Source organism: Ancylobacter dichloromethanicus (assembly GCF_018390645.1).
GTDB classification, from domain to species: Bacteria; Pseudomonadota; Alphaproteobacteria; order Rhizobiales; family Xanthobacteraceae; genus Ancylobacter; species Ancylobacter dichloromethanicus.
Genome location: NZ_JAHBGC010000011.1, coordinates 177,370 through 234,467, shown reverse-complemented (window position 1 = coordinate 234,467; position 57,098 = coordinate 177,370). Strand labels below are relative to the sequence as shown.

51 protein-coding genes (1 of these 51 running past the window's edge) are annotated in these 57,098 nt (G+C 69.0%); 22 read left to right on the top strand and 29 right to left on the bottom strand.

Going from position 1 to position 57,098, the window contains the following annotated elements:
* A protein-coding gene (gene rlmN, locus KHC23_RS06745; protein WP_213370743.1) for a dual-specificity RNA methyltransferase RlmN crosses the window boundary here: on the bottom strand, positions 1-451 show its 5' portion. 812 nt of this gene lie to the left of the window's left edge; only the first 451 of its 1,263 coding nucleotides appear in the window; its start codon is at positions 449-451; its stop codon lies beyond the left edge, outside the window.
* A 229-nt stretch (positions 452-680) separates the two neighbouring features.
* Positions 681-1,502 (bottom strand): GyrI-like domain-containing protein, encoded by an 822-nt coding sequence (locus KHC23_RS06740; RefSeq protein WP_246544313.1) that lies wholly within the window; start codon positions 1,500-1,502, stop codon positions 681-683.
* Positions 1,503-1,786: 284 nt separating this feature from the next.
* Between KHC23_RS06740 and dapF the strand changes: the two genes are divergently transcribed.
* The 4 genes from dapF to KHC23_RS06720 are packed head-to-tail and all read left to right on the top strand — an operon-like array spanning position 1,787 to position 5,536.
* Entirely contained in the window at positions 1,787-2,662 is an 876-nt protein-coding gene (dapF, locus tag KHC23_RS06735) for a diaminopimelate epimerase (protein WP_213370741.1), read from the top strand.
* A gap of 2 nt (positions 2,663-2,664) precedes the next feature.
* Positions 2,665-3,981: a tRNA (N(6)-L-threonylcarbamoyladenosine(37)-C(2))-methylthiotransferase MtaB gene (gene mtaB, locus KHC23_RS06730; protein WP_213370739.1), complete on the top strand. Its 1,317-nt coding sequence runs from the start codon at positions 2,665-2,667 to the stop codon at positions 3,979-3,981.
* Positions 3,978-4,931, top strand: a complete 954-nt coding sequence (gene ftsY, locus KHC23_RS06725; RefSeq protein ID WP_213370737.1) for a signal recognition particle-docking protein FtsY — start codon at positions 3,978-3,980, stop codon at positions 4,929-4,931. The genes mtaB and ftsY overlap by 4 nt, the downstream gene beginning before the upstream one ends.
* 2 nt (positions 4,932-4,933) lie before the next feature.
* On the top strand, positions 4,934-5,536 hold the full coding sequence (locus KHC23_RS06720) for a septation protein A (RefSeq protein WP_213370735.1): 603 nt from the start codon (positions 4,934-4,936) through the stop codon (positions 5,534-5,536).
* Positions 5,537-5,567: 31 nt separating this feature from the next.
* Here KHC23_RS06720 and KHC23_RS06715 read toward each other — a convergent pair whose 3' ends face one another.
* Both KHC23_RS06715 and KHC23_RS06710 read right to left on the bottom strand, forming a co-directional pair.
* Positions 5,568-7,586: an acyltransferase family protein gene (locus KHC23_RS06715; protein WP_213370733.1), complete on the bottom strand. Its 2,019-nt coding sequence runs from the start codon at positions 7,584-7,586 to the stop codon at positions 5,568-5,570.
* A gap of 270 nt (positions 7,587-7,856) precedes the next feature.
* Positions 7,857-8,588, bottom strand: coding sequence for an arylesterase (locus KHC23_RS06710; RefSeq protein ID WP_373878522.1), 732 nt, complete (start codon positions 8,586-8,588; stop codon positions 7,857-7,859).
* A 154-nt stretch (positions 8,589-8,742) separates the two neighbouring features.
* Here KHC23_RS06710 and KHC23_RS06705 point away from each other — a divergent pair, with 154 nt between their 5' ends.
* The 5 genes from KHC23_RS06705 to KHC23_RS06685 all read left to right on the top strand — a co-directional run bounded on the left by KHC23_RS06705 (position 8,743) and on the right by KHC23_RS06685 (position 15,159).
* Positions 8,743-9,456: an ABC transporter ATP-binding protein gene (locus tag KHC23_RS06705; RefSeq protein ID WP_213370729.1), complete on the top strand. Its 714-nt coding sequence runs from the start codon at positions 8,743-8,745 to the stop codon at positions 9,454-9,456.
* Positions 9,453-12,056, top strand: a complete 2,604-nt coding sequence (locus KHC23_RS06700) for an ABC transporter permease (protein ID WP_213370727.1) — start codon at positions 9,453-9,455, stop codon at positions 12,054-12,056. The genes KHC23_RS06705 and KHC23_RS06700 overlap by 4 nt, the downstream gene beginning before the upstream one ends.
* A gap of 182 nt (positions 12,057-12,238) precedes the next feature.
* Positions 12,239-13,018, top strand: a complete 780-nt coding sequence (locus tag KHC23_RS06695) for a Bax inhibitor-1/YccA family protein (protein ID WP_213370725.1) — start codon at positions 12,239-12,241, stop codon at positions 13,016-13,018.
* 155 nt (positions 13,019-13,173) lie between these two features.
* Positions 13,174-13,533 (top strand): DUF1428 domain-containing protein, encoded by a 360-nt coding sequence (locus KHC23_RS06690; RefSeq protein ID WP_213370723.1) that lies wholly within the window; start codon positions 13,174-13,176, stop codon positions 13,531-13,533.
* Between the two features lie 183 nt (positions 13,534-13,716).
* Positions 13,717-15,159 (top strand): NAD-dependent succinate-semialdehyde dehydrogenase, encoded by a 1,443-nt coding sequence (locus tag KHC23_RS06685; RefSeq protein ID WP_213370721.1) that lies wholly within the window; start codon positions 13,717-13,719, stop codon positions 15,157-15,159.
* A 169-nt stretch (positions 15,160-15,328) separates the two neighbouring features.
* Here KHC23_RS06685 and KHC23_RS06680 read toward each other — a convergent pair whose 3' ends face one another.
* The gene (locus KHC23_RS06680; protein ID WP_213370719.1) at positions 15,329-15,952 is read right to left on the bottom strand and encodes a TetR/AcrR family transcriptional regulator; all 624 of its coding nucleotides are present in this window, start codon (positions 15,950-15,952) and stop codon (positions 15,329-15,331) included.
* Between the two features lie 136 nt (positions 15,953-16,088).
* Between KHC23_RS06680 and KHC23_RS06675 the strand changes: the two genes are divergently transcribed.
* The 5 genes from KHC23_RS06675 (at position 16,089) to KHC23_RS06655 (ending at position 21,124) form a co-directional block, all read left to right on the top strand.
* On the top strand, positions 16,089-17,168 hold the full coding sequence (locus KHC23_RS06675; protein ID WP_213370717.1) for a putative urea ABC transporter substrate-binding protein: 1,080 nt from the start codon (positions 16,089-16,091) through the stop codon (positions 17,166-17,168).
* Positions 17,169-17,434: 266 nt separating this feature from the next.
* A complete protein-coding gene (locus KHC23_RS06670; protein ID WP_213370715.1) occupies positions 17,435-18,253 on the top strand; it encodes an ABC transporter permease in 819 nt (272 codons plus the stop codon).
* Positions 18,254-19,093 carry an ABC transporter ATP-binding protein gene (locus tag KHC23_RS06665; protein ID WP_213370713.1) on the top strand — a complete coding sequence of 280 codons (840 nt, stop codon included), beginning with the start codon at positions 18,254-18,256 and terminating at the stop codon, positions 19,091-19,093.
* Positions 19,094-19,198: 105 nt separating this feature from the next.
* The gene (locus KHC23_RS06660; RefSeq protein ID WP_213370711.1) at positions 19,199-20,512 is read left to right on the top strand and encodes an NtaA/DmoA family FMN-dependent monooxygenase; all 1,314 of its coding nucleotides are present in this window, start codon (positions 19,199-19,201) and stop codon (positions 20,510-20,512) included.
* Between the two features lie 150 nt (positions 20,513-20,662).
* On the top strand, positions 20,663-21,124 hold the full coding sequence (locus tag KHC23_RS06655; RefSeq protein WP_246544347.1) for a flavin reductase: 462 nt from the start codon (positions 20,663-20,665) through the stop codon (positions 21,122-21,124).
* A gap of 27 nt (positions 21,125-21,151) precedes the next feature.
* On the opposite strand, the gene uraD is transcribed toward KHC23_RS06655, so the two are convergent.
* From uraD to KHC23_RS06620, 7 genes are all read right to left on the bottom strand, one after another.
* Complete coding sequence (uraD, locus tag KHC23_RS06650) at positions 21,152-22,054, bottom strand: 2-oxo-4-hydroxy-4-carboxy-5-ureidoimidazoline decarboxylase (protein ID WP_271188680.1); 903 nt, start codon at positions 22,052-22,054, stop codon at positions 21,152-21,154.
* Between the two features lie 2 nt (positions 22,055-22,056).
* The gene (guaD, locus tag KHC23_RS06645; RefSeq protein WP_213370708.1) at positions 22,057-23,418 is read right to left on the bottom strand and encodes a guanine deaminase; all 1,362 of its coding nucleotides are present in this window, start codon (positions 23,416-23,418) and stop codon (positions 22,057-22,059) included.
* Positions 23,415-26,156 (bottom strand): molybdopterin-dependent oxidoreductase, encoded by a 2,742-nt coding sequence (locus KHC23_RS06640; protein ID WP_213370706.1) that lies wholly within the window; start codon positions 26,154-26,156, stop codon positions 23,415-23,417. Before KHC23_RS06640 ends, guaD begins: the two co-directional genes overlap by 4 nt.
* Positions 26,153-26,977 (bottom strand): FAD binding domain-containing protein, encoded by an 825-nt coding sequence (locus KHC23_RS06635; RefSeq protein WP_213370704.1) that lies wholly within the window; start codon positions 26,975-26,977, stop codon positions 26,153-26,155. The genes KHC23_RS06640 and KHC23_RS06635 overlap by 4 nt, the downstream gene beginning before the upstream one ends.
* Before the next feature lie 36 nt (positions 26,978-27,013).
* A complete protein-coding gene (pucL, locus tag KHC23_RS06630) occupies positions 27,014-27,853 on the bottom strand; it encodes a factor-independent urate hydroxylase (RefSeq protein ID WP_213370702.1) in 840 nt (279 codons plus the stop codon).
* 90 nt (positions 27,854-27,943) lie between these two features.
* Positions 27,944-28,510 (bottom strand): TetR/AcrR family transcriptional regulator, encoded by a 567-nt coding sequence (locus tag KHC23_RS06625; RefSeq protein WP_213370769.1) that lies wholly within the window; start codon positions 28,508-28,510, stop codon positions 27,944-27,946.
* On the bottom strand, positions 28,510-28,998 hold the full coding sequence (locus KHC23_RS06620; protein WP_213370700.1) for an HPP family protein: 489 nt from the start codon (positions 28,996-28,998) through the stop codon (positions 28,510-28,512). Before KHC23_RS06620 ends, KHC23_RS06625 begins: the two co-directional genes overlap by 1 nt.
* A 133-nt stretch (positions 28,999-29,131) precedes the next feature.
* On the opposite strand from KHC23_RS06620, the gene KHC23_RS06615 reads away from it, so the two are divergent.
* From KHC23_RS06615 to KHC23_RS06605, 3 genes are all read left to right on the top strand, one after another.
* On the top strand, positions 29,132-29,929 hold the full coding sequence (locus KHC23_RS06615) for an SDR family oxidoreductase (protein ID WP_213370698.1): 798 nt from the start codon (positions 29,132-29,134) through the stop codon (positions 29,927-29,929).
* Between the two features lie 91 nt (positions 29,930-30,020).
* Complete coding sequence (locus tag KHC23_RS06610; RefSeq protein ID WP_213370696.1) at positions 30,021-30,665, top strand: TenA family protein; 645 nt, start codon at positions 30,021-30,023, stop codon at positions 30,663-30,665.
* Between the two features lie 404 nt (positions 30,666-31,069).
* Positions 31,070-31,534 carry a Ros/MucR family transcriptional regulator gene (locus tag KHC23_RS06605; protein WP_213370694.1) on the top strand — a complete coding sequence of 155 codons (465 nt, stop codon included), beginning with the start codon at positions 31,070-31,072 and terminating at the stop codon, positions 31,532-31,534.
* 189 nt (positions 31,535-31,723) lie between these two features.
* Here KHC23_RS06605 and KHC23_RS06600 read toward each other — a convergent pair whose 3' ends face one another.
* The 6 genes from KHC23_RS06600 to KHC23_RS06575 all read right to left on the bottom strand — a co-directional run bounded on the left by KHC23_RS06600 (position 31,724) and on the right by KHC23_RS06575 (position 37,811).
* Positions 31,724-32,524: a glutamine amidotransferase gene (locus KHC23_RS06600; RefSeq protein WP_213370693.1), complete on the bottom strand. Its 801-nt coding sequence runs from the start codon at positions 32,522-32,524 to the stop codon at positions 31,724-31,726.
* Positions 32,525-32,666: 142 nt separating this feature from the next.
* Positions 32,667-33,128, bottom strand: a complete 462-nt coding sequence (locus KHC23_RS06595) for a tellurite resistance TerB family protein (RefSeq protein ID WP_213370691.1) — start codon at positions 33,126-33,128, stop codon at positions 32,667-32,669.
* Positions 33,129-33,442: 314 nt separating this feature from the next.
* On the bottom strand, positions 33,443-34,174 hold the full coding sequence (locus KHC23_RS06590) for a GntR family transcriptional regulator (RefSeq protein WP_213370689.1): 732 nt from the start codon (positions 34,172-34,174) through the stop codon (positions 33,443-33,445).
* Between the two features lie 333 nt (positions 34,175-34,507).
* A complete protein-coding gene (locus KHC23_RS06585) occupies positions 34,508-36,022 on the bottom strand; it encodes a tripartite tricarboxylate transporter permease (protein ID WP_213370767.1) in 1,515 nt (504 codons plus the stop codon).
* Between the two features lie 46 nt (positions 36,023-36,068).
* Positions 36,069-36,566 (bottom strand): tripartite tricarboxylate transporter TctB family protein, encoded by a 498-nt coding sequence (locus tag KHC23_RS06580; RefSeq protein ID WP_213370687.1) that lies wholly within the window; start codon positions 36,564-36,566, stop codon positions 36,069-36,071.
* A 234-nt stretch (positions 36,567-36,800) separates the two neighbouring features.
* Positions 36,801-37,811 carry a Bug family tripartite tricarboxylate transporter substrate binding protein gene (locus tag KHC23_RS06575; protein WP_213370685.1) on the bottom strand — a complete coding sequence of 337 codons (1,011 nt, stop codon included), beginning with the start codon at positions 37,809-37,811 and terminating at the stop codon, positions 36,801-36,803.
* Positions 37,812-38,543: 732 nt separating this feature from the next.
* Here KHC23_RS06575 and zwf point away from each other — a divergent pair.
* From zwf to edd, 3 genes are all read left to right on the top strand, one after another.
* On the top strand, positions 38,544-40,019 hold the full coding sequence (gene zwf / locus KHC23_RS06570) for a glucose-6-phosphate dehydrogenase (protein WP_213370683.1): 1,476 nt from the start codon (positions 38,544-38,546) through the stop codon (positions 40,017-40,019).
* Between the two features lie 238 nt (positions 40,020-40,257).
* On the top strand, positions 40,258-40,950 hold the full coding sequence (pgl, locus tag KHC23_RS06565) for a 6-phosphogluconolactonase (protein WP_213370681.1): 693 nt from the start codon (positions 40,258-40,260) through the stop codon (positions 40,948-40,950).
* A gap of 97 nt (positions 40,951-41,047) precedes the next feature.
* On the top strand, positions 41,048-42,886 hold the full coding sequence (gene edd, locus KHC23_RS06560; RefSeq protein ID WP_213370679.1) for a phosphogluconate dehydratase: 1,839 nt from the start codon (positions 41,048-41,050) through the stop codon (positions 42,884-42,886).
* 177 nt (positions 42,887-43,063) lie between these two features.
* Here the strand turns inward: edd and KHC23_RS06555 are convergent, their stop codons facing one another.
* Positions 43,064-44,158, bottom strand: a complete 1,095-nt coding sequence (locus KHC23_RS06555; protein WP_213370677.1) for a DUF2125 domain-containing protein — start codon at positions 44,156-44,158, stop codon at positions 43,064-43,066.
* Between the two features lie 369 nt (positions 44,159-44,527).
* On the opposite strand from KHC23_RS06555, the gene KHC23_RS06550 reads away from it, so the two are divergent.
* A complete protein-coding gene (locus tag KHC23_RS06550; protein WP_213370675.1) occupies positions 44,528-45,085 on the top strand; it encodes a gamma-glutamylcyclotransferase in 558 nt (185 codons plus the stop codon).
* A gap of 58 nt (positions 45,086-45,143) precedes the next feature.
* Here KHC23_RS06550 and KHC23_RS06545 read toward each other — a convergent pair whose 3' ends face one another.
* The 4 genes from KHC23_RS06545 to ftsE all read right to left on the bottom strand — a co-directional run bounded on the left by KHC23_RS06545 (position 45,144) and on the right by ftsE (position 47,959).
* Complete coding sequence (locus KHC23_RS06545; protein WP_213370673.1) at positions 45,144-45,467, bottom strand: hypothetical protein; 324 nt, start codon at positions 45,465-45,467, stop codon at positions 45,144-45,146.
* Between the two features lie 90 nt (positions 45,468-45,557).
* A complete protein-coding gene (locus KHC23_RS06540) occupies positions 45,558-46,250 on the bottom strand; it encodes a YdcF family protein (protein WP_213370671.1) in 693 nt (230 codons plus the stop codon).
* Between the two features lie 10 nt (positions 46,251-46,260).
* Complete coding sequence (locus tag KHC23_RS06535; RefSeq protein ID WP_213370669.1) at positions 46,261-47,271, bottom strand: cell division protein FtsX; 1,011 nt, start codon at positions 47,269-47,271, stop codon at positions 46,261-46,263.
* Positions 47,272-47,299: 28 nt separating this feature from the next.
* Positions 47,300-47,959, bottom strand: a complete 660-nt coding sequence (gene ftsE, locus KHC23_RS06530; RefSeq protein WP_213370667.1) for a cell division ATP-binding protein FtsE — start codon at positions 47,957-47,959, stop codon at positions 47,300-47,302.
* Positions 47,960-48,163: 204 nt separating this feature from the next.
* On the opposite strand from ftsE, the gene hpt reads away from it, so the two are divergent.
* Positions 48,164-48,751, top strand: a complete 588-nt coding sequence (hpt, locus tag KHC23_RS06525) for a hypoxanthine phosphoribosyltransferase (RefSeq protein WP_213370665.1) — start codon at positions 48,164-48,166, stop codon at positions 48,749-48,751.
* Between the two features lie 133 nt (positions 48,752-48,884).
* Here hpt and KHC23_RS06520 read toward each other — a convergent pair whose 3' ends face one another.
* From KHC23_RS06520 to KHC23_RS24330, 6 genes are all read right to left on the bottom strand, one after another.
* Positions 48,885-51,710 carry a TIGR02302 family protein gene (locus KHC23_RS06520; RefSeq protein WP_213370663.1) on the bottom strand — a complete coding sequence of 942 codons (2,826 nt, stop codon included), beginning with the start codon at positions 51,708-51,710 and terminating at the stop codon, positions 48,885-48,887.
* A gap of 164 nt (positions 51,711-51,874) precedes the next feature.
* Entirely contained in the window at positions 51,875-53,143 is a 1,269-nt protein-coding gene (gene lysA / locus KHC23_RS06515; protein WP_213370661.1) for a diaminopimelate decarboxylase, read from the bottom strand.
* A 17-nt stretch (positions 53,144-53,160) separates the two neighbouring features.
* Entirely contained in the window at positions 53,161-53,373 is a 213-nt protein-coding gene (gene lptM / locus KHC23_RS06510; protein WP_213370659.1) for an LPS translocon maturation chaperone LptM, read from the bottom strand.
* Between the two features lie 87 nt (positions 53,374-53,460).
* Positions 53,461-54,279, bottom strand: a complete 819-nt coding sequence (locus KHC23_RS06505) for an exodeoxyribonuclease III (protein WP_213370657.1) — start codon at positions 54,277-54,279, stop codon at positions 53,461-53,463.
* 265 nt (positions 54,280-54,544) lie between these two features.
* Positions 54,545-55,327, bottom strand: a complete 783-nt coding sequence (locus KHC23_RS06500) for an outer-membrane lipoprotein carrier protein LolA (RefSeq protein WP_213370655.1) — start codon at positions 55,325-55,327, stop codon at positions 54,545-54,547.
* A 159-nt stretch (positions 55,328-55,486) separates the two neighbouring features.
* Positions 55,487-57,098 (bottom strand): DNA translocase FtsK (locus KHC23_RS24330; RefSeq protein ID WP_246544309.1); only part of this gene is annotated, 1,612 nt, incomplete at its 5' end.

Here is a 57,098-nt window from a genome sequence, read left to right as displayed (position 1 = left end):
AGACGCACAGCGTGCCGCGGTCGCTCTCGGGGATATAGACCATCTCGACATCGTGCGGCCTGTCACCGTCAATGTCGGGCGGCAGGCGCATCAGCCATTTGCGGGTGCCGTCATTCGACACCTGCTCGACCACCACCTCGGGCCGGTCGAGGGTGAAGGCATTGCCGAGCTTCTCGCGCAGCCCCTTGCCGACATTGGTCATCTCGTCGAAGGACAGCGCCCCGCGCAGATAGATCCAGTGCCAGAGCTGGGCGACGCGCATGCGGCTCTCGCGCTCGGAAACGCCGATCCGCGCCAGCGCCTGCGCCAGCCCGGCTCGGTCGAGCCCGGCAAGGGACGGCTTCGCGTCCGAGCCACGCGCCGCGACGCGCGCCGGCTCGGCGGCGGCGGGCCTCTCTACGGGAGCTTGCGCCCCGGCGGCGGTGGCCGCTGTGGTATCGATCAGGTTCATCGCTTTATCGAGGATATGGATTTGGCCGCCTCATAGCACAGCCCGGCGGGCATGGCGAATAGGCGGGGCGCCGGGCACCCATGCAGGGCCATGGAGATGCGGCACGGCCGGACACTTGCCGCCGGGATGTCGCCAAAGGCGTTTTCGCCGGGCCCCGCGAAGACTCTCCGGCGAAACCCGCTTCTACCTGCTGCCCATTCCCACCGTCACGCCCGGGATGCCCCCGGCGTCACTTCAGCGGCACCCAGATGTCGATGACAAGGTCGTCCGGCGAGGTGGTGCGCGGGTCGGAGCGGTATTCCTCGACATAGAGGTCCTGCGCCTCCAGGTCCTTGGCGTCGAGCAGGTTGGCGATCTGCTCGTAGGTCGGGTCCATCGCGTCATAGGGGCCGCGATGGGTGAAGCGCAGCGCCCGGCCGGCCGGCGAGGCGGCAAACGCGACGCCGTTCTGCGGCTTCTCCGTCGTCGCCCCCTCGAACGGCACCGCCGCCTCGAAGTCGAAGCCGAGATCGTCGGTCGAGGTGTAGATGATGAAAGAGGCGCCGCTGGCTTTCAGCTTCAGCCGCGCCATCTCGGCGTCGATCTGCTTCAGCGTGGCGACGATGGTCCTGAAGGCGTCGTCCCAGCCCGCATGCGCCTTCTTCATCAGCACCGGCACCGGCTGCATCACCGTCTCGTCGCCGAAGCCGTCCGGCCTCGTCAGCGGGTCCGGCGCCGGGGCGACGTTCCGGGTCTCGACCGCGCGCGGGTCGACCATCGGCGGGGCGACCATGTCGTCCTCGTCGAGCGGCCCGGCCGTATCGGGCGTGTCGGTGTCAGGCGTGTCGGTGTCAGGCGCCTGGGTGTCGGGCGCCGCGTCGGCCGCCGGGGTCGACGGATCGGCTGCCGGAGCCGGCGGCGCGGCGGCCGTGGAGCCCTCGACCGCCGGCGCCTCGCTGGCGCGAGTCTGGGCCAGAAGCGGCAGCGGCATGAACAGCAGCGCGCCCGCGAGCGCCCGCGCCACGAAAAGCCGGCACGGCCGGGCGCGGGCGGAGGACTTCACCATCATCATCGGTTCACCGGTAAAAGGCGCGACGCCGCACAGATCTGGCATTGCCGAGACATCTAGCATTCCGGCCGCCCGCCCGCGACGCCCGCGCGGGACACGGAACGGTGTTCGCACGGACCTGTCGCCGCGCCGCGACAGTTTCCTCTGCCGTAGCGGGATGTCGCCGCCGCGACAGCTCTCCCGTGCCCGATAAGTCTGGTCAATCCTCGGCGCTTCGCCATATAAGGGCCGCACCCTCTTCCGTATCCACCGGCGGCCTGCCCGCCGCATGCCGCGAAACCGGGTCCATGGCCGCGCTGGAAAACCGCCTTTTCGTCAAGATGAACGGCCTCGGCAACGAGATCGTCGTGCTCGACCTGCGCGCCGCGCCGCTCGCGGTGCCGCCGCAGGAGGCGCGCGCCCTCGCCCGGCCGGGCGTGCTGCCTTTCGACCAGATCATGGCGCTGTATCCGCCGCAGACCGAGGCCACCAGCGCCTTCGTGCGCATCATCAATGCCGACGGTTCGGAATCGGGCGCCTGCGGCAACGGCACGCGCTGCATCGCGCTCTACGAGGCCGGCCGCACCGGCGCCGCCCACATGGTGTTCGAGAGCGTCGCCGGTCCGCTCGACTGTACCGTGGCGGGCGACGGCATCACCGTCGACATGGGCGTGCCGCGCTTCGGCTGGCACGACATCCCGCTCGCCGGCCCGGTCGCCGACACCCGCGCCATCGAATTGCAGGCCGGCCCGGCGGAAGCGCCGGTGCTGCGCGCACCCGCCGTGGTCAATGTCGGCAACCCGCACGCCATCTTCTGGGTCGAGGATGTCGCGGCGGTCGATCTCGCCCGCCTCGGGCCGGAGCTGGAGCATCACCCGATCTTCCCCGAGCGGGCGAACATCTCCGTGGCGCAGGTCGTTTCCCCCGAGCATATCGTGCTGAAGGTGTGGGAGCGCGGCGTCGGCCTCACCCGCGCCTGCGGCTCGGCCGCCTGCGCCACCGCCGTCGCCGCCGCGCGCCTCGGCCTCACCGGCCGCCGCGTCACCGTCACCCTGCCGGGCGGCGATCTCGTCATCGACTGGCGCGAGAGCGACGACCACATGTTGATGACCGGCCCGGCCGAATTCGAGTTCGACGGCCGGCTCACCGCCGCCATGCTCGACGCCACCGCCGGCGCCGAGTGACCATGGGCCTCGACGTGGTAATCCCGGACGCGACGACGCCCGCCGCCCCTGTCGAGGTCGTCACCTTCGGCTGCCGGCTGAACGCGCTCGATTCCGCCACCGCCAAGGCGATGGCGGGCGCGGCGGGGCTGGAGAATGTCGTTGTCGTCAACACCTGCGCCGTCACCGCCGAGGCGGTGAAGCAGGCCCGCCAGGCCATCCGCCGGCTCAAGCGCGAGGCCCCCGCCCGCCGCATCATTGTCACCGGCTGCGCCGCGCAGACCGAGCCCGGCCGTTTCGCCGCGATGGACGAGGTCGACCGCGTGCTCGGCAATGCCGAGAAGACGGCGCCGGAAAGCTGGGCGGCGACCCGCGCCGCGCTCGACTTCGGCATCGGCGCCGACGCGAAGACCGTCGTCGGCGACATCATGGCGGTACGCGAAACGGCGGGGCACCTCATCGACGGACCGGCCGACACCATCGAGGGCCATACCCGCGCCTTCGTGCAGGTGCAGGATGGCTGCGACCACCGCTGCACCTTCTGCGTCATTCCCTATGGGCGCGGCAATTCCCGCTCCGTGCCGATGGGCGCCGTGGTGGCGCGGGTGCGCGAGCTGGTGGCGGACGGTACGAGCGAAATCGTGCTGACCGGCGTCGATCTCACCTCCTACGGCGCCGATCTTCCCGGCGCGCCCCGCCTGGGCACGCTGGTGCGGGCGCTGCTGCGCCATGTGCCGGAACTGCCCCGGCTGCGGCTTTCCTCCATCGATTCCGTCGAGGTCGACGCCGAGCTGCTGCGCGCCCTCGCCGAGGAAGAACGGCTGATGCCGCATCTCCACCTCTCGCTGCAGGCCGGCGACGACCTCATCCTCAAGCGCATGAAGCGCCGGCACCTGCGCGCCGACGCCATCCGGTTCTGCGCCGACATCCGGCGCATGCGGCCCGACATGGTGATCGGCGCCGATCTCATCGCCGGCTTCCCGACCGAGACCGAGGCCCAGTTCCGCGCCTCGCTCGACCTCGTCGATGCCTGCGGGCTGACCCATCTGCACGTCTTCCCGTTCTCGCCGCGTCCCGGCACGCCGGCCGCCCGCATGCCGGCGGTGGCGCCGGCGACGGTGAAGGAGCGGGCGCGGCGCCTGCGCGAGAAGGGTGCGCATGCGCTGCTGCGCCATCTCGCCGGCGAGATCGGCGCCCGGCGCGAGGTGCTGGCGGAGCGCGGCGGCCTCGCCCGCACAAGGAGTTTCACCCCGGTGCGCCTGCCCACCCGCCTGCCGCCCGGCACGCTCACCCATATCCGCATCGCCGGCCATGACGGCGTTCGGCTGATCGCGGCATGAACGACATGAACGACGACACCGCCGCCGCCCGCCCCGGCTTCTGGAAGCGCCTGACGCAGGGGCTCACCCGCACCGCCTCGGGCCTCTCCACCGGCATCACCGACCTGTTCACCAAGCGCAGGCTCGACGCCGACACGCTGGAGGACCTCGAGGACGTGCTGATCCGCGCCGATCTCGGCGTCGAGACCTCGGCGCGCATTGCCGCCGCAGTCGGCAAGGGCCGCTACGACAAGACCATCGAGCCGGACGAGGTGCGCTCGCTCGTCGCCGCCGAGGTCGAGGCGGTGCTCAAGCCGGTCGCCGTGCCGCTGGTCTTCGCCTCGGACAGCAAGCCTTTCGTGCTGCTGATGGTCGGCGTCAACGGCTCGGGCAAGACCACCACCATCGGCAAGCTCGCCTCCACCCTGAAGGCGCAGGGTAAAAAGGTGGTGCTCGCCGCCGGCGACACCTTCCGCGCGGCGGCGATCGAGCAGCTCAAGGTCTGGGCCGATCGCACCGGCGCCACCGTCGTCTCCCGCGCGCCGGGCGCCGACGCCGCCGGCGTTGCCTTTGACGGCCTGCAGCAGGCGCGGGCCGAGGGCGCCGACGTGCTGATCATCGACACCGCCGGCCGGCTGCAGAACCGCACCGAACTGATGGCGGAACTGGAGAAGATCGTTCGCGTCATCAAGAAGCAGGACGCCTCCGCCCCGCACGCGGTGGTGCTGACGCTCGACGCCACGGTGGGGCAGAACGCGCTGCAGCAGGTGGAGGTGTTCACGCGCGTGGCCGGCGTCACCGGCCTCGTCATGACCAAGCTCGACGGCACCGCGCGCGGCGGTATCCTCGTCGCCATCGCCGCCAAACATGGCCTGCCCGTGCACCTCATCGGCGTCGGCGAGGGCATTGACGACCTGCAACCCTTCGAGGCGCGCGACTTCGCCCGCGCCATCGTCGGACTGGAGAACTGACCATGAGCGATTCGCCGTCCGAGGCGCCCCCCGCCACGCGCCTGCGCACCATGCACCCGCTGCTCAAATTCGCGCTGGAGCTGGGCCCGCTCGTCGTCTTCTTCGTCGCCAACGGCCGCGGCGGCATCTATGTCGCCACCGGCGCCTTCATGGTCGCCACCTTCGCCGCGCTGGCGGTGATGTGGATCATCGCCCGCAAGATCGCGGTCATGCCGCTGGTGTCGGCCGGCGTGGTGCTGGTGTTCGGCACCCTCACTCTGGTGCTGCAGGACGACCATTTCATCAAGATGAAGCCGACCCTGGTCAACGCGCTGTTCGGCGGCGCGCTGCTCGGCGGGCTCTGGCTGCGCAAGCCGCTGCTGCCCTATGTGCTGGGCGACGTGTTCGTGCTGACGGATCGGGGCTGGCGCGAACTGACCATACGCTGGGGCGTGTTCTTCCTGGTCATGGCGGTGCTGAACGAGATCGTCTGGCGCAATGTCTCCACCGACACCTGGGTGGCGTTCAAGACCTTCGGCTATCTGCCGCTGACGCTGGTCTTCGCCATGGCGCAGATGCCGCTGATGACCCGCCACGCCCCGCCCGGGAGCAAGAGCGAGGGTTGAGGCCGGGGCGCCACCGCGCCCGGGCGGCGGCTCAGGGGCGGCGCAGCGTGCGGGCAATCTCCTCGAAGGCGGCGGTCACGTTGTCCTTGAGAAACGCATTGCCGTGCACCGAAAGATGATCCTGGTCGGAGTAGAAGGCACCGTTTCGGTCGCCCCAGACATAGCGGCCGTCGCGTTCGAACTGATCGTCGAAGGACAGCACCCAGACCTTGTCACCGCGCAGCTTTTCCAGCTCGCCCCTGGTGAAGGCGAGGCGCGCCTTGGCGTTCTCGACGGTGGTGGAGGTTTCCCATATGGCCTGTTCAAACGCCTCGTCATCGAGCCCGCCGCGCAGGCCGAGCAGCGCGGCCTGTTCCAGCACCTTTTGTGGCAGGACCTTTTGCTCCGGAATCTGGTCCACCAGCACGACCGTGACGCCGAGTTCGAGATATTGCCGGACTGTCTCGGGCAGCTTCTCGGCGAAGGCCTCATGGGCATCCGCCTGCGAAGGGTAGCGCGTGGCTCCCTCGCGCGAGATCAGCACCTTGTTCTTCAGGCCAACCGGGTAGAACGACCAGCGCGACACGAGCACCACAATGTCGAACATGCCCTCCTTTGCCGCCTGAAGTTCGCGTCGGGCGAGTTCCTCGCACAAGCCGAGCTCGTACAAGCCGCCATGCACCGACACTCCGATGATGGGCGGGCAACTCGCCGCCCCCATCCAGTAGACGGTGTTGTGCTCGCCCACGCCGGCGAAGGCGGGTAGAAGCGCGTGGGAATGGCTGTCGCCGACGATGAGGATGCGGCGCTGGGGATTCGTCGGCTGATAGATCGGGCAGAGTGCCCCGACCCCCTCGGGCACGCCGCTGCGATCACAACCCTTGTCGGCCATGGGCCGACCGGCCGAGGCGATCAGCTTTTCTTCCCGGCTGCCCTTCTCGATGCTGGCGAGGCGGCTCGGGATTCCCTTGGACACATTGGCATAGGTACCAACCGACGCCAGGAGCACGCCCGCCGCCGTGCTCGCCACGAACACCGCGCGCCGTGTCGGCAACAGCGCCGGCTTGCGCCGCCGGAACGGCTGCTCGACGAATCGCCAGCTCACATAGGCCAGGCCCACCGACAACGCGGCCAGCGCCATCATCAGTTCCGGCTCGGGCTCGGCCAGCGAGCGGATGCGGGCGAAGGCGAACAGCGGCTGGTGCCACAGATAGGCGCTGTAGCTGATCAGCCCGATGCCCACCAGCGCCCGTGCCGACAGCAGCCGCGCGACATAGGTCCCCTTATGCGCGAACATCACGATGAGCGCCGTCCCCACCACCGGCAGCAGCGCGTAGAAGCTCGGGAAGGGCGTGTTCTCGTCGAAGGCGAAGATCGCCAGCACGATCATCGCCAGCCCCAGCGCGCTCAGCAGGTTATTGGGGCGCGGCGCATGGCGGGTCGCCAGGAAACCGCAGATCGACCCGGCCAGAATCTCCCAGATGCGGAATTGCGGCAGGAAGAAATTGGCACGCGGCGCATAGCGCCAGCCCCATTCGGTGGCCAGCAGGCTCAGTACCGCGGTCGCCACCACCAGCCAGAACACGGTGCGCCGGCCGAACCGCCACAGCACGGCCAGGCTCAGCGGTGCGAACAGGTAATACTGCTCCTCAACCGCCAGGCTCCAGGTGTGCAGCAGCGGCTTCAGCTCGGCGGCAGGAGCGAAGTAACCACCGGCTTCGTTCCAGAACAGGAAATTGGAGACGAAGAACACCACCGCCGTGACGCTCTGCCCGAAGTCGCGCAGCTGGGTGGGGATCATCCACATCCAGGCGAAGGGCATGCACGCCACCACCACCACGAACAGCGCCGGCACTATGCGCCGCGCCCGCCGCTCGTAGAACCGCACGATGGAGAACGTGCCGTCCTCGATCTCGGCCAGCAGGATCATCGTGATCAGGTAGCCGCTGATCACGAAGAACACGTCGACCCCGACATAGCCGCCGGAGAACACCCCGAATCCGGCGTGAAACAGGATCACGGGAATAACGGCGACGGCCCGCAATCCGTCGATCTCGCTACGGTACTTCATGCGCCCCCAGAACAGGCAAAACACGGCACGGACAACGCCCCGGGGCGAGCGATACCCCAGCCCCCGCGCAGCGTCGAGAACCGGACGGCCACACTTCCGTGCTATTCTGGAACCCCCGGCCGGCGCCCCGGCCGCCGCCGGAACACCCTGGGGTGCGGCTCTAGAGCACGTTCCGATCTGATGGCATCGCAATCGGATCGGTAAAACGTTCTCTATCGATAATTCAGAGCCTGATCCGATCAGGTTGATTCAACCTGATCGGATCAGGCTCTAGCCGGGCGCGCCGGTGCCGGCGCCAGTGTCTGCGGGGGTGCCGGCGGCCGGCGACGGCGTCTTCAGCGTTTCGAGAAAGGCCTCCACTGCGGGCAGCATGCGCGCGACGATGACCTCGACGCCGGCGGCGGTGGGGTGGATGCCGTCCTTCTGGTTCAGCGCCGTCTCGCCCGCCACGCCGTCGAGGAAGAACGGGTAGAGTTCCACATCATACTGCGCGGCGAGCCGCTCATAGATCGGGTCGAAGCGCGCCCGATAGGCGGCGCCGAAATTGGGCGGCGCCTGCATGCCGGCCATCAGCACGGGAATGCCGCGCGCCTTCAGCCGCGCCAGAATGGCGCCGAGCGAACGTTCGGGAATTGCCGGATCGAGCCCGCGCAGCGCGTCATTGGCGCCGAGTTCGAGGATGACGCCGTCGGTGCCCTCGGGCACCGACCAGTCGAGCCGGGCGAGGCCGGCGCTGGTGGTGTCGCCGGAGACGCCGGCATTCTCGATCACAACCTCGTGTCCCTTGGCCCGCAGCGCGGCTTCGAGGCGGGTCGGAAACGACTGGCTGGCCGGCAGGCCGAATCCGGCGGTCAGGCTGTCGCCCAACGCCACGATGCGCAGCGGTTCGGCCGCCGCCGGCGTGAGGGCGCCGGCCACGCCGGTGAAGAGGGCCAGGGCGCTGAAGGCGATGAGCCGATGGAGAAATCGTGACAAGGGTCTACCCTTTCGGAAGCGGTGCAGCGCAGCATATGGTGCGCCAGATCCCGGCTGCAAAATGGCGAGGCCGTTCCCGCACCGGACCAGACGCGAAAAGGGCACCATGCCTTCTGCCACCACCCCTTCTGCCACCCTGCCTTCAGTCGACGCGCCTTTCGTCAATTCAGCCTCGGACACGATGCCGTCAGACAAGAACACCGCACCCGCCATCCGCCTCGACGGCGTCGACCTCTCGCTCGGCAACGGCGCGGCCCGCGTGCACATTCTCAAGAACGTGTCGCTCGCCATCTCCCAGGGCGAGGCGGTGGGCCTGGTCGGGCCCTCCGGTTCGGGCAAGTCGAGCCTGCTGATGGTGCTGGCCGGGCTAGAGCGCGCCGATGCCGGCCGGGTCGAGGTGGCGGGGCAGCAGCTGACCGGGCTCGACGAGGACGCCCTCGCCCGCTTTCGCGGCCGCCATGTCGGCATCGTGTTCCAGGCCTTCCACCTCATCCCGACCATGACGGCGGTGGAGAATGTCGCCGTGCCGCTGGAACTCGCCGGCCGGGCCGATGCTTTCGAGCGCGCCGCCGCCGAGCTGACCGCGGTCGGCCTCGGCCAGCGTCTCGACCATTACCCGTCCCAGCTCTCCGGCGGCGAGCAGCAGCGCGTCGCCGTCGCCCGCGCGCTGGCGCCCGAGCCGCGCATCCTGGTCGCCGACGAGCCGACCGGCAATCTCGACGAGGCGACCGGCAAGCAGATCATGGACCTGCTGTTCGAGGCACAGGCGCGGCGCGGCGCCACGCTGGTCATCGTCACCCATGACGCGACGCTGGCCCGCCGCTGCGACCGCACCGTGCGGCTGCGCTCCGGCGTGGTGGAGCCCGAGGAAGCGCCGGCCGGGGCGGACGCATGAACAGCGAACAGGTCTCGGCCGCGGCCGCCGGTGCCGGCCGCGCGTCGCCGCTGCGCCGCCCGAACCGCCGCACCCTGCCGCTGCGCTTCGCCCTGCGCGAACTGCGCGGCGGCCTGCGCGGCTTCGCCGTCTTCCTCGCCTGCCTGGCGCTCGGCGTCGCCGCCATCGCCGGCGTCGGCGCGTTTTCGCGCGCGCTGACCGACGGGCTGGCGCGCGAGGGCACCACCCTGCTCGGCGGCGATGCCGCCTTCACCCTGGTGCAGCGCGAGGCCAGCCCGGAGGAATATGCCCTCATCGCCGCAGGCGGGAAGGTTTCCACCATCGCCACACTGCGCGCCATGGCCCGCGCCGGCACGGGCGACGCGCTCGACGCCACCCTGGCCGAGGTGAAGGCGGTGGACGGCGCCTACCCGATGGTCGGCGCGCTCGACCTCGTGCCGGCGCAAAGCCTCGCCGCCGCCCTCGCCCCCGGGGACGGCGCCTATGGCGCGTTGGCCGACCCCTCGCTCGCCGACCGGCTGCAGATCAAGACCGGCGATCGCTTCCAGCTCGGCGAGGCGACGCTGGTCCTCAAGGGCACGATCGAGCGCGAGCCGGACCTGCTCTCCACCGGCATCGGCTTCGGCCCGCGGCTGATGGTGTCGCTCGACGCGCTGCGGGCGACCCAGTTGCTCCAGCCCGGCAGCCTGGTGCGCTGGCACTACCGGGTGAAGATGGACCGCCCGGCCGAACTCGCCCAGTTTGTCGAACGGGTGCAGCACGGCGCGCCGGAAGCCGGCTTCGAGGCCCGCACCCGCGACGCCGCCGCCCCGCGGCTGGAGAACAACGTCCGCCGCTTCACCGAATACCTCACTCTGGTCGGCCTCACCGCCCTTCTGGTCGGCGGGGTGGGCGTCGCCAACGCGGTGAAGAGCCATCTCGACGCCAAGCGCGGCGTCATCGCCACCTTCAAGAGCCTCGGCGCGCCGGGGCTGACGGTGTTCGGCATCTATCTCGCCGAGGTCGGGCTGATCGCGCTGGTCGGCATCGGCATCGGCATCGCGGTCGGCTCCGCCCTGCCCTTCCTCGCCAATGCCGCCTTCGGCCATCTACTGCCCATTCCCATCGAGCCGAGCCTGCAGCCCGGCGCCATCGCGCTGGCGCTGGCCTATGGCGCGCTGATCGCCCTCGCCTTCGCGCTGTGGCCGCTGGGCCTCGCCCATGACGTGCCGGTGTCGGCGCTGTTCCGCGAGCATGTGGAGGGCGCGCGGCGCCGGCCGCGCCTCGTCTACATCGCGCTGACCGCGCTGGCGGTGCTCGCGCTGGCCGGCCTCGCCGTCTATGCGTCGGAACAGCGCCATGTCGCGATGATCTATCTCGCCGCGGCGGCCAGCGTGCTCATTGTGCTGCGCCTGGTCGGCGCCGGCATCATGGCCATTGCCCGCCGCCTGCCGCGCCCGCGCTCCACCGCGCTGCGCCTGGCGCTCGCCAACATCCACCGCCCGGCGGCACTGACCCCGACCATCGTGCTCTCGCTCGGCCTCGGGCTGACGCTCTTGGTGACGCTGGCGCTGATCGACCGCAGCCTGACGCGCGAGCTCACCTCGCGCCTGCCGACCGAGGCGCCGAGCTTCTTCTTCCTCGACATCCAGAGCAACGAGACCGAGGCCTTCACCCGCTTCCTCCGGGAGAAGGCGCCGCAGGGCGAGGTCGAGACCGTGCCGATGCTGCGCGGGCGCATTCTCACCCTTGGCGGGCGGCCGGTGGAAAGCCTCGATCCGCCGCCGGAATTCGCCTGGGTGCTGTCCTCCGACCGCGGCGTCACCTATGCGCGGGAACTGCCGGAGGGCTCCGTCCTCGCCGCCGGCGAATGGTGGCCGGCCGATTATGCCGGCCCGCCGCTGGTCTCGTTCGAGCGCGAGATCGCCGACGCTTTCGGCCTGAAGATCGGCGACGAGGTGACGGTCAACGTGCTCGGCCGCTCGATCACCGCCACCATCGCCAATCTGCGCGACGTGGAATGGGAGCGGCTCGCCATCAATTTCGTCATGGTGTTCTCGCCCAACACCTTCGCCGGCGCGCCGCACACCTCGCTGGCGACGCTGACCCTGCCGGAAGGCGGCGATGTGGCGCGCGAGCGCAGCCTCGGCCGCGCGGTGGCGACCGAATTTCCGGCCATCACCGCCGTGCGGGTGAAGGAGGCGCTGACCCAGATCGGCGAGATCGTCGGCAACCTGCTCGTCGCCATACGCGGCGCCAGCCTCGTCGCGCTGCTGTCCAGCGTGCTGGTGCTCGCCGGGGCGCTGGCGGCGGGCCAGCACCACCGGGTCTACGACGCGGTGATCCTGAAGACGCTCGGCGCCACGCGGGCGCGGCTCATTGCCGCCTATGCGCTGGAATATGCCGCGCTCGGCCTCGTCACCGCCGTGGTGGCGGTTGGGGCCGGCGCGGCGGCGGCCTATGTGGTGGTGGTCTATGTGATGAAGCTCGCCTTCGCCTGGTCCACCGGCGCGGCGCTGGGCGCGGTGGCGGTGGCGCTGGTGCTCACGGTCGGCTTCGGCCTCGTCGGCACCTGGCGGGCGCTGGGGCAGAAGCCGGCGCGCATCCTGCGCAATCTGTGAACCTCCGCGCCCCGCCCGGCGGGCGGGGCGGAGCCAAAACGGACTGCCGCAGCGTCATTCCTGTCGCAAACTTCACTTGCGGCAGGCGGGCACCGCCCTCATATTCACACTGACTTCCCACGCCGCCCGGCATGTCGCCGGTGGCGGGGTGGGCTACGGGGTTTTCGGGAGAGGATTCGACCATGTCCGATTTTAACCGCAACGTCTCCGTGCCGCGCTTCGGGGCGGCGGCGGGCCGGACGCAGGCGGACATCGACCAGGGCCTGCGCGCCTATATGCTGCGCGTCTACAACTACATGACGCTGGGCCTCGCCATCACTGGCGCGGCGGCGCTGGGCATCTACATGCTCTCCGTCTCCAGCACGCCGACCGAATACCAGTTCGCCGGCATCTACCTCACGCAGTTCGGCGCGACGCTGTTCGGCAGCCCGCTGCGCTGGGTGGTGATGTTCGCCCCGCTGGCCGCCGTGCTGTTCCTCAGCTTCCGGGTCGACCGGCTGAGCGTCGGCGCCGCGCAGAGCATCTTCTGGGTCTATGCCGCGCTCGTCGGCGTGTCGCTGGCCAGCATCTTCCTGGTCTACACGCATGAGAGCATCGTGCGGGTGTTCTTCATCACCGCGGCGGCGTTCGGCGGCCTCAGCCTCTACGGCTACACCACCTCGCGCAGCCTGTCGGGCCTCGGCTCGTTCCTGATCATGGGCCTGATCGGCATCCTGGTCGCGATGGTGGTGAACATCTTCCTCGCCTCGACGATGCTGCAGTTCATCATCTCGGTGGTGGGCGTGCTGGTGTTCGCGGGCCTCACCGCCTACGACACCCAGCGCATCAAGGAGATGTACTTCGCCGGCGACGACGACGTGGTCGCCGGTCGCAAGGCGATCATGGGCGCGCTGACGCTGTATCTCGACTTCATCAACATGTTCCTGATGCTGCTCCAGCTGTTCGGCAACCGCAACAACTGAGCCGCTCCAGAGCGCTGCTGATACGAGAAGCCCCGGCCCTGCGCCGGGGCTTTTTTGTGCCCCCTGACGGAGCCGGTGGCCTTCGCCGACACCCTGCCGTTGCGGAAGTCCGGCAAAATCCTCATCCTGCCCACCGGCAGCATGAGGAGGAAACCATGAGCTATATCGACGGATTCATCATCGCCGTGCCCACCGCCAACAAGGAAGCCTACCGCGCGGTGGCCGAGAAGGCGGCAGCGATCTTCTTCGACCATGGCGCGTTGCGCCTCACCGAGAACTGGGGCGACGACGTGCCCGACGGCAAGGTCACCGATTTCCGCATGGCGGTGAAGGCGACGCCGGAGGAGACGGTGGTGTTCTCCTGGATCGAATGGCCCTCGCGCGAGGCCCGCGACGCCGGCATGAAGGCGTTCATGGAGGATCCGCGCCTGAAGGAGACGACCGAGATGCCTTTCGACGGCCAGCGCATGATCTTCGGTGGCTTCGCCCCGCTGCTCGACGTGACCCGCGGCTGAGCCGCGTCCGCCCGCCGCCTCACAACCGATGTGACGCCCGAGCGATTGTCCGCGCCCCGGCCGGGCGCTACATAGCGCTGGCCGGCGCCGGCCAGGAGGGTCCGCGCCCCGGGGGCCTGATCCGGTCGGGTGACATCAGCCCGATCGGTGAATCAGTCTCCCCATGATGGAGAGGCGGAACTCATGAACTGGGCGGATTTCAAGCGCGACGCGAATTTCATCGACGGCGAATGGGTGGGCGCCGATGGCGGCGGCACGATCGACGTCACCAATCCCGCCACCGGCGAGGTGATCGGCACCGTGCCCAATGCCGGCGCGGACGAGGCCCGCCGCGCCATCGCCGCCGCGCAGACCGCCTTCGAGACCTTCTCGCGCACCACAGCGGATGAGCGCGCGAAAATGCTGCGGCGCCTGCATGCCGCCATCATGGACAATCAGCGCGCGCTGGCCGAACTGCTCACCATCGAGCAGGGCAAGCCGCTGGCCGAATCCATGGGCGAGGTCGGCGCCAGCGCCGCCTATGTGCTGTGGTTCTCGGAAGAGGCCCGCCGCGTCTATGGCGACGTCATTCCCTCGCCCTGGGGCGAGCGGCGCATCCTCGTCACCAAGCAGGCGGTCGGCGTCGTCGCCGCCATCACGCCGTGGAACTTCCCCTCCTCGATGCTGGCGCGCAAGATCGGCCCGGCGCTGGCCACCGGCTGCACCTCGGTGGTGAAGCCCGCGACCCAGACCCCCTATTCCGGTCTCGCCTGGGGCGTGCTGTGCGAACAGGCCGGCTATCCCAAGGGCGTGGTCAACATCCTCACCGGCTCGGCCTCGGCCATTGGCGGCGAGATGACCTCGAACCCCGCCGTGCGCAAGATCACCTTCACCGGCTCCACCCCGATCGGCAAGCTCTTGATGAAGCAGGCCGCCGACACGGTGAAGCGGGTGTCGATGGAGCTGGGCGGCAACGCGCCGTTCCTGGTCTTCGACGACGCCGATCTCGACAAGGCGGTGGAGGGCGCCATCGCTTCGAAATACCGCAATTCCGGCCAGACCTGCGTCTGCGCCAACCGCTTCTACGCCCAGGCCGGCATCTATGACGCCTTCGTCGCCAAGCTGGCCGAGGCCTCGGCGAAGCTGAAGGTCGGCCCCGGGCTTGAGGATGGCGTGGTGCAGGGCCCGCTGATCGACGACAAGGCGGTGACCAAGACCGAGGGCTTCATCGCCGACGCGCTGGCCAAGGGCGGCAAGGTGGTCACCGGCGGCGGGCGCCACGAACGCGGCGGCCAGTTCTTCCAGCCCACCGTCATCGCCGGCGCGACGCGCGAGATGAACTTCGCCCGCGAGGAGATCTTCGGCCCGGTCGCCCCGGTGTTCCGCTTCGACACCGAGGAGGAGGCGGTGCGCCTCGCCAATGACACCGAGTTCGGCCTCGCCTGCTATTTCTACACCAGCGACCTCTCGCGCGCCTTCCGCGTCTCGGAGACTCTGCGCTACGGGCAGGTCGGCATCAATGCCGGGGTCATCACCACGGAAGTCGCGCCGTTCGGCGGGGTGAAGGAATCCGGCATCGGCCGCGAGGGCTCGAAATACGGCATCGAGGAATATGTCGACGTGAAATACGTCTGCATCAGCCTATAGGCCGGCGAGCCAGTCCGGCAAGAGGGCCGGTCTCGCGACCGGCCTTTTCATGCGCGCGCGGCGAAACCCGTCAGGCCTTGAACGCCTCCAGCCGGAACGGCAGCGAGCGACGCCGCTGGCCGGTGGCGTCGAAGATGGCATTGGAGAATACGGGCAAAGGCACGAGAACTCACGCCGCCACGTCGCTGCGCACGCCTAGCATCGCGCGCGCGAAATCCGCGAGGTCGGCGATGTCGTCGACGATGCGGTCGTCGCCGCGGCTGGCCGAGGCGTAGAAGATGCCGTCGAGCATCAGGCCGATGCGGCGGGCGGTGCGGGCAATGTCGACCGGCGCGAACTGGCCGCTGGCCACACCGCGCTCCAGCGCGCCCTCCAGCAATTGCTTCTCGCGGCCATAGAAGCCGGCGATCAGCCCGTCCAGCTCGTCGTCGCGCAGGCCGGAGCTGGCATAGTCGCTCATCAGCTTGACCATCAGGGCGAGGATAGGCGCCAGCTCCATGTGGATGTCGAGCCAGGCGAGAATCTCCGCCAGCGGCTCGGCGCCGGCGGCACGCCTCTCCTCATAGCCGGCCATGAGCTGCTCGATGGCGTGCCCAAGCGCGCGCCGCACCAGATCGTCCTTGTTGTCGAAATAGTGGTAGAGCAGGCCGACATTGATGTCGCAGACCAGCGCGATGTCGCGCACCGTGACCACCGAGAAATGGCGGGTCGCGAACAATCTCAAGGCTTCTTCCAGGATCATCACCCGCCGCTCGGCGGGCTGGAGGCGCTTGCGCGCGGTCCGGGCGGTCATGCGTTTCCTCCGTATTCTTACGGAATTTTCTGCCTTGCTCATATGCTATGCGTGCCCATTTGTTGGGCTTGCACCCGATATTAAGTCACCGTTTAATAGCCCGGTCCAGCCATTTCAGCGACCGGAGCCACCCCTCATGAAGCGTACACTCAGGGCTGCAGCCGTCTTCGCCAGCCTCGCCGCCGCCGCCCTCGCGGGAGCGCCCGCGGCGCATGCCGCCCCGAAGACGAGTTTCAAGGTCGCCTACACCGTCTATATCGGCTTCATGCCCTTCGCCTACATGAAGTCCTCCGGCATCATGAAGAAGTGGGCCGACAAATACGGCATCGAGGTCGAGATCATCCAGGCCAATGACTATGTCGGCTCCATCAACCAGTTCATCGCCGGCGAGATCGACGCGGTGGGCGTGGCCTCGATGGACGGCCTCACCATGCCGGCGGCCGGCGGCGTCGACACCTCGATCTTCCTGATCACCGACTATTCCGACGGCAACGACATCGTCGTCTCCAAGACCGCCAAGGACGTCAAGGAACTCGCCGGCCAGGACGTCTACCTGCTGCAGTACAGCGTCTCGCACTATCTCTTGAACCGCGGCCTGCAGCTCGCCGGCATCGACGATCCCACCGCCGCCAAGACGGTGAACATCTCGGACGCGGAAATCTCCGCCGCCTTCGTCTCGCAGGACGACATGAAGCACGCCGTCTCGTGGAAGCCGCTGACCGAGGACATGCTCAAGGTCAAGGGCGCCACCAACCTGTTCGACAGTTCCAAGATCCCCGGCGAGATCATGGACGTGTTCATCGGCAACACCCAGAACCTCAAGGACAACCCCAACTTCGCCAAGGCCGTGGTCGGCGCCTGGTATGAGGCGCTCGGCATCCTCAAGGCCGGCGGCGCGCCGGGCGAGGACATGCGCGCGGTGATGACCAGCGCCATGGGCACCGATGCCGGCGGCCTGCAGGCGCAGCTCGACACCACCCACTTCTTCTACACCCCGCAAGAAGCCTCCAGCTTCCTGATGTCGGCCGACAACGCCAAGATCTGGAACAACATCCGCACCTTCTGCTTCCAGCAGGGCCTGTTCGGCCAGGGCGCCACCAGCGTCGATTCGATCGGCATCGAGGTCGCCGACGGCACGGTGCTGGGCGACAAGGCCAACATCAAGATGCGGGTCAACGCCAGCTTCACCAAGGACGCCGCCGACGGGAAGCTCTGAGCGGCGCCGCCCTGTTCCCCGGACAAGCCGCGCCGCGCGCGGCGCCGATCCGGGGCCCAGGGGGCACGCCGGCGATGTCTGAGAGACCGTTCCAAAGCGGCGTCATCCTGAGGTGCGAGCGAAGCGAGCCTCGAAGGATGCGATCTTGGATGCCCAACAACGAGCCTCCTTCGAGGCCCGGCCTCCGGCCGGGCACCTCAGGATGACGGTCCTCCCGGGCCCCCTGCAGCCTCCCGGATGACGCCCTCGAAACGAAAAGGCCCCCCATGCGCCGCATCATCAACTATGCGCCTCGTCCGGGCGTCCGGCTGATCCTCGCCATCCTGCCCTTTGTCGCGGTGCTGGCGATCTACCTTCTCGCCTCCAATGCCCGCCTCGCGGTGGAGCCGGCCGACAAGCTGATGCCGAGCTTCGCCAGCTTCTGGGCGACCATGGTGCGCATGGCGACCACCCTTGATCGGGCCACGAGCCAGTACCTGCTGTGGTGGGACACCTGGCTCAGCCTGCAGCGCCTGTTCCTCGGCCTCGGCATCTCCGCCCTCATCGGCCTGGTGCTCGGCATCATCGTCGGCTTCGTGCCCTATCTGCGCGCCACCTTCGAGCCCTTCTTCGCCGCCTTCTCGCTGATTCCGCCGCTCGCCGTGCTGCCGATCCTGTTCATCCTGTTCGGCCTCGGCGAGGCCTCGAAGATCGTGCTGATCGTGTTCGGCATCGCCCCCTTCATCATCCGCGACGTGATGCTGCGGGTCTCCGCCCTGCCGACGGAACAGATCATCAAGGCGCAGACGCTCGGCGCCTCCACCTGGCAGATGATTTCAGGCGTGGTGCTGCCGCAGGTGATGCCGCGGCTCATCGATTCGGTGCGGCTCTCGCTCGGTGCCGCCTGGCTGTTCGTCATCGCGGCGGAGGCGATCACCTCCGAGGGCGGGCTCGGCTACCGCATCTTCCTGGTGCGGCGCTACCTCGCCATGGACGTGATCCTTCCCTACGTGATCTGGATCACCCTGCTCGCCTTCCTCATGGATTACGCGCTGCGCCGCCTCGCCGTCGCCGCCTATCCGTGGGACCAGATAAGGGCGGCCTGAATGACCACCATCCGCTTCGAGAATGTCTGGAAGGAATATGACGAGCGCGTCGTGCTCGAACAGGTCAACCTGTCGCTCGACGACCACGAATTCCTCGTCATCATCGGCCCTTCCGGCGTCGGCAAGACCACGCTGCTGCGCATGCTGCTCTCGCAGGAACAGCCGTCGCGCGGAAAAATCCTGATCGACGGCGACCCGATCGCCGCCGAGCCCACCGCCGACCGCGGCGTGGTGTTCCAGCGCTATTCGGTGTTCCCCCACCGCACCGTGCTGGGCAATGTGATGATGGGCCCGCAATGGGCCGGCGCGCCGCTGCTCGGCCGCTTCTTCGGCGCCCGCCGCAAGGCGCTGGAGGAACGCGCCATGGCGCTGCTCGCCCGCGTCGGCCTCGGCGAGCACGCGGACAAATACCCGGCGCAGCTCTCGGGCGGCATGCAGCAGCGCCTCGCTCTGGCGCAGGCGCTTATCATGAAGCCGAAGGTGCTGCTGCTCGACGAGCCGTTCGGCGCGCTCGACCCCGGCACCCGCCGCTCGATGCACGAACTGGTCGGCGAGTTGTGGGAAGAGAACCGCATGACCATCGTCATGGTCACGCACGACCTGCCCGAGGCGTTCCTGCTCGGCACCCGCGTCATCGCCGTCGACCGGCGGCGCAACGACCCGCAGGCGCCCGAGCGCTTCGGCGCCACCATCGTCTCCGACTTCGAGGCCAAGTGCCGCAGCGTGCGCGACTCCCGGCTGTTCGAGGCGGAGCGCGAGAGGGTGCGCCTCACCCTGCTCGGCACCACCGATGTACCCGCGGACAGCCCACCCGTCCCGGCACTCGACCACTCCCGCTGAACCGCCGTTCAGCGGAAAGGATCCAACTGACTGTTTAGACGCATTTTCTTCGCGCGAACCGGACGCCACGTCGCCGGAAAATGCTTTGGTGAAGGACTGACAGCAATGGCCGACAAGCGCTTCCACCTCGCCTGGTTCATGAACTTCACCCCCGACGAATGGCGCGAGCCGTTCGGCCAGGGCGGCAACCCGTGGGATGGCCGGTTCTACATCGAGATGGCCCAGGCGATGGAGCGCGCCTGCTTCGATCTGATCATGATCGAGGACAAGCTCATGGTGCCGGAGACCTATGGCCGCTCGCGCGACCTCTCGCTCAAGCATGCCATGATGGTGCCGAAGGCCGATCCCGCCCCGCTGGCGGTGGCCATGGGCATGGCAACGCAGCATCTCGGCGTGGTCGCGACGCTGTCGACCATGGCCTATCCGCCCTTCATGCTGGCGCGGCTGTCCTCCACCATCGACAGCCTCACCAAGGGCCGCTTCGGCTGGAACGTCGTCACCTCGGCCGAGGACCTGATGGCGAAGAATTTCGGCATGGACAAGCTGCCCCCGCGCGAGGACCGCTACGCCATGGCCGAGGAATACATGGAGGTGGTGGGCAAGCTGTTCGACTCATGGGAGCCGGACGCCGTGGTGCTCGACCGCAAGAACGGCATCTATGCCGACGGCTCCAAGGTCCACGCCATCGACCACAAGGGCCCGTTCTACCAGGTGCGCGGCCCGCTCAACACCGTGCCCTCGCCGCAACGCCGCCCGGTCTATCTGCAGGCCGGCGCCTCCCCGCGCGGGCGCGATTTCGCCGCCCGCCACGCCGACGCCATCGTCTCGGTGGCCAACGGCGTCGAGGGCATGAAGGCGTTCCGCGCCGACATCCGCGCCCGCGCCGCCGCGCTCGGCCGCGACCCGGACGAGATCAAGGTGTTCTTCTGCATCACGCCGAGCCTCGGCGAGACCGAGGCGGAAGCGCGCGCCCGCTACGAGCACGTCACCATGTCGGACAATTTCGTCACCGACGTGCTGATTTCGATCTCCGCCATCACCGAGATCGACTTCTCGATCTACGACCTCGACAAGCCGCTGCCGGAAAAACTGGTCACCAACGGCGAATCCGGCACGCTCGACAAGTTCCAGCAATGGGGCTCGGGCAAGACGCTGCGCGAGCTGGCGGCCTCGGGCGGCGGCGGCCTCGTCTCCTCCATGGAGCTGATCGGCACGCCGGCGCAGGTGGCGGACAAGATGGGCGAGGCCATGGCCGAGGTCGGCGGCGACGGCTTCCTCATCACCACCCCGGTGCTGCGCGTCTCGCGCCGCTACATCACCGAGATCTGCGACGGGCTGGTGCCGGAGCTGCAGGCACGCGGGCTGGTGCGGACCGAATACAAGCACCAGTTGCTGCGCGACAATCTGCGCGAATTCTGATCACGCGTTCCGGGGGCGCGGTCCTCCCGCGCCCCACCAAAGCGCCGGCGACGCTCCGGCAGAGGAGAGGGCATGACCCAGTGCTCGCCGCTCGACGGCGCTTCCCACAATGCCCCGCCGCCGGTGACGCGGCAGGGCTACCGCAACGCCATGGCGCGGCTCGGGGCGGCGGTGAACATCGTCACCACCGACGGGCCGGGCGGGCGCCACGGTTTCACCGCCTCGGCTGTGTGCTCGGTCACCGACAGCCCACCGACCCTGCTGGTCTGCCTCAACAAGGGGTCCTCGGCCGCCGGCCCGGTCCATGCCAATGGCGTGGTCTGCATCAACACGCTGGCGGCCGGCCACGAGCCGCTCTCCAACCTGTTCGGCGGGCGCACCCCGCCCGATGAACGCTTCGCCAGCGGCACCTGGCACATGGGCGCCACCGGCGCGCCGATGCTGGTCGGCGCCGTGGTCGCCTTCGATTGCCGCATCGTCCGCGCGGTCGAGGTCGGCACCCATGACGTGCTGTTCTGCGAGGTGATCGGCGTCGCCGAGGGTGGCTCGGACGAGAGCCTGATCTATTACGACAGGCGCTACCACACCCTGTCCGGCCCCACCGACGACTGAACGCCCTTCGACAGCCGGTGGCCGCGATCAACTGCCGCGATAGGTGGAATAGCTCCACGGCGTCACCGCCAGCGGCACATGGTAGTGCCCTTCCGGCTCGGCGATGCCGAAGCGGATCGGCACGTCGTCGAGAAAGGCCGTCCCCGGCAAGTCGAGCCCGCGCGCTTTGAAATAGGCGCCGATGTGAAACACCAGCTCGTAGCGCCCGATGCGCAGCGGCGCGCCGCCGATCAACGGCGCGTCGGTGCGCCCGTCCTCATTGGTCGCCGCCGCGCGCAGCAGCGCCCGCCCGCTCGCCCCCACCTCGTAAAGCTCCACCCGCACCCCCTGCGCCGGGCCGCCCTTATGGGTGTCGAGCACATGGGTGGAAAGCCGGCCATGGACCCTCGGCATGCCCGGCCCGTGCACCTTCTCCACCAGCCGCAGCGCGGTGATGTGGCCGATCTCGACGAGCGCGGCCGCGAGTTCCGCGCCCCGGTCATGGGCGAGCCGCGCCTCGAAGGCGTCGAGCAGGGCGTCGCGGGTCTGCCGCCGCACGCAGATCACGAAGGGAAAGCCGAAACGGGCGCGATGGGCGGCGTTGAGCCGCTCGAAGCGCGCATATTCCTCGTCCGGCAGCCGGTCGAGCCCGAGCCCGGCCTGCTCCGACACCGAGGCCGGGGCGATGGCGCCGGCCCGCGCCGCCTTGCCGGCGAGATCGGGATGCGCCGCCACGAAGGCGACCCGCTCCGCCTCCGGCCGCGCCCACACCGCCGCCATCAGCGCCTGGTGCAGCGCCGACACCGTGTCGAAGGGCGCGTGGGCGAAGGCTGCCTCCGCCACCCAGGGCGCGTGCTCGAACACACCGTCGAGCGCGGCGGTGAAGGCCGCGCGGTCGAGGCCGTTCAGGGTGCCGAGGGACAGGGACCCGGGTGAAACGGGATCGGACACGGTCACTCCTCGCGGGCGATGGCGGGGACAAAGGGGTCGCCGGCGCGGTCGCGGTCATAGACGGCACGGCCGGCGACATAGGTGGCGCGCACGGCGCGGTCGTCGCCGAGCGTCATCAGCAGGAACAGCACCTCCTCGATCGAGACGCAGTAGCCGGCGCGGAACGCCATGAATGGCGTCGCCTTCGGGTCGAGCACGCAGATATCCGCCTCCATGCGGGGGGCCAGCCGGCCGATCCGGTCATCCAGCCCCAGCGCCACCGCCCCGCCGAGCGTGGCGAGGTAGAAGCCCTGCACCGCGTCGAGCTTCTGGCCGATCAGCGCCGCCACCTTGTAGGCCTCGTTCAGCGTCTGCAACTGCGACAGCGAGGTGCCGCCGCCGACATCGGTGCCGAGCCCCACCTTCACCGGCCGGCGCGGGTCCACCGCGTCGAACAGCTTGAACAGGCCGCTGCCGAGAAAGAGGTTCGAGGTCGGGCAATGCGCCAGTGCCGCACCGGCGGCATGGCAGGTGCAGAAATCGCCCTCGTGCATGTGCACGCCATGGCCGAAAATGGAGCGCGCCCCCACCAGCCCGGCATGGGCGTAGACGTCGAGATAGGAGGCGCGGGCCGGGAAAAGCTCCCGCACCCATTCCACCTCGCCGGGATTTTCGCACAGATGGGTCTGCAGGAAGAGCCCGCTGCCGGTCTTGAGCAGGGCCCCGGCGGCGTCGAGCTGCGCCTGCGTCGAGGTCGGCGCGAAGCGCGGGGTGACGCAGTAGAGCGCCCGCCCGCGCCCGTGCCAGCGCTCGATCAGGGCGAGGCTCTCGTCATAGCCGCGCTGCGCCGTGTCGAGCAGGGCCTTCGGCGCGTGGCGGTCCATAAGTATTTTGCCGGCAATCATACGCGCGTCGAAACGCTCCGCCTCGGCAAAGAAGGCGTCCACCGAGTGCGGGTGCACCGTGCAGTAGACCATCGCCGTGGTGGTGCCGGCGCGCAGCAATTCGCGCAGGAACAGATGCGCTACCCGCCGCGCGTGGCGGGCATCGGCGAAGCTCATCTCGGCGAGGAAGGTGTAGGTCTCCAGCCATTCCAGCAATTGCGCGCCATAGGCGCCGATCATCTGCATCTGCGGGTAGTGCACATGTGCGTCGACGAAACCGGGCACGATGAGGTGGTCGGGATAATGCGTGATCGCGATGCCGGCGGGCAGCGTGTCCTTCAGTTCGGCATGGGAGCCGAAGGCGGCGATGATCCCGTCCTCGATCACCACCAGCGCGTCGTCATGATAGGTGAGGCAGGCGCGCGAGGGCTGCTCGAACGGGTTGCCGGCCAGCGTCGCCGCCGGGCCGCGCAGGGCGATCATGCAGCCGGCGCCACTCATTCGACAGCATCCTTTGCAGCTTGAGATGGCAGCAGCGCGTACAGTTCGTCGGCCATGAACGGGGTGGCGCGCAGGCGCACCCCGGTGGCGTCGAAGATGGCGTTGGCCAGCGCCGGCGCGACCGGGTTGAACGGGCTCTCGCTCATCGATTTCGCCCCCATCGGTCCGACCGCATCGTGCGTTTTCGCAAAGAGAACCTGCGTGCGCGGCACATCGGCGAAGGCGGGAATATGGTAGCCGCGAAAGCTCGGATTGGTCACGCCGCCCTCACCATCCATGATCAGCCGCTCATAAAGCGCCACCCCGATCGCCTGCGCCACCCCGCCCTCCACCTGTCCGCGGCATTGCATCGGGTTGACCACCGTGCCGGCATCCGCCGCGTGGACCGAGCGCAGCACGCGAATTTCGCCCGAGCGGGCGTGCACCGCAACGTCAAAGCCTTGCACGTTGAAGGCAACCGAGCGCGGCGTGCCCGGCGCATCGCCCACCGCTTCCAGCGGCGCGAGATCGGCCAGCGCGACCCGCCCGGTCCCGGCGCTCACCGCCTCGCCCTCGATCCGGCATTCCCCGGGCGCCACGCCCAGCCGCCGCGCCGCCGCCGCGCGTATTTTCGCCGCCAGCGCGCGTGCCGCGTCCTGCGTCGCGGCACCCGCCACCACCGTGCCGGTCGAGCCATAGGCCCCGGTATCATGCGCGACATGCGCGGTGTCCGACTGGCGCACCAAGATCTGCTCCGGACGGGCGCCGAGCAGCGTCGCGGCGATCTGCACATGCACGGTGGTGGTGCCATTGCCGAATTCCGCCGTGCCGGTGCGCAGTTCATAGCGCCCTTCGGCGGTCAGCCTCAGCCGCGTCTGCGCCACATGACCACGGGGGGGGATGGTGTCGATCATCCCCACCGCCACGCCGCGCCCCACAAGCCAGTCCGGCGAAAGCCCTGCCGTCGAAGGCTTCTTCAGCTCCGCCTCCACCAGGTCGAGGCACTGGTCGAGCCCGTAGCTACCCATTTCCACGTCGTGATGCGGCGCGCCGGAGGATACCAGCGCGTCGCCCGGCCGCACGACATTGAGCCGCCGGAGCTCAAGCGGATCGAGGCCCAGCCTGTGCGCCAGCTCGTCCATGGCGGATTCCACCGCGAAGATGGTCTGGCTCAGCCCGTAGCCGCGGAAGGCGCCGCTCGGCAGCGAATGAGTATAGACCGACCGGCCCTCTATCTTCTTGTTCGGGCAGCGATAAAGCTCGACACTCTCGCCCGAGCCATGGAACAGCACGCCGCCGGCATGGTTGCCATAGGCCCCGGTGTTCAGGAGCATACGCATAGAAAGCGCCGTCAACCGGCCCTCCCGCGTGGCGCCGAGCGTCACCGTCACCTTCATCGGGTGGCGGCTGGTCGAGGCGGCGAACTGCTCCTCCCGCGTATATTCCAGCTTCACCGGCCGCCCGGTCTTCAGCACCGCGAGGGCGACGATGTCCTCGGTCAGCATTTCCTGTTTGCCGCCGAAACCACCGCCGACCCGCGCGGCGAAGACGCGCACCCCCTCGCGCGGCAGGCCGTAGAGAGCGGCCAGCGCGTCGCGGGTGAGGAACGGCGTCTGCGTGGAACTGCGGATCACCAGCCGCCCCTCGGCATCGCGCCAGCCGATGCAGCCATGCGTCTCCAGATGCGCGTGCTGGACCCGATGGCTCTCATAGGTCGCCTCGTGGATCACATCGGCCTGCGCGAAGCCGGCCGCGACATCGCCCACCCCGCCATCGAGCGCGGCCACAATGTTGCGGGAAGGATCGGCAATGCGCGATTGCGGGCCCTTGTCGCCATGCACCAGCAGCGCGCCGGGCGCCATCGCCGCCTCCGGGTCGAACACCGCCGGAAGTGGCTCGTATTCCACGCGAATCGCCGCGCACCCGGCCTCCGCCGCCTGTTCGCTGGTCGCCACCACCGCCGCCACCCGCTGGCCGATATGGCGCACCACGTCGTCGAGCACGCGTGTGTCGTCGACATCGTCGGTGGCGTGGTGATGGCGCGCCGAGGAGAACAGCCGTTCAGGCGCATCCTCGTGAGTGAGCACCGCGATGACGCCCGGCACCGCCCGCGCCGCTTCCGTGTCGATGGCGCGCAGGCGCGCATGGGGGTGCGGGGAGCGCAGCAGCTTCATGTGCAGCAGCCCCGCCAGTTCGCCCTCGGGCGCCACATCCATCGTGTAGCGCGCCGCGCCGGTGACGATGTCCGGCCCCGCCGGCGCGCCGAGGTTGCGGCCGACCCCGCCGCTTTCCGGACCGGCTTCGACCGTCACCACCCCGCCCACCGCGTCGGCGATGGCGGCGTAGCCGGTGCAGCGGCAGAGATTTCCCTTCAACGCGGCGGGCAGGTCGGCCCGCTGGCCCTGGTCCAGCGCGGCTGCGGTCATCACCATGCCGGCGGTGCAGAACCCGCATTGGAAGCCCTGCGCCTTGAGGAAGGCGGCCTGCGTCGGATGCAGCCCGTCGCCCGCCGCCTCTGCGCCGTTCACGGTGCCCGCCAGTCCCTCGATGGTGGTCACGCCCCGCCCTTCGGCGCGAAAGGCGGGGGTGACGCAGCTATGCACCGGCCGGCCGTCGAGATGCACCGTGCAGGCACCGCAATCGCCGGCATCGCAACCCTTCTTCACCCCGAACCAGCCCAGCTCCCGCAGCAGCGTGCGCAGGCACTGGCCCGGGCGGGCCTCGGCCTCGACGGCGCGGCCATTGACGGTGAGCCTCACGCGCGGGTCTCCTCCAATTCGTCGCGGATTTCCTGCGCCAGCAGCACGGTCATGTGGCGGCGCCAATCGGGCCGCCCGTGCATGTCGTCGTAATAAAGAGAGTCGGGAATCGCCGTCGCCAGCCGCGCGGCGAGTTCGGCGGGCTGCGGCAGGCGGGGGAACGGCAATTGCACCGGCCGGCGCGTCGCGGCCGTGACGGTGAGCAGGAACGTCCCGTTGGCGTCGCGCGTGCCGATCAGCAGCACGCCCGAACGTCCGAGCGGGGTGAGCGAGGCGCGGCGGAACGCGGCCCGCCGCCGCAGCGCCGCCGCCGGCAGATGGACGGCGCGCAGCACGTCGCCCGGCGCCAGCGCCACCTCGCGCGGCCCGCGCACGAAATCGGTGACCTTCATCCGCCGCTCGTTTCCACCCGGCGACCAGATCCGGCATTCGCCGTCGAGCGCGGCGCAGAGCGAGATCATCGGGCCCGCCGGCAGGCCGAGGCAGATGTTGCCGCCCACCGTCGCCATGTTCCAGATCTTGAACGAGGCAAGGAAGGCACGGCAGCAAACGGGGATCAGCCATGCGGCGAGCCCGTCGGCCGGCGGTTCGAAGCCGTCGAGTTCGGCGATGGTGCAGGTGGCGGCGATGGTCAGCCCGCCCGCCTCCTCGTGGAGTGGCGTCCAGCCGAGACCGGCAAGGTCGATCAGCCGGCGGACCGCCGGCTGCGGCTCGGAGAACAGCCAGGTTCCACCGCCGAGCACCGCGTCGCCCCGCGTCGCAGGCGGCAGCTCATGCCGCCCGCGCGGCTGCAGGACGGCGGTGACCGTGTTGAGGTCCATCGGGCTTCCTCTCGATGGGTATTACCCGTCGCCCCATCAGCCCCGGCCGACGGTGCAGGCAATCTGCCCGTGCGGCTCGTCGGTCGGCGTGAACACCTGCCCGTCGAAGGAACGGCCGAAGGGGGAAAGGTCGATCGGCAGGTAGTGCTTGTTCGGGCAGGCCAGGGAGATTTCCGCCACCTCCGGCACCGCCGCCAGCGCGGCCTCGCCCATCAGATACATGGTGTTCTGCACGCCCGGGCTGTAGGTGGTGGCGAACACCTTCAGCGCCGCGGCCAGGACCGCCGCATTGGCGGCGGCATAGCTGGACGGCACGCCGTTCCACTGCCATTCCGCCGCCATCGAGGTGGCGAACAGGCGGTCGGCGGTCGGCTTCAGCGTGGTCGCCTCGTCAAACCAGTAATTCTCCCAGCCCGACTGCGTGGTCTTGAGAAAGGTGAAGCCGTCGACGCCGGAGGCGAGGCGGACGCCCTCGCGCGTCGCCATAAGCTTCACCAGCGGGGTGCCGTTGCCGTCGAGCACGAAGGAATGGTCATGAGCGACCCCATCCACCGCGATCCGCTGCCAACGTGTCTCCCGCGCCGAAACTTCGACGCCGGCGACATGCGAATAGCGGTCGAGTAAATACTGCGCCACCGCGCCAGCGAAGACTTCGTTCTCCGCCTCCACATGGTCGCGGGCGACTATGTTTACGATATTCTTGATCGAATCCGTGGCGATGACGTGGCGGTTGTCACCCTCGGTGTAGGCGGCGTCGAAATCGCCGGTCAGCATCACCTGCACGGAAAGCTCGCGCACCTCGTGGCGCGCGCTGTCGCGCTGCACCCGCATGACACGCACGCGCCCCTTGCCATAACTGTTGCGAATAAGCGGCATATCCGCGTCTCCTTTGGCTGGACCGGACTCCCCATCCGACATACGAAACCGATGCCAGTCTGGCACCGCGGCGCGCGCCGCGAAAGCCATCTAGACCGATTGGACCGAAACGCCGCAGCGCCGCCGCAGGCGGCCAAGCTCGCGCTGGAACACACCTTCATCCTGTCGGGCATGGGCGAGCACGAGAGCGCCCTGAATGCCGACAAGAACCTCCTCCGCAAGCTCCATCGCCTCGCCGGAATGGCCGTTGCGGCGCAGCGCCGATGCCAGCGCCTCCTGCCAGCGGCGAAAATAACCGTCGATGGTCACGGCGAATCGCCCTCGAGTCACGCCCAGCGCGAAGGCCCCGAGCAGGCAGCTGCGCCGGCCCGAGCGGAAGTAGCGGTCGACATTGGCGAACATCGCGGCGAGGCTCGCGGCCGGCTCGCCCTCGCGCAGCGGTGCGTAGATCTCGCGCTCGAACCAGCCATCAATGTCGGCCAGCACCGCCGCCGCCATCTCCTCCTTCCCGCCGGGAAAGAAATGGTAGAGGCTGCCTTTGCCGAGACGGGTGCGCTGGGTGATCAGCGCCAGGCTGGTGCCCTCGAAGCCGTGCTCGCGGAACAACTCCCCCAGCAGGGGCAGGACATCGCTGCGCTCGGCGACGAGACGGGCCATCATGGGGCCTTCAGCGGGTAGGTGGTGCCGGTGGAGCGGTGGAACAGCGCCGCGATCGCCACCAGCGCCACCGCCCCCATGCCCACCGGCATGACGAGGAACGCCCAGCTCGGATCGGACGCGAAAACCAGCAGCGGGTCGGCGCCCGCCGGCGGATGGATGAGGCGCAGCAGCGCCATCAGCGCGATGGCCGCACCGACGGCGATGGCCGCCGCCCACCAGGTGCCCGGCAACACCATGTGAAGCGCTATGGCGACCCCCGTCGCCACCAGATGCCCGCCCACCACGTTCGCCGGCTGCGACAGCGGGCTGTTGGGCACCGAGAACAGCAGCACGCTGCTGGCACCGAACGGCGCGATGAGCAGGGGCGCCCCGGCGTGGAAGCTGAGCGCACCCGTGACGCCGATGGCGATCATCGCGCCGAGCCCCGCGAGAGCGGCGGTGTGCGGCTTGTGCGGCGGCTGGTGGCGATGAAAATAGTGACGCATTCTGTACCATTCGGTTTGATCTATACCGATTGGTACAATGCTTTCGTGACACTGTCCAGCGCGGAAGCGGGTGGCGCCGTCCCCGGCCGCAGGCGACACTGAACACGACCTCCCACACCATGCCGGATTCGCCATGACTGACGCCGCCGCCGAACGACCGCCTCTCCCGCGTCCCTTCCGTCTCGACGGCCGCGTCGCGCTTGTCACCGGGGCGGCCCGGGGGCTCGGCTACGAGATGGCGACGGCGCTGTCCGCCGCCGGCGCCCGCGTGGTCATCAATGGCCGCCATGCCGGCCGGCTGGCGCAGGCCGCCGCCGCCATCACCGCTGCCACCGGGCGGCCGGTCGACACCGCGCCGTTCGATGTCGCCGACTTCGCCGCCGGGCGCGACGCCATCGGCGCCATCGCCCGCGCGCAGGGCCGGCTCGACATTCTGGTCGGCAATGTCGGCGCCCGCGACCGCCGGCCGCTGAAGGACTTCACCGCCGGCGAAATCGAAGCCCTCATCGCCACCGACCTCGTCGGTCCGATGCTGCTGGCGCGCGAGGCGGCCGAACACATGGCGATGCACCGGCACGGCCGGCTGATCACCGTCACTTCCATTGCCGGGCAGGTCGCCAACCGGCACGACCCGGTCTACACCGCCGCCAAGGCCGGGCTCACCGGGCTGATGCGGGCGCTGGCGGTCGACTATGCCCGCGCCGGCATCACCAGCAACGCCATCGCCCCCGGCATGTTCGCCACCGAGACCAATGCCGGGCTGGTCGCCGATGCCGACTTCTCGGCATTCGTCGACATCCGGGTGCCGCTCGGCCGCTGGGGCCGGCCGCACGAGATCGGCGCCGCCGCCGTGTTCCTGGCCTCCGACGAGGCCTCGTTCGTCAACGGCCATGTGCTGGTGGTCGATGGTGGCCAGACCGTGCGCATGTGACGCCGTCCGACGGCCCCTTTTCGCGGCTGGCGTTCCTCCGGGCGGGAAAACGTTCTAGACAGCCGCACAGGCGATCGAAGAGAGGAACAGGATGAGCTTCAGCGACGAACTGCGCCGCGACAACGCGCGGGACTGGGACGCCTGTGTCGATCATCGCTTCGTCCGCGAGATATTCGCGGGGACGCTGCCGCCCGAGGTGATGCGCCGTTACCTCACTCAGGACTATCAGTTCATCGATCGCTTCGTCGCCCTGCTGGGCATGGCCATCGCCACCGCCGACCGCTTCGAGTCGCGCATCCGCTTCGCGCAGTTCGCGGCGATGATCACCAGCGACGAGAACACCTATTTCCAGCGCGCCTTCGATACGCTGGGTGTTCCCGATGCCGAACGCCGCCATCCGGTGCTGACCGCACCGACCGCCGGCTTCCAGACCCTGATGAAGGACGCGGCCGACAGCCGCGACTATGGCAGTTGCCTTGCCGTGCTGACAGTCGCGGAATGGCTGTACTTGTCCTGGGCGGATCGCGCGGGCGAAAAGCTTCCCGTCGACTTCGTGCACGCGGAATGGATCACGCTGCACAATAATGACGGCTTCCGAAGCTTCGTCACCTGGCTGCGCAGCGAGCTCGACCGTGTCGGCGCCACGGCCGATACCGCCGGACGCACCAATGCCGCCGCCTTCTTTCGCCGAGCCGCCACACTGGAGCGGTCTTTCTTCGATCACATCTACGAGTGATTCGACCCGGCGGGCCACGTGACCCAAGACGCGCATGGATTGTACTTTGATGAAATAATCATCAAGAAATTGTGTAGGCGTTTTTGGTATCCTTTATTTCACGTAGCATCTCCGATTGCGTCCGGCCGTTTCGCAACAGTTCATCGGCGCCGCGGCCGGCTGCTGGCATAACAGCGGCCGTCATGCAAAAAACACCTTTCTGAGCGGGGATTTGGCTGCCGTTGTATACACCGTGCCGGACGCCTCGCCCTCTCTTTGGAAACATCCCGAAATAGAAGCCTCTGTGCGGTAAATTTGAACGTGATCAAAGAACTTGCCGGTACAGGCCCGCTGTGCTTGTCAATTGCTTATTGACCTTTCCCGCAGCGGTGTTAAATCCGTGGAAGTTTCAATGGAGAAAATATATGTCTGAGCAGGAAAGCGTGTCGGCCGACTATCTCGGCCTCACCGCGGATGTCGTTGCGGCTTTCGTGGGCAACAATTCGGTGCCCGCCGCGGAACTTCCCGATCTGATCGCCAAGGTTCACGGCGCGCTGCTTCGTCTGTCTGCTCCGGTTCCGGCCGTCGTTGAAGAGGTTCTGAAGCCGGCCGTTCCGGTCAAGAAGTCGGTGACCCCCGAATATATCATCTGCCTTGAGGATGGCCTCAAGTTCAAGTCTCTGAAGCGTCATCTGCGCACGAAGTACAACATGACGCCGGAAGAATACCGCGCGAAGTGGGGCCTGCCCAACGACTATCCCATGGTTGCCCCCAGCTATGCTGAGGCGCGCTCCAATCTTGCGAAGAAGATGGGTCTCGGCCAGCAGCGCAAGAAGCCCGTGCCGGCGCCGGTTGCCAAGCCGCGCGGCCGCGCCAAGAAGGTGGCCTGAGCGCCGCCGCCGCGCCCCTCACTCGCGGGCCGCGACATCGCGGCGGCAATTCTCGCCGCCGCTGGCATGCCCATGGAAAAGGCCGCATCGACACGCAACGATGCGGCCTTTTCCATGAGCTGCAGGGGTCGTGGCCGGCGGCGTCTTCCGGCGCCGGGCGTGTCCAGCTCCGGCCGGCGGTTCTTCGCCTCAGTTGGCGGCCGTGGCCGGCGGCGCCCCATCGCCCGCCAGCCAATGATCGACGAAGGCGTCCAGCCACAGGCGGATGCGCGCGTCATGCTGCAGCCGGTCGGCGAAATGCGCCCGGCGCGGGCGGGCTCCGGGCAGGTCCAGCCTCTCGCCGCCCCGCACCGTCCAGCGGCACATCATGTGATGGGTCACTTCCGGGTGAAACTGAATGCCGTAGGCGCGCGCTCCGTAGCGGAACGCCTGGTTGCGAAAGGTCGGCCCCTCGGCGAGCAGCTCGGCGCCGGCGGCGAGATCGAAACCCTCGCGATGCCAGTGATAGACATGGTCCGGCCAGCGCGCCGTGCCGCCGTCGTCATCGGCCACCGCGCCGGCCCCCGCGCCCGCCTCCGCGCGAGGCGCGGCGCCCAGCAACTCGGCCCCTGCCGCGGTGGCGCGGATCGGGTAGTAGCCGATCTCCACCAGCCCCTCGGGATGCGGCGCGACCCGGGCGCCGAGGTGGCGCGCCAGCATCTGCGCGCCGAGGCAGATGCCGAGATAGGGCTTGCCCTCGCGCAGCGGCACGCCGATCCAGTCGATCTCGGCGCGCACATAGTCATGGGCGTCATTGGCGCTCTGCGGCCCGCCGAACACCACCGCCCCGGCATGCCCGGCCAGCGTCGGCGGCAGCGCTTCGCCGAGGCACGGGCGCCTTATGTCGAGCCGATGCCCCCGTTCGGCCAGAAGCCGCCCGACACGGCCGGGCGAGGAATGCTCCTGGTGGAGCACGATCAGAACTGGAAGCGGCGGAAATGCAGAAGCCATGATCTCGGTGCGGCACTGAACCGGGTTGGGATGCGGGCCCTCCCAAGCAAGGATGACGCCACGATTCCTTCTGCCCATCAACCCCGCCGCGCGCAGGGCCGCCTTGCGTGCCGCGGCCAACGCGAGCGTCGGCGCCCGGGCGCTACCCCTCGAAGGCGTCGCGGACGCGTTTGCGGATCTCGACCCGGTCGCGCGAGGTGACATTGAGCAGCTCCGCCGCCCGCCAGACCAGATTGTCCTCGAACTCGGTCAGCCCGCCATCGGCATAGGCGACCTCAAACATCATCTCCACCACCCGGCGGCGGCCTTCCTCATCCATGGCGCGGTTGAGCACGCTGGTGAAGCCATAGAGATCGACCGCCTCGGCGTCGCGGGTTATGGCGGCCGCCAGCAGCTTTTCCGCATCGCCCTCGGACAGCGTGAAGCGAGCGGCGAGAAGACGGCGCAGCTTGGCCATCTCGTCAGCGCCGATCACGCCATCGATCGTCACCACATGGACCAGCAGCGCGGCGGCGGCCAGCCGGTAGTCGTTCTCGGCAAAGGCGGAAGTCTCGCGCCCGCCCCCGGCGATCTCGGCGATAAAATCGGTCAGCGAGCGCAGCATGCCGGGCGGCTCCTCCTGCGGCGGGGCGATCGGTTCAGCAATGGGGTGAGGTCCACCTGCGGACCTGATTGGCTGGGTAACGTAATCGCCGCAACGGCGCAACGCCCCGCCGGCCGGGCGCGGCACAAGCCGCGTGGCCGGTGCAGGCGCGCCACACCCGCCGGATTGCCGGAAGGCACGGCGGCAGGCAGCGGGCAAGTACCGGGTGCCGCCGGCCCCAGAACGCAAAAAAGCCCGACGGGGTCGAGGAACCCGCCGGGACAAGGTTGCAGAGGGGGCCGGCGTGCCGCGAGCGCGGCGCCACCGTGCCTGCCCTATTCGAGATAGTCGGCGTAGCGCGACACGTGGTCGGCGAGGCCGAGCGCGTGGTTGCGCACCAGCACCTCGGCCGCGTCCGTGTCGCGTGCCTCCAGCGCCTGGATGATGGCGAGATGATCCTGGATCGAACGGTCCGCCCGGTCCTCCTCGCCGATCGTCTTGCGACGGATCATCCGCATGTGGGTGAACAGGTTTTCCGCCAGGTTGACGAGAATGCCGTTGCCGCCCATGGCGATGATGGTCTGGTGGAACTGGATGTTCACCTCCGAATACTCGTCGAGCTTGGCGTGCGGGGCACCGCCCGCCTCGTCGAAGGAAGCGAACATCTCCCGCAGCCGGCCGATCTCCTCGTCGCTCGCGTGCATGGTGATCAGCCGGGCGGCAAGGCTCTCCAGCGCCGCCCAGACCTGGATCATCTCGATCACTTCGCGCCGGGTCTTGCGCACCACATAGATGCCGCGCCGCGGCACCGAATGGACGAAGCCCTCGCGTTCGAGCTGGGCCATCGCCTCGCGCACCGGGGTGCGGCTGACCCCGAGGCTCTGGGCGAGCTGGCGCTCGTCGAGGCGTACCTCGTGGGTCTGGTCGTAGATGTTGAGCGAGACGATGACTTCCTTCAGCGCGGTATAGGCGCGGTTCTTGAAGGTCGACGTGTCCTCGAGCGGTGCCACGGAGAGCTTGGCCGCTCCCCCGTTGACCCGGCGAATGGTGCTTTCGACGCTCATCATGATGCTTCCATCCCGGGCCCGGTGCCGGGCCGTGGCCCATGGCATCGGGAATGAAGCCTTCCATCGGCATGAAACATTGGCGTTGCCTCCCGTCCCCCCGAAACGCCGGTTCGCGCTCCCGTCCGCCGGCCACCTTCTGTTGCGTGGCTCTGACGACGGGGTATCCCGCGACCGTTGATGGCCCGATCTCCCTCTCCGGGGGCGAGGGATTCGGCGGAAGAGCGATTGGCCCCGCCCTTCGCCTGGGCGCCCGAAAAAGATTACGCAAGGTAACCTATCTCGCGGCAAACCCCGCCGCACGACGCGCGCGACGGGGCCTTTGGTATGCCTGGCTCAGGCCGGCTGGGCGGAGGTGCCGCGCAGCTTGGCGAAGAGCAGGGCGATCAGCGGCCAGATGCCGGCGATCACGCCGAGACCCATGATCGAGGAGACGAGGCCGTTGGACCAGAACACCGAGACGGCGCCGCCGGAGTAGAGCAGAGCCTGGCGGAAGGCTTCCTCGGCGGAGGGGCCGAGAACGATCGCCAGCACCAGCGGGGCGAGCGGGTAGTTGGTCTTCTTCAGCAGGTAGCCGAGGACACCGAACACCATCATCATCAGCACGTCGAACACGTTGTTGTTCACCGTGTAGGCACCGATCGCGCAGATCACCAGGATCACCGGGGCGATGATCGAGAAGGGGATGCGCAGGATCGCGGCGAACAGCGGCACCGTGGTCAGCACGAGGATGAGGCCGACGATGTTACCGAGATACATGGAGGCGATGAGGCCCCACACGAACTCAGCCTGCTCGACGAACAGCATCGGGCCGGGCTGGAGACCCCAGATCAGCAGGCCGCCGAGCAGAACCGCGGCGGTCGGCGAACCGGGAACGCCCAGCGCCAGCATGGGCAGCATGGCGGCGGTGCCGGCGGCGTGGGCGGCGGTCTCGGGGGCCACCACGCCCTCGATCTCGCCATTGCCGAAGTTCTTGCCGTTCTTCGACATGCGCTTGGCGATGCCGTAGGACATGAACGAGGCAGGCGTGGCGCCGGCGGGGGTGATGCCCATCCAGCAGCCGATGACGCAGGAGCGCAGCGACGTCACCCAGAACTTGGGCAGCGTCTTCCAGGTCTTCCACACCACCTTGGGGTCGATCTTCGCCGCCTTGCCGCGGAACTCCAGGCCCTCTTCCATGGTCAGCAGGATTTCGCCGATGCCGAACAGGCCGATGACCGCGATGAGGAAGTCGAAACCGTTGAGCAGTTCGGTGAAGCCGAAGGTGAGGCGGAGCTGGCCGGTCACCATGTCGAGGCCCACGCAGGCGAGAGCGAAGCCGATCATCATCGACACGATGGTCTTGGCCGGCGGTTCCTTGCTCATGCCGACGAAGGAGGCAAAGGCGAGGAAGTACACCGCGAACTTCTCGGCCGGACCGAACTGCAGCGCGAACTGGGCGACCAGCGGCGCGATCAGCGTGATCATGACGATGGCGAAGAAGGCGCCCACGAAGGAGGAGGTGAACGCGGCGGTCAACGCCTCGCCCGCACGCCCGGACCTCGCCATGGGATGACCGTCGAAGGTCGTCGCCACCGACCATGGTTCGCCCGGAATGTTGAACAGAACCGAGGTGATGGCGCCGCCGAACAGCGCGCCCCAATAGATGCAGCTCAGCAGGATGATCGCCGAGGTCGGCGACATGGAGAAGGTGAGCGGCAGCAGGATGGCGACACCATTGGCGCCGCCGAGGCCCGGCAGCACGCCGATGATCACGCCGAGCAGGATGCCGATCGCCATCAACAGGATGTTGAACGGGTCGGAGGCGATTCCGAACCCGTGATAGAGATGGTTGAAATTGTCGAGGATCATGTCCATGGGGCGCGTTCCCTTTGAAAGCCTTCTTATTTGTGCCTGATCAGAGTCCGAGCATGGCTTCGATCGGCCCCTTGGGGAGCGGAATCAGGAACCAGCGCTCAAGGGTGATGTAGAAGAAGGCGGGCACGCCGAGGGCCACGGCGATCGCAAGCGGCCACTTGTAATGGCCCAGCCAGATCATGAAGACGAGGATGAGCAGGACGGAGGGGAAGTAGATACCGAAGCTCGGCACCAGCGCGACATAGATGCACGCCGGAATGAGGACCTTCAGCACCTGCCGCAACTGGCCGTACTCGGCGAAGACCGGCTCACGCGCCTCGCGCAGGCCCGAAACCAGGTTCAGAAGACTGCAGCCGCAGAGGATGAGCGCGACATAGAAGGGAAAGAAGCCGGCCTGCGGTCCGCCGTCCCAACCGGCGCCGACGGCAACGCTGCCGTAGAGGACGATGAGGCCGAAGCCCAAGGTCAGAAGCGCGGTGCCGATCTCGACGGCACGTTGCTTCGGACCTGCCTCGGCTCCGTGGTGAGCCTGTTCCATCACGATATTCTCCGAAAATCCGCGCAAAGGACCATCCGGCGGGACAGACCCGCCAGCAGCACGTTTGTCGCCAGCTCGCTTGAGTGTTTTTGGTGGCTTTGCCTGAGACCGCTCGACGGGAAGGCGCGGCGCCTCCCCGTCTCGATCCGCGACTGACGCGATCCCCCAGGGACCGGTCGGCCGGCACGCGGCCGGCCTTCAATTGTAGGAACTACGACGCCAGGAGTGGGCGCCTCAGTTACCGGCGATGAAGCCGGCTTCCTGCATCAGGCCCTTGTGGATGGTCTCGGACTGCTCAAGCCAGGCCTTGAATTCGTCGCCGGCCATGAAGGTCTGGTTGAAAGCGCCATCCTTCATCAGCTTCTGCCACTCCGGCGTTTCGCGGACCTTCTTGAACAGGTCGACGAAGTAGGCCACCTGCTCATCCGACACGCCCGGGGGCATGAAGATGCCGCGCAGCATCAGATACTCGACGTCAAGTCCGGCCGACTTGCAGGTCGGCACCGAGGACCAGGACAGATCGCCCTGAATCTTGTCGGTGTAGGGCAGCGTCTTGGAATCGAACACGCAGAGCGGGCGGAGCTTGTCACCGCGCCACTGGGAGACCGCCTCGATCGGGTTGTTGACCGACGAGTTGATGTGGCCGCCCACGAGCTGCACCGCAACTTCGCCGCCGCCCTTGTACGGGATGTAGGTGATCTTCTTGCCCAGCGCCTTCTGGACGGCGACGGTGATGATCTGGTCTTCCTGCTTCGAGCCGGTGCCGCCCATCTTGAAGGTGTTGTCCGGGGCAGCCTTGATCGCGGCTTCATATTCCTGCGCGGTCTTGTAAGGCTCCTGGGCGTTCACCCACAGCACGAACTCGTCGAGCGCCAGCATGGCGACCGGGGTCAGGTCCTTCCAGTTGAAGGGAATGCCGGTGGCGAGCGGGGTGGTGAACAGGTTGGAGAGCGTGATGACGATCTTGTGCGGATTGCCCTTGGCGCCCTTCACGTCGAGGAAGCCCTCGCCGCCGGCGCCGCCGGACTTGTTGATGACGACGAGCTGGGTCGACATCAGGTCGTGCTTGGCAATGATGCCCTGGAGCGTGCGGGCCATCTGGTCGGCACCGCCGCCGGTGCCGGCGGGAACAATGAATTCGACCGGCTTGGTGGGCTCCCAGGCCGCCGCTGCGGGCAGCATCGACAGGGCCGTCATGCCAAGAGCGGTCACGGCACCGAGGCCGAGAGCATGCAGATGTTTCATTTGGCGTTTCCTTCCCAAAGGGTTCTGGCGGACGGCCGACTCATGAACTGGTCGGCTCTTTGCTTGGGTCTCACCTCGCGCCCAGGGAACGGATGAGACCTCGATATCCGGCGACATTGTTGTGTCTCTCCGCCGGATATTCTGTGGAATAACTTGTACCAAGAATAAGCCCAAGCCAAGCGCTAATTCTAAAGTTCAATGTTGCGTCGCAAGGTCAACTGGTATTACGTATTTTGATTATTATGTATTTGGCATACTACGCTTGGAATACAAAATAATTCATAATGTGTGTAGAAATATCTTATTAAGCAAACCATTGAACGGAAAGCCTTTTCGCGCGAGCCTCCGGCGGCGGCGGCCTCGCCCCGTGGTTCGACCTCACCGGCTCCGAAGAACCGATCTGACCGTCCGCGCGGCGACGTGGCCCGTTACCGCGAGCCGGTGCCCGCCCGGTCGTGGCGCGATTTTGCCCCGATATCGCCCACTTTGTCGCCTTATTGCTGCATCGCAACACGACTCTGGACGACATCGGGCGCATTTTTTCGCGCCTCTCCACAGCGGCGATACACGAGTGCGGGAGAATGCAGCCGCCTGCCATTCCTGCCTGTCGCAGCGCGGAATCGATTTTGCTAGGAATCGGGCAACGCGCACCCGCCTCCGCAATAAGGCCGCGAAGCGGACCGACCCTCACCCTCCGTCCCGGGCACGGGGCATCAAGGAGACTCTGTCCAAATGACCAGCCGTGTGATTCCGGTGGCTCCCTTCACGCTCACCGTCTTCGGGGCAACGGGCGATCTCTCCCGCCGCAAGCTGATCCCGGCGCTGTTCCATCGCGACCTCGACGGCCAGATTCCCGACGACGCCGCCATCATCGGCGTGTCGCGCCGCGAGCTCAGCGACGAGCAGTTCCGCATCTTTGCCCGGCAGGCGCTCAGCGACCACATCCCGGCGGGTGAACTGGAGGGGCCGGAGGTCGACCGTTTCCTCGCCCGCCTGTCCTATGTCGCCGCCGATGCCGACGCCGAGGGCGGCTGGTCCGAGCTGGCGCGGCGCGTGGGCGCCTTCCCCGGCCACATCCCGGTCTATTATCTCGCCACCGCCCCGCATCTGTTCGGCCCGATCTGCGAGCGGCTGGGCAAATACGGTCTGGCCGCGGAAGGGCGCGTCGTCATCGAGAAGCCGATCGGCAAGGATCTGAAGTCCGCCGTCGCGCTCAACGAGCAGATCGGCCGCATCTTCCCGGAAGACCGCGTCTACCGCATCGACCACTATCTGGGTAAGGAGACGGTGCAGAACCTGATGGCGCTGCGCTTCGCCAACGCGCTGTTCGAGCCGTTGTGGAACAACGCCCATATCGACCATGTGCAGATCACCGTGGCCGAGGCGCTCGGCGTCGAGGAGCGCGCCGGCTATTACGACACCGCCGGCGCCATGCGCGACATGGTGCAGAACCATATCCTCCAGTTGCTCTGCCTCGTCGCCATGGAGCCGCCGGCCTCGCTCGACGCCGATGCGGTGCGCGACGAGAAGCTGAAGGTGCTGCGCGCCCTCAAGCCGGTCGACGACCTCAACATGGCCGCCGTCACCGTGCGCGGCCAGTACCGTGCCGGCGCCTCGGCGGGCGGGGCGGTGCCGGGCTATCTCGACGAACTCGGCTCCTCCGCCAGCCAGACCGAGACCTTCGTCGCCATGAAGGCGGAGGTGGAGAACTGGCGCTGGGCGGGGGTGCCGTTCTATCTGCGCACCGGCAAGCGCCTCGCCTCGCGCGTCTCGGAGATCGTGGTCGGCTTCAAGCCGGTGCCGCATTCGGTGTTCGACACCAATGTCGGCCCGATCGAATCCAACCGCCTCGTCATCCGCCTTCAGCCCGACGAGGGCGTGAAGCTGTGGCTGATGATCAAGGACCCCGGCCCGGGCGGCATCCGCCTCACCCATGTGCCGCTCGACATGAGCTTCGCCAAGGCCTTCAAGGTCCGCAACCCGGACGCCTATGAGCGCCTGCTGCTCGATGTGGTGCGCGGCAACCAGACCCTGTTCATGCGCCGCGACGAGGTCGAGGCGGCGTGGAAATGGGTCGACCCGATTCTGGAGGCGTGGCGCGGCGCCAAGGAGCCGCCGCGCCCCTACACCGCCGGCACCTGGGGCCCCTCCGCCGCCATCGCCCTCATCGAGCGCGACGGCCGCACGTGGCTCGAAGACGGCGCCTGACCGGCGCCTGTGGCTCGAAGACGGCGCCTGACCGGCGCCTGTGGCTCGAAGACGGCGCCTGACCGGCGCCGAACGTGACGGGGCGCCCTGCCGGGAAAACCGGGCGCCGCACGAGACGGGCGGCGACCGGACATCCGGACGCCGCGCAACTGCCCTATACTCGTGGCGGACGGCGCACCGCGCCGCCATGAGTCAGGGAACCGGCCGTCGGCCGGCGCGAGAGGGAGCACGCGGAAGCATGCCGGAACTGCATGAACTGAAGGACAGCACCGAGGTGGCGCGCGCGGTCGCCGATTTCGCCAGCGCCGCGCTGAGCGCCCGCGTCGCCCGCAGCGGCATGGCCAGCCTCGCCGTGTCCGGCGGGCGCACGCCGACCCGCTTTTTCGAGGAACTGTCCACCCGCGACCTGCCCTGGGACAAGATCGCCGTCACCCTTGTCGACGAGCGCTGGGTGCGCGAGACCTCCGACCGCTCCAATGCCCGGCTGGTGCGCCAGCATCTGTTGAAGAACAAGGCCGCGGCGGCGAAATTCGTGCCGCTCGCCAATGACGCGCCGACCCCGGAAGATGGCCTGTTCGCCGTCAACGAAGCGCTGGAGGACATGGCCTGGCCGCTCGCCTGCGCCATCCTCGGCATGGGCGATGACGGCCACACCGCCTCGTTCTTCCCCAATGGCGACCATCTGCAGGAGGCGCTCGACCCCGAGGCGCCGCTCGGCCTCATCCCGATGCGCGCGCCCGATGCCGGCGAGCCGCGCATCACCCTCACCCTCCCGGTGCTGCTGGCCGCCGACGCGCTGGCGCTGCACATCGAGGGCGAGGCCAAGAAGCCGGTGCTGGAAAAGGCGCTGGGCGAAGGCCCGGCGGTCGACATGCCGATCCGCGCCGTGCTGCGGGCCAAACCCGCGCTCGACATCTTCTGGTGCCCCTGAGCGCCGGCACCGGAAACCTTCCGGCGACCCGATCGGGCCGCCGGCCACCGAAGACCGGCCGGGACCTCCGGCCGCTGACGCTTCTGAGGAGAGCCGCATGGCCAATGCCATTCCGTCCGGCGTGAACGCCCGCATCGGCGAGGTCACGGAACGCATCGCGACCCGTTCGCGCGACACCCGCGCGCGTTATCTCGAGCGCATCGCGCTGGCCGCCGAGCGCGGCCCCAGCCGCGCCAAGCTCGGCTGCGCCAACCAGGCGCACGGCTTCGCCGCCTGCGGCCCCTCCGACAAGAGCATGCTGCGCGAGGGCGCCGGCGCCAATCTCGGCATCGTCACCGCCTATAACGACATGCTCTCCGCCCACCAGCCCTATGAGACCTATCCGGAACTCATCCGGTCGGCGGCGCGGCGGGCCGGCGGCACCGCGCAGGTGGCCGGCGGCGTGCCCGCCATGTGCGACGGCGTCACCCAGGGCGAGGCCGGCATGGAACTGTCGCTGTTCTCGCGCGACGTGATCGCGCTGTCGACCGCCGTCGCGCTGTCGCACCAGACCTTCGACGCCGCCGTGTTTCTCGGCATCTGCGACAAGATCGTGCCCGGCCTGGTCATCGGCGCGCTAAGCTTCGGCCATCTGCCGGCGGTGTTCATCCCCGCCGGGCCGATGACCTCGGGCCTTCCGAACGACGAGAAGGCCAAGATCCGCCAGCTCTTCGCGGAAGGAAAGGTCGGCCGCGACGCGCTGATGGAGGCGGAGAGCCAGTCCTATCACGGGCCCGGCACCTGCACCTTCTACGGCACCGCCAACACCAACCAGATGATGATGGAGATCATGGGCCTGCATCTGCCCGGCGCCTCCTTCGTCAACCCCAACACCCCGCTGCGCGACGCGCTGACCACGGCGGCGGCGGAGCGCGCCCTGTCGATGACCGCGCTCGGCAACGACTATGTGCCGGTCGGCCGCATGCTCGACGAGAAGGCGTTCGTGAACGGCATTGTCGGCCTGCACGCCACCGGCGGTTCCACCAACCACACGCTGCACATCGTCGCCATGGCGGCGGCGGGCGGCATCAAGCTCACCTGGGACGATTTCTCCGACCTCGCCGACGTCACCCCCCTGCTCTGCCGCGTCTACCCCAACGGCAAGGCCGACGTGAACCATTTCCACGCCGCCGGCGGCATGGGCTTCGTCATCCGTGAGCTCATCGCCGACGGCAAGCTGCACCGCGATGTCGAGACCGTCTGGGGCGACGGCCTCGACGCCTATACGCAGGAGCCGATGCTCGCGCCCGATGGCTCCCTCGCCTGGCGCGAAGGTACTGCCGCGAGCGGCGACGAGGCGGTGCTGCGCGGCGCCACCGCCCCGTTCCAGGCCACCGGCGGGCTGAAGCTGCTCGCCGGCGAACTCGGCCGCGCGGTGATCAAGACCTCCGCCATCGCGCCGGAACGCCATGTCATCGAGGCCCCGGCCCGGGTGTTCCACAGCCAGGAGGAGTTGCAGGCCGCCTTCAAGGCGGGGTCGCTGAGCGGGGATTTCATCGCCGTGGTGCGGTTCCAGGGGCCGAAGGCCAACGGCATGCCCGAACTGCACAAGCTGATGCCGCCGCTCGGCGTGCTGCAGGACCGTGGCCACAAGGTCGCCCTCGTCACCGACGGGCGCCTGTCGGGCGCCTCCGGCAAGGTGCCGGCAGCCATCCACGTCACCCCGGAAGCCGCCGATGGCGGCGCCATCGCGCTGATCCGCAATGGCGACATGATCCGCCTCGACGCGGTGAAGGGCGAATTGAAGGTGATGGTCGACCCGGAAGTCTGGGCCGAGCGGGCGCCGACCCCGGCCAATCTCGCGCCCTCCCATGTCGGGGTCGGACGCGAGCTGTTCGCCGCCTTCCGCGCCGCCGTCGGCACGGCGGATACCGGCGCGAGCATCTTCGCGGTGTGAGCGGCGGCCGGGGCCTGAGCAGGTCCCCGGGCGGCAGACCGCCGTCATCCTGAGATGCCCGGCCATCGGCCGGGCCTCGAAGGAAGGGCAAGCTGGGGTTTCGAAACCATCCTTCGAGGTCGCCCGCGGCGGCACCTCAGGATGACGGCTGCTCTCGGTTGAAGCGGCGGGCGCGGCTCAGTACAGCGGGCCGATCTTGCCGAGCGGCAGCATTCCGAGCATCACCCGCCCGTCGCGGAAGGCGAAGGGGAAGGAACTCGCCTTCTGCCCGTCCACCGTGGCCGGCATCCCCGCCATCATCATCGCCGGGGCGAGGTTGGCCAGGAAATCGGGCATCAGCCCCGCCCCTGCCATCGCCTCGAACAGCGGCTTCGCCTTCACCACGGCGAGGTCCAGCCGCCCGTCCGGGCGGTGCTGCGCGTCGAAGCCGAGATCGCCGGAAGCGCTGAGCGCGCCGCCGCCGCCGGTCAGGCGGGCCAGCGCGAGATCGACCCGGCCGCCCGCCTGCTGCCACAGCGCGAGCCGCTGCGCCGCCGGCATGGAGCGGAATGGCGGCACCTGCGTCACCGTCGCCTCCACCTCGCCGTCGATCAGCTTGGCCGCCTGCGCTGCCGCCTGCGCCGCGGCGACGCCGGCGGTGCGGGCCTGCGGCGTGCTCAGCGCCATGCCGCCGGCGCCGGTAAAGCCGAGCGCGACGTCGAGCGTGCCCATCGCCTCGCCCGGATGGTGGCGCACGTGCAGTTCCAGGTGGCGGGCGGAAAACACGGTCGTGCCGCCCTCGGCCAGCGTGTAGTCGTTGGCGGCGATGGAGACGCGCTCGGCCCGCCCCTCGCGGCCCACGCCGCTCACCTGCAGCAGCGACCAGTTCGCGGTGATCTCGCGGCCGGTCGCGGTCTCGACCAGCGTCGAGGGGCCCTCGAACTCGGCGATGATGTGGCGGGGGTTCCACACCTGCGCCACCGCGTGGACGCGCGCCATGCGCGCCGTCCAGCCACCGGGGCCGGCAAAGGTCACGGTAGGGTCGGCGCAGATCAGTTCGAAGCGGAAGGGAAAGCCGCCGAAGTCGCGGCTGGCGCAGGTCCAGTTGCGCCCTTCCGCCGCCTCGCGCGCAATCCAGCCGTCGATCTCGGCCGTCGCCCGGCCGGCGCTCCAGTTCCATGCCAGCGACCAGCCGATGCCGAGAACCACGAGAAGCGCGACGGGGAGCGCGATCAGCCAGCGGCGGCGCGGCGGCGCGGCGGCGGCGATGGGGCGGTCGTCGGAAACGGTCATTCGGCAACTCCGGGGGTCGGCGACGGTCAAGGGCGGCGCACGCTCCGACGCCCATACGGCAGGCTTAAGGCGCCCAACCTAACGCGCGAGGGACAGCCGGCAAAGAACCCTGCCGCATCCGCGCCCCGCAGGCGCGCTTTAGAGCACTTTCCGCGAGAATTGACAGACTGTCGCGACGCGAAAATGCTCCAGCTTATTGATCGCAGAGCACTTTCCTATCGATCGGGTGATTCCACCTGATCGGAAAGGGCTCTAGGTGAGGCACGCGGCTTGCGCCACCGTGCCGGGGCGGGCAGGAACGCCGCATGCGCCAGCCGCACCGATTCCACGCCCCGATTCCGCACCGACCCCGAACCGCAGGTCCCCGCCATGTCCGCCGCCGGCCTCATCGCCCATCCCCCCGCCGCCGGCGAGCCGCTCTGGGTGTTCGGCTATGGCTCGCTGATGTGGAATCCCGGCTTCGAGCATGAGGAGCGGGTGCCGGGCAGGCTGATCGGCGCGCATCGGTCCTTCTGCGTGAAGTCGGTGCATTGGCGCGGCACGCCGGAGAAGCCCGGCCTGGTGCTGGGGCTGGATCGCGGCGGCGCCTGCGTCGGTATTGCCTTCCGCGTCGCGCCCTCGCGGGCGCAGGCCACCCTCGCCTATCTGCGCGCGCGCGAGCAGGTGACCAACATCTATCGCGAGGCGGTGCGCCGGGTCTGGCTGAAAGATGGCAGCGGGCGCGCCGTGCCAGCCGTGGTGTTCCTGGTCGATCGTGGCCATGCCCAGTATGCCGGCTGGCTCACCGCCGAGGAGCGGCTGCATCTGATCCGGCAGGGGCATGGCGTGGGCGGGCCGAACGCCGATTATGTCACGGCCACGGCCCTGCATCTCGCCGAACTCGGCATCCGCGACGAGGAGTTGCGCTGGCTGGTGGCCCGGCTCTGAAGGCCTGCAGAGCCCCGCGACGGCAAGTACCCTGCCGGAGCGGGTCCGCCGCCGCGGTTCAGAGCGGAGCCAGCGCGCCGCTGTCGGTCTCGGGCAGGATGCGCAGGTGAATCTCCTGCGCCCCGGTGGCCATGGCAGCGCTGCGCGCCTTGGCCCCGGCCGGCCCGGTCCACACCGGAATGCGGCGCATGCCCTCCATCCGCACCGCGATGGCGATCGCGGCCGGATAGTCCGGCGCCTCGTCGGCGGCATAGACCGAGAACACCTGCCGGCGCCCGTCGCCGCCGCGCCAGAGCCGGAAGCGGCGCCCCAGCAGGCCGCTGGCGCTCAGCGGACCGGCGTCCTGCAGCGAATCAAAACCTATGGTGTCGCGTGTCATCATGGGAACAAATCTAGAACATCTGTTTGCGGCGTCAACTCGGTTCGTAGGGTGAATCCGCGAACATGCTGAAGGTTCCGTTGAGAGCACACGTCAGGGTGGCGGCGTCCGCACACCCTCGCGCAGTTGTGAGGTCACCGCCGGCCAGGCCCGCACCCCGACATAGGCGGCGAGGAACTTCACATACTCCACCGCCAGCAGCCGCACCGATGCCAGCGGCGCCGGGCCGCCCGCATCGCCCGACCGCCGCGGCACCACCGGATAAGGCACCAGCTCGACGTCGGGCAAGGTGCGGCGCAGTTCCACCAGCGCGCGCGGCATGTGCCAGGCGGACGTCACCACCAGCAGCGAGCGGAAATGGTGGCTGCGCGCCCACTCCGCGGTCTCGATCGCGTTGCCCTGGGTGTTGAGCGCCGAGCGGCCCAGTTCAACGCAGCATTCCAGCGCCTCGCGTGTCGCCGGCACGGTGCGCACGATCTCGCTGAGCGTGGTGTCGGGATGCACGCCGGTGATCAGCAGTTGCCGCCCCCGTCCCTCGAGCAGCAGGTTGGTGGCGTCGACGATGCGTTCCGAGCCGCCGGTCAGCACCACGATGCCGTCGGCGCGGCGGCCGGCCTGCGCCTCGCGCCCCTCCATGCCGGCCACGAAGGCCGCGAATCCGGCCAGAAAGGCGAGTAGGAGGGCGACCAGCAGCCCGGCCAGCACCCACAGCAGGCGCGCACGGGTGCGTCCGCCGGCGGGGGGCGGCGGCACGGCGGAGGGATCGGAGGGACAGGCGGAGGTCACGGCGCGCCGCCTAGCTGATGCCGCGCAGCGTGCGGTAAACGGTGGCGCGCGAGGTGAGCGCGGTCACCAGCGCCACCAGCACCGCCACGCCGACAATGCCGCCATAGCCGCGCAGATCGATGGTCAGCGCCCCGACCAGCGTGTCGATCTGGCGGTCGAAGCTCAGCCAGGACGGCAGGGTGGAGCCGAGGAAGAACAGCGCGATCGCCGCGCCGCCGCCGATCGCCGCGCCCTTCAGCCCGACGGCCAGGAAATGGCGCTGGAACTCCGAGACGATGAAGGTGTCGCGCGCGCCGACAAAATGCAGCACTTCGACGACGAAGCGGGCCGCGTCCACCGCCGCGCGGGTCGCCACCGTCACGCACAGCACGGTGGCGGCGGCGACCAGCGCCAGCACGGCGAGACCGATCGCCATCGCCGTGTGCGCCGTGGTCGACAGTCGCTCGGCCCAGAGCCGGTGGTCGTCGAGGCTGGCCGAGGGCACCTGCAGGGTGAGCCCGGCGCGCAGCGCCTCAAGTGTCCCCGCATCCGCCGTGGCCGCCAGACTCACCGCCACCAGCCGGGGCACCGGCAGGTTGGCGAGGTCGAGGCCGGTGCCCAGCCAGGGCTCCAGCAGCCGGGCGGTGGCGGCGGGGTCGAGCGCGCGCGCATCCGCCACACCCGGCGTCGCCTTCGCCACCTCGACCGCCTTGGCCAGCGCGGCCTCGACATCGAGCCCGTCGCCGGGCCGGATCTCGATGGTGGTTTCACGGGCGATGTCGGCGGTCCACTCGGCCGCCACATTGCTCACCGCCGAGACGGCGCCGATGGTGATGCCGGCGAGGAAGGTCATGATCGCGATCACCGCGATGAGCGCCCGCGCCGTCACCGTCGCGCTCGGCACGATGGGGCGCTGCCCGGCCGGGCGGCTCAGTGCGGCCGGGTTTCCCGCGCGCGCGGCTTGGGCGCCCGGCTTGCCGGCGCGCTCCGGCGCGGGAGCCGGCGCGGCGGCCGCACCCGGCCGGCGCAGGCGCCCGGTCATCGCCGCCAGTCTTTGCGTGGCCCGAGGCTCAGTCATAGACGGTCAGGCGCCCCTGGTTGATGACGAGACGGCGCGCATCGAACTGGTCCATCAATCCGATGTCGTGGGTGGCGATCAGCACCGAGGTGCCGCTCTTGTGCAGTTCCAGAAACAGCCGCAGCAGGCGGCGGGCGAGGCTCGGGTCGACATTGCCGGTCGGCTCGTCGGCCAGCAGGATTTCCGGCCGGCTGATCAGCGCCCGGGCGATGGCGGCGCGCTGCTTCTCGCCGCCCGACAGCACTGGCGGCAGCACGTGCATGCGCTCGCCCAGCCCCACCCAGTGCAGCAGCTCGGTCACCTCGGCGCGATAGGTCGCCTCCTCCCGCCCCTGCACGCGCAGCGGCAGCGCGACATTCTCATAGGTGCTCAGATGGTCGAGCAAGCGAAAATCCTGGAACACGATGCCGATGCGCTGGCGCAGCGCCGCCGTTTCATCGGGCGCGAGTTTGGCGGCATCGCGGCCGAAAATGGTGATCAGCCCGCGCGTCGGCCGCAGCGACAGGAACAGCAGCCGCAGCAGCGTCGTCTTGCCCGCGCCGGACGGGCCGGTGAGGAACTGGAAGGAGTGCGGGGGAATGCCGAAAGTGACATCCCGCAGGACCTCCGGACCCATGCCGTAGCGCAGACCGACATTCTCGAAGCGAACCAAGACTCAATCCTTCGACGGGACATGCCGCCCGCTGATTCTGATGGCGCACCGACCCCTAACATAGCGTGTGCGCGCCGTCGCAAAAGACGGGCCGAAACGCCACCGCTTTCGCGGACATCGAACCCGGCTGGACGCGCGGCGCCTGTCCGTTCATCCTGCCCTTCACATAGCAGAGTGCGCCGCGTGCCGCGCAAGAGGAAGCCGATGACTGAACAGGATACCGCGCCGACGGCCGCCGAAGCAGGGTCTGCGTATGAAAATGCCCATGTCGAGGTCTTGATCGACGCCGAGGCCATCGCCGGCCGCAATCGCCAGCTGGTCAACGAGATCGTCGCCGCCACGCCGGAGAAGCTCATCGTCATCGCGGTGCTGAAGGGCAGCTTCGTCTTCGCCGCCGACCTCATCCGCACCATGCACGCCGCCGGCCTCGCGCCGGAGGTCGAGTTCATCACCCTGTCGAGCTATCGCGACGCGCGCGTCTCCTCCGGGCAGGTGACGGTGCTGCGCGACATCGAGACCGATGTGCGCGGGCGCGACGTGCTGCTGATCGACGACATACTCGAATCCGGCCGCACGCTGGCCTTCGCCAAGGACCTGCTCGCCGCGCGCGGCGCCCGGCGGGTCATGGTCTGCGTGCTGCTGGAGAAGCCGCACAAGCGCGCGGTGCAGATCGAGGCCGATTTCGTCGGTTTCGAGTGCCCGGACTATTTCGTCGTCGGCTACGGCATGGACGTCTCGCACGCGTTCCGCCAGCTTCCCTTCATCGGCTACATCCCCGACGCCGGGAAATAAGGCCCTTCCGTCCGCTCGAACCGCGATCCCGGCGCGCAACGGCGCGCCGGGCTTGTCCCGCGGCGGTGGCGCGAGCGCGCCGGTCCCGGATCGGCCTCGCCGTCCGCGATGAGGTCGAGATAATGCCGCGACGTCAGAAGTCGCGCAGCAGCCGCTCCAGATAGTCGAGTTCGAGACGCGGGCGGTCGGGCTCGCCGAAGCGGCGGCGCAACTCCTCCAGCACCCGGCGGGCGCGCTGCATGTCGATTTCTTCCGGCACTTTCACCGTATTGTCGTCGCCATAATCGCGCGTGCGCATCGGCCGGCCGAGCGGGTCGGTGCGCTCGGCGCTCTGGCCGGAAGGGCCGCCCGGCCCCTCGCCGCCGGGCCCGCCCTGCTGTTGCTGCATCGCCTCGGCCATCTGCTGGGCGCCGCGGCGCAGCGCCTGCAGCGCCTCGCTCTGCGCGTCCACCGCGCCGGTGCCGTCGCCCTCGCCCAGCGCCTGCTCGGCCTCGCGCATCGCCTGTTCCGCCTGGGCGAAGCCGCTCTCGCCCGGCATGCCTTGACCCTGACCTCGTCCCTGACCCCGCTGGCCCTGGCCGTTCTCGCCCGGCTGCTGGCCCTGGCCCTGCTGGCCTTGCTGCCCCTGTTGTCCCGGCTCGCCCTGCTGGCCCTGCTGGCCGCGCATGGCCTGCTGCATCTTCTCGCGCAGCTGGCGAAGCTGTTCGCGCAGTTGCTCCTGGTTCTGCTTCAGCTCGTTGAAGGCCTGGTCCTGCTGGCCTTCGCGCCCCTCCTTGAAGGTGCGGTCGCGCAGCTGCTGCTGGCGGCGGATCATGTCGCCGAGCTGGTCCATCGATTGCGACATCTGGCTCTGGCCCTGCTGGCGCTGCTGCTGGCGCCCGGCCTGCAGGCCATTGAGCATGTTCTGCAGTTCGCTCAGCATCTGCCGCGCCGCATCGCGGGCGCCGTTGCGCGCCATGTCCTCGATGCGGTCGAGCATCTTCTGCAGGTCCTGCGGACGGACCACGCGGGTGTTGGGGTCCATCGGCTGGTTGGCGTCGGCGCGGTTCTGGTTGCGCTGCGCCTCCCGCGCGAGCGCCTTCATGAACTCGTTCATCGCCTCGCGCAGTTCCTGCGCCAGACGCTGGATCTCCTCGTCCGGGGCGTCGTTCTCCAGCGCGTTCTGCAGCGCCTGCTGCGCGTCGCGCAGCCGCTTCTCGACATCGGAGAGGTCGCCATCCTCGATACGGACCGCGACTTCCCAGAGATAGTCGACCACGCCGCGCAGATCGTCGTCGCTGCGGGCATTGACCAGCCGGTAATAGGCGGTGCGCAGGCCCATATAGTGCGAGGGGTCGGGCGTGAATGTCTCCGGTGCGATGGCCAGCGCGTCGAGCCCGGCCTCCACCCGCTCGCGCTTGTTGGCGTCGAGCGCCAGCAGCCGCCGCTCCTCGATCAGCGCCCGCGCCAGCGGGTCGGAAAAGCTGCGCTGCGGCAGCGCGAGGCTGCGCGGGCGCGACTGACCGACATGGCCGGCCTCGTCACGCACCACCAGCGTCATCTCGACCCGCGTGCCGGCCCAGGGATTCTCGGTGAAATCCCTGGTGGTCTGGCCGGTCGCCACCTTCGAACGGCCGCCGACCAGCGGCAGCGGGAAGCTCGGCGCCTCCACCAGCGGGCGCGCCTGCGGCGGCGGCGGCGCGTTCTTCAGCGCGTGCAGCGGCGGGGGCGGCGGCAGCGCGGTGAAGCGCGCCTCGGCCCCGGCGACGCCGTAATCGTCCTCGGCCTTGTAGCTCAGCGACAGCGCGTTGTTGCCCGAGGCCTGCGGTTCCTTGGTCAGTTCGATGGTCGGCGGCGCGTCCGGCTGGGCGCGGAAGTGCCAGGAGACGAAACGGCCATCGGGTCCCTCGACCCGGGCGGCACCATCGCTGGCGATCACGAAGCGGCGCTCGTCGCCAGCGGCGCCCGAGGCGGGCGCCTGTGCGGCGGGCGTGCCTGAAGCGGGCGTGCCTGAGGCCGTGGCGGAAGTGGCCGGGGCCGCGGCGCCCGTCCCTTCCTCCGCCGGCGCGGCGGCGATGCCGCCCTGGGTGATGAGGCGGGCGTCGTCGAGACCGATGATGCGCACCACCAGTTCGCTGCCGGCCGGCACCGTCATCGCGGTCGCCTCATAGGGCGAATCGGCCGGTGCATCGCCCGACGCATCGGCGGCGGCGGCCTGCGCCACATCCTGCGAACGCAGGCCCGGCAGCATCACCGGCGCGCGGCCGGTATAGCCGGGCGGCGTCACCCAGGCATCGACGCGGTAGGGCGTGGGCGGCACCAGCGCGTGCCAGTCGAACGCGGCGGCGATGCGGCGCAGATGCTCGCCCGGCACCATGAAGAAGGTGGCGATCACCCCCAGCAGCACCAGCGCGCGCAGCGCCCGCCCATCCCGGGCGGCGACGCGCGGCGCGGGAAGCCCGACGCGCAGGCTGCCGATCTGCGCCGACATCCGCGCCAGATGCGCGCGCCACAGCGCGGCGCCGACGGGATCGTCGGGCTTGGAGGCGAGATGGTCGGACAGCGCCGTCGCCGGCCGGTGCGGCAGCCGGCTCTCGCGATCGAGCCGCGCCAGAGTCTCGCCGGCCGAAGGCGGCCGGATGCGCAGCGCCGGCACCAGCGCCAGCGCGAACAGGGCGGCGAACAGGACCAGGCCGATGACGCGGCCATAGGGCGGCAGCGCCAGCCACAGGCCGAGCCAGGAGGCGATGAGGAAGACGCCGAGCGCCACGCCGAGCGCGACGACCGCCGGCCAGACGCGCTCCCACATCAGCGCGCCCCAGGCCCGCTGCAGGGCGGCGCCCATGCGCTGCTCGACGCGGCGAAGCTCGCTCTGGCGGGCGTCACTCTGGCGGGCTTCGGCCCGCAGCTTTTCGGCGCGCGCGGTCACGCCCGCAGCCGGGCGCCCTTCGCCGTCCGTTCCATCCGGTGTTGACGTCACGCGGCCGACCTCCGACGCTCTTCAGGTCCACACCAGCCCCAACGTCACCTTAACATGGCGATCCCGGCGCGCCAGCCCTGCCACCGGAACGGGCACGCTCACTTCATCATCACATCGTGAAAACAGGCGTGAGCCGAATGTGGCGGGCACCAGCCCGCCGTGGCTCAGGCCAGCCAGCCGGGAATCCGGTCGAGCGCGATCAGTTCGTCGACTTCGACGCGGGGCCGCACGATGGCGAATTCGTCGCCCTTTGCCAGCACTTCCGGCACCAGCGCCCGCGTATTGTAGGTCGAGGCCTGCACCGCGCCATAGGCGCCGGCCGTCATCACCGCGATCAGATCGCCGGCCTTCAGCCCCGGCAGCCGCCGCCCGAGCGCCAGATAATCGCCGGATTCGCACACCGGGCCGACCACATCCGCGACCATCTGGCCCTCGCCCGGCATCGCCTCGCGCACGGGCAAAATCTCGTGATGAGCGTCATAGAGCGTCGGGCGGATGAGGTCGTTCATCGCCGCGTCGACAATGACGAAGTGCTTGCCCTCGCCTTCCTTCACATAGAGCACGCGGGCAACGAGGATGCCGGCATTGGCCACCAGCATGCGGCCGACCTCGAAAACGAGGCCGAGGCCGAGATTATGCGTGTGCCGCTTCACCAGCGCCGCATAGGCGGAAGGCAGCGGCGGCTCCGCCTCGCCGGCGACATAGGGCACGCCGAGCCCGCCGCCGAGGTCGAGATGGGTCAGCCGGTGCCCTTCCGCCATCAGGTCGCGGGCGAGTTCCACCAAGAGCGCGGTGGCGTTGTCGAACGGGCCGAGATCGGTGATCTGGCTGCCGATATGCATGTCGACGCCGGTGATGCGCAGCCCCGGCAGCGCGGCCGCGTGGCGATAGACCTCGCGCGCCCGCGACACCGGAATGCCGAACTTGTTGTCCGACTTGCCGGTGGAGATCTTGTGGTGGGTCTTCGCGTCCACGTCCGGGTTGACGCGGATCGAGATCGGCGCCGCGACCCCATGGCTCACCGCCACTTCCGAGAGCGTCAGCAATTCCGGCTCGCTCTCGACATTGAAGCACATGATGCCGGCATCGAGCGCCGCCGCCATTTCCTCGCGGGTCTTGCCGACGCCGGAGAACACGATCTTGTGCGGCTCGACGCCGGCCGCCAGCGCCCGCTTCAGTTCGCCGCCCGAGACGATGTCGGCCCCGGCCCCCAGCCTGGCGAGAGTGCGGATCACCGCCTGGTTGGAATTGGCCTTCACCGCGTAGCACAGCGTGGTGCGCATGTCGGCGAACGCGTCGGTGAACACCCGGTGATGCCGTTCCAGCGTCGCCGTGGAATAGGCATAGAAGGGCGTGCCGACCGCACGGGCGATGTCGACGAGGCTGACATCCTCGGCGTGGAGGATGCCGTCACGATAGGCGAAATGATGCATGGCGCGGTTTCAGCCGGTCAGAGCAGGCCATCGAGGATGAAGGGCTGGTCCGGCTTCACCGGGCCGGTATCCTTCGGCACCTTGCCGTCCGGTCCGGGCTGCGCCTGCGGCGAGCCGGGCGGCGGCTCCAGCGGGCCTTTCACGCCGCACCCGCCGAGCGCCAGCGCGCCACCGAGCGCCAGCGAGACAGTGAGGACACGGCACAGGCGGGAGAGGGCGCGGCGGGACAAGGAGGCTTCCTCGGCTGGGTCAAAGCAGGTTCAGGCGCAACCTATAACGAGCCCTGCGGAAAGGCGAGCCCGCAGCGCCCCGCCCGCTCACGCATCGAAAGTGGCGATGACCGGCACATGGTCGGAGGGCCGCTCCCAGCCGCGCGCCTCGCGCAGCACGGTCAGCGCGCGCGCCGTCGGGGCCAGCGCCGGCGTCGCCCACACATGGTCGAGCCGGCGGCCGCGATTGGAGGCCGCCCAGTCGGCGGCGCGGTAGCTCCACCAGGTGAACAGCTTCTCCTGCGGCGGGATGAAATGCCGCATCACGTCGACCCAGTTGCCGGCCGCCTGCAGCTTCGCCAGCTTTTCCACCTCGATCGGCGTGTGGCTGACCACGTCGAGCAACTGCCTGTGGCTCCACACATCGGTCTCCAGCGGGGCGATGTTGAGGTCGCCCACCAGCACCGAGCGCGCCGCCGGATCGGCCGGGTGCAGGTGCTCCCAGGCGGTGGCCTCGTCGAGGAAGGACAGCTTGTGGCGGAACTTCTCGTTCACCTCCGGGTCGGGAACGTCGCCGCCGGCCGGGATGTAGAAATTGTGGATGGCCAGCGGCGCCGACAGCCCTGCCTCGCGCCCGAGCACCACGCTGATATGACGCGCGTCGCCCATGTCGCAGAAGCCCTGCCGGCTCACCGCCTCGAACGGCCGCTTCGAGAGGATGGCGACGCCGTGATAGCCCTTCTGGCCATGGATCGCGGCGTGCGGATAGCCGAACCTGGCCGCCTCCTTCAGCGGAAAGCGGTCGTCCGGCGTCTTGGTCTCCTGCAGGCAGATGACGTCGGGCTGGTGCGCCTCGGCGAGCTTGGCGACGAGGCCGATGCGCAGGCGCACCGAATTGATGTTCCAGGTGGCGATGGAGAGCGGCAAAGCGGGGAGACCTGTGCAAGGCGGGAATCGGCCGCGACACTAGAACATTTTGCCGGGAAGGGGAGCCCGCCGCACCGTCATTGCCCCCTCAGACCTCGTCCGCCGACACACCCTCATCCCCGGGCCTGACCCGGGGACCCAGCCTTGCCACCCAAGCACCGTTGATCGCAAACCGATGCCGGCCGCCGCCCGCGCTGGGTGCCCGGTCAAGCCCGGGCATGAGGGAGGGCGGCGCGGCGTGTCCGGAACACGGATTCCACGCCCCTCAATTCCGGTTGATGACGAACAGCATCGGGTCCGGACGCTGGGCGGTGTCGAGGTCGGACACCGCGACCGTGGTGTCGTAGCCCTGCGGGTCGGTCACCGTCCACTGCTTGAGCTGCATGGTCTTGGCGTCGAACATGATCATCAGCCGGTAGGTGCCGACCATGGGCTGCTTCTCCTCGATCACCACCGTGGCGAAGATGTCGTCCTGGTAGACGCCGGTCACGTTGGCGTTGCGGGCGAGGTTGAAGTTCTCCGACAGCAGGAAGCGCAGCGGCGTGGCGGAGAGCGGGGAGATGTCCTGCGTCTTCAGCCGCTTGTCGCGCACCGCCACCGAGCGCCCGTCGGCCACCAGCTCGATCCGGCTCGGCGCGTCATATTCGAACAGCACCCGGCCCGGCTTGAGGATGTAGAACTGCCCCTGCTGCCGCGTGCCGTCGGGATCGACCTGCACGAAATTGCCGATCATCGTCTTGAAGCTGTTGAAATAATCGTTGATGCGCTGGACCGTGTCGGCCGCCGCGCGCTGGTTCGCCACCGCCGCCACCTGGATATTGGGGTCGCCGGCCGCGGCAGGGCCGGCCTGGGCGACCCTGGTCTGCGCCCCCCTGGCGGGGGTGGATCGTGCCTGCGCCGGCGCGGCCGGTGCGGTGCGGGCCATCATCGCCGCCGGCTTCTTCGGCGGCACCGGCACGGCGAAGGGCGGCGGCGGCACCTGCGCGAGCGCGAGGCCCGCCGGAAGAAGCAGGAGGGCGGCAGCGCAGATTCGGATCATGTGGTGCATGGGGCACGTCTCGCTCGGCGCGCGGCACGGGTGCGGCCGGGCGCGCATGTCGGTGTCAATGAGGCGGGTAGCGCGCCGCTGTGGCGATCCTGTGGCCCGGACGCAGCGTCAGCCGTCGCCGTCGCCGTCGGGGGCGCGGGGCGAGAGGCCGTCATCGGCTCAATAGCCCTCCCCGCCGCCGCCCTCGACCAGGATCTCGCGCTTGCCGGCATGGTTGGACGGGCCGACCAGCCCTTCGCGCTCCATCCGCTCGACCAGCGAGGCGGCGCGGTTGTAGCCGATCTGCAGCCGGCGCTGGATATAGGAGGTGGAGCACTTCTTGTCGCGCATCACCACCGCCACCGCCTGGCTGTAGAGGTCGCCGCCCTCCTCGCCGCCCATCGCGCTCTTGTCGAACACGGCGCCGTCCTCGCCCTCCGCTTCGGGGTCGACGGTCACATCGTCGAGATAGTCGGGCGCGCCCTGCGCCTTGAGGTGCTCGACGATGCGCTCGACCTCCTGATCGGAGACGAACGGGCCGTGCACGCGCGAGATACGCCCGCCGCCGGCCATGTAGAGCATGTCGCCCTGGCCGAGCAGTTGCTCGGCGCCCATCTCGCCGAGAATAGTGCGGCTGTCGATCTTCGAGGTCACCTGGAAGGAAATCCGGGTCGGGAAATTGGCCTTGATGGTGCCGGTGATGACGTCGACGCTCGGGCGCTGGGTCGCCATGATGAGGTGGATGCCGGCGGCGCGGGCCATCTGCGCCAGCCGCTGGATGGCGCCCTCGATGTCCTTGCCGGCGACCATCATCAGATCGGCCATCTCGTCGACCACGACGACGATGTAGGGGATCGGCGAGAGGTCCATCTCCTCGCGCTCATAGATCGCTTCCCCGGTCTCCTTGTCGAAGCCGGTCTGCACGGTGCGCACGATCTGCTCGCCCTTGACCTGCGCCTCGGCGATGCGGGCGTTGAAGCCATCGATGCTGCGCACGCCGACCTTGGACATCTTGCGGTAGCGCTCCTCCATCTCGCGCACCGCCCATTTCAGCGCCACCACCGCCTTCTTCGGGTCGGTGACGACGGGGGTGAGCAGATGCGGAATGCCGTCATAGGCGGAGAGTTCGAGCATCTTCGGGTCGATCATGATCAGCCGGCACTGTTCCGGCCGCAGCCGGTACAGCAGGCTGACGATCATGGTGTTGATCGCCACCGACTTGCCCGAGCCCGTCGTGCCGGCGACCAGCAGATGCGGCATGCGGGCGAGGTCGACGATGACCGGCTCGCCGCCGATGGTCTTGCCCAGCGCGATGGCGAGCTTGTGCGCCGCCTCGCCGAAGTCGCGGGCGGCGAGGATCTCGCGCAGCAGCACCTTGTCGCGCTTGGGGTTGGGCAGTTCGATGCCGATGGCGTTCTTGCCGGGGATCACCGCGACGCGGGCGGAGATCGCGCTCATCGAGCGGGCGATGTCGTCGGCGAGGCCGATCACCCGGCTCGACTTGATGCCGGGCGCCGGCTCCAGCTCGTACAGCGTCACCACCGGGCCGGGGCGCGCATTGACGATGGCGCCGCGCACGCCGAAATCGTCCAGCACGCCTTCGAGGTCGCGGGCGTTCTGGTCGAGGGCCTCGCGCGACAGCGCCGGGCCGCCGCGCGGCGGCGGTGGCGCCAGCAGGTCGAGACCGGGCATCGCGTAGCGCCGGCGCTGTTCCTCCAGCGCGGCACGCCCGCCGCGGATCGAGCGCAGCGGCGGCGGGCGCTTGCCGGCGCCGCGCGCCGCAGCGGAAGCG

Coding starts and splice junctions, on each gene's coding strand:
- KHC23_RS06535 (WP_213370669.1), bottom strand. CDS start 47,271: ATGACCGGGCGCCTGCGCCGGCCGGGTGCGGCCGCCGCGCCGGCTCCC.
- KHC23_RS06695 (WP_213370725.1), top strand. CDS start 12,239: ATGTCCGATTTTAACCGCAACGTCTCCGTGCCGCGCTTCGGGGCGGCG.
- KHC23_RS06585 (WP_213370767.1), bottom strand. CDS start 36,022: ATGATCCTCGACAATTTCAACCATCTCTATCACGGGTTCGGAATCGCC.
- KHC23_RS06715 (WP_213370733.1), bottom strand. CDS start 7,586: ATGAAGTACCGTAGCGAGATCGACGGATTGCGGGCCGTCGCCGTTATT.
- KHC23_RS06615 (WP_213370698.1), top strand. CDS start 29,132: ATGACTGACGCCGCCGCCGAACGACCGCCTCTCCCGCGTCCCTTCCGT.
- KHC23_RS06700 (WP_213370727.1), top strand. CDS start 9,453: ATGAACAGCGAACAGGTCTCGGCCGCGGCCGCCGGTGCCGGCCGCGCG.
- KHC23_RS06675 (WP_213370717.1), top strand. CDS start 16,089: ATGAAGCGTACACTCAGGGCTGCAGCCGTCTTCGCCAGCCTCGCCGCC.
- KHC23_RS06690 (WP_213370723.1), top strand. CDS start 13,174: ATGAGCTATATCGACGGATTCATCATCGCCGTGCCCACCGCCAACAAG.
- KHC23_RS06500 (WP_213370655.1), bottom strand. CDS start 55,327: ATGCACCACATGATCCGAATCTGCGCTGCCGCCCTCCTGCTTCTTCCG.
- KHC23_RS06670 (WP_213370715.1), top strand. CDS start 17,435: ATGCGCCGCATCATCAACTATGCGCCTCGTCCGGGCGTCCGGCTGATC.
- KHC23_RS06660 (WP_213370711.1), top strand. CDS start 19,199: ATGGCCGACAAGCGCTTCCACCTCGCCTGGTTCATGAACTTCACCCCC.
- dapF (WP_213370741.1), top strand. CDS start 1,787: ATGGCCGCGCTGGAAAACCGCCTTTTCGTCAAGATGAACGGCCTCGGC.
- KHC23_RS06550 (WP_213370675.1), top strand. CDS start 44,528: ATGTCCGCCGCCGGCCTCATCGCCCATCCCCCCGCCGCCGGCGAGCCG.
- KHC23_RS06665 (WP_213370713.1), top strand. CDS start 18,254: ATGACCACCATCCGCTTCGAGAATGTCTGGAAGGAATATGACGAGCGC.
- KHC23_RS06595 (WP_213370691.1), bottom strand. CDS start 33,128: ATGCTGCGCTCGCTGACCGATTTTATCGCCGAGATCGCCGGGGGCGGG.
- edd (WP_213370679.1), top strand. CDS start 41,048: ATGGCCAATGCCATTCCGTCCGGCGTGAACGCCCGCATCGGCGAGGTC.
- KHC23_RS06555 (WP_213370677.1), bottom strand. CDS start 44,158: ATGACCGTTTCCGACGACCGCCCCATCGCCGCCGCCGCGCCGCCGCGC.
- KHC23_RS06580 (WP_213370687.1), bottom strand. CDS start 36,566: ATGGAACAGGCTCACCACGGAGCCGAGGCAGGTCCGAAGCAACGTGCC.
- pucL (WP_213370702.1), bottom strand. CDS start 27,853: ATGCCGCTTATTCGCAACAGTTATGGCAAGGGGCGCGTGCGTGTCATG.
- KHC23_RS06740 (WP_246544313.1), bottom strand. CDS start 1,502: ATGATGATGGTGAAGTCCTCCGCCCGCGCCCGGCCGTGCCGGCTTTTC.
- KHC23_RS06575 (WP_213370685.1), bottom strand. CDS start 37,811: ATGAAACATCTGCATGCTCTCGGCCTCGGTGCCGTGACCGCTCTTGGC.
- KHC23_RS06655 (WP_246544347.1), top strand. CDS start 20,663: ATGGCGCGGCTCGGGGCGGCGGTGAACATCGTCACCACCGACGGGCCG.
- KHC23_RS06600 (WP_213370693.1), bottom strand. CDS start 32,524: ATGGCTTCTGCATTTCCGCCGCTTCCAGTTCTGATCGTGCTCCACCAG.
- pgl (WP_213370681.1), top strand. CDS start 40,258: ATGCCGGAACTGCATGAACTGAAGGACAGCACCGAGGTGGCGCGCGCG.
- KHC23_RS06625 (WP_213370769.1), bottom strand. CDS start 28,510: ATGGCCCGTCTCGTCGCCGAGCGCAGCGATGTCCTGCCCCTGCTGGGG.
- KHC23_RS06680 (WP_213370719.1), bottom strand. CDS start 15,952: ATGACCGCCCGGACCGCGCGCAAGCGCCTCCAGCCCGCCGAGCGGCGG.
- KHC23_RS06635 (WP_213370704.1), bottom strand. CDS start 26,977: ATGGACCTCAACACGGTCACCGCCGTCCTGCAGCCGCGCGGGCGGCAT.
- KHC23_RS06590 (WP_213370689.1), bottom strand. CDS start 34,174: ATGATGAGCGTCGAAAGCACCATTCGCCGGGTCAACGGGGGAGCGGCC.
- KHC23_RS06705 (WP_213370729.1), top strand. CDS start 8,743: ATGCCGTCAGACAAGAACACCGCACCCGCCATCCGCCTCGACGGCGTC.
- KHC23_RS06545 (WP_213370673.1), bottom strand. CDS start 45,467: ATGATGACACGCGACACCATAGGTTTTGATTCGCTGCAGGACGCCGGT.
- KHC23_RS06685 (WP_213370721.1), top strand. CDS start 13,717: ATGAACTGGGCGGATTTCAAGCGCGACGCGAATTTCATCGACGGCGAA.
- hpt (WP_213370665.1), top strand. CDS start 48,164: ATGACTGAACAGGATACCGCGCCGACGGCCGCCGAAGCAGGGTCTGCG.
- guaD (WP_213370708.1), bottom strand. CDS start 23,418: ATGAGTGGCGCCGGCTGCATGATCGCCCTGCGCGGCCCGGCGGCGACG.
- ftsY (WP_213370737.1), top strand. CDS start 3,978: ATGAACGACATGAACGACGACACCGCCGCCGCCCGCCCCGGCTTCTGG.
- mtaB (WP_213370739.1), top strand. CDS start 2,665: ATGGGCCTCGACGTGGTAATCCCGGACGCGACGACGCCCGCCGCCCCT.
- KHC23_RS06610 (WP_213370696.1), top strand. CDS start 30,021: ATGAGCTTCAGCGACGAACTGCGCCGCGACAACGCGCGGGACTGGGAC.
- KHC23_RS06605 (WP_213370694.1), top strand. CDS start 31,070: ATGTCTGAGCAGGAAAGCGTGTCGGCCGACTATCTCGGCCTCACCGCG.
- KHC23_RS06720 (WP_213370735.1), top strand. CDS start 4,934: ATGAGCGATTCGCCGTCCGAGGCGCCCCCCGCCACGCGCCTGCGCACC.
- zwf (WP_213370683.1), top strand. CDS start 38,544: ATGACCAGCCGTGTGATTCCGGTGGCTCCCTTCACGCTCACCGTCTTC.
- KHC23_RS06620 (WP_213370700.1), bottom strand. CDS start 28,998: ATGCGTCACTATTTTCATCGCCACCAGCCGCCGCACAAGCCGCACACC.
- lysA (WP_213370661.1), bottom strand. CDS start 53,143: ATGCATCATTTCGCCTATCGTGACGGCATCCTCCACGCCGAGGATGTC.